We start from the raw sequence: 57,671 nt of genomic DNA, 5'->3' as shown, positions 1-57,671 counted from the left end.
TGTTTTGCCTAAGAAGCGTATGTCAAAACGTCCATTTCTTTGCTGTTCTGGCGTAGGACCTTCACCTGATTTTGGAAGAATGTATTGCTCCATGACTTTGCTTATTGGCTTACTGACTGCACTAAGCATGAATGCACCAAGTCCTGCAACCAATCCATACGCTTTCATGCGACCTTGTAAACCTTGTCCCATCAACGTGGCCTCGTTATAGCTAAATTGATCACCATAGAGATAATGATTCAGTGCATTTGAACGGTGTACGACACGTTCATTGATTGCCGACATCACAAAGGGAGCAATCCAAGCATTAAAATCTTGATCAAATTCTGCTGATTTTACGTAATGTTGACGCACCTGAGCATTATTGTTTTGAGGTACTAATAAATATGGATTGATCAACGCTTTGCGTAGTGCCGGATCTGCCGCTGCTTCTTGAATCACATTGATTAAACTTGCAACTGTACCGCCAGATGCACCACCTTTTAGGGTTTTAACACGCATTTTGACTTGAGTCGCAGGTACGCCATGTTGTTTTAAAGCATGTTGTTGTAAAAATAAAACGCCCATATCTGATGGAACAGAATCAAAACCACAACAATGAACGATTCGTGCACCTGATAGTTCTGCTTGATCTTGATATCGATCAATCATTTTCTTGATCCATTGTGTTTCACCTGTTAGATCACAATAATCAGTACCTGTTTCTACACAAGCTTTGATCATTGGTTCACCATATAGCGCATAAGGGCCAACGGTTGAAACAACAACACGAGTTTGTTCACAGATTGCTTTGATTGCATTGCTATCATTTACATCAGCAATTAAGGTTGCAAGCCCTTGTGCATTTTCACCAAGTGAATTTTTTAGTTGGTCTAGTTTGCTTTGTGAGCGACCTGCAATCGCCCAACGTATTTTTTCATTTGAATCAGCAAAATATTTTGTTAAATAAGAGGTGAGGATTTGCCCAACAAAACTTGTTGCACCAAATACAACAAGGTCAAATTTTGTATCAGTCATTTTTTTCTCCAAAATAAATTTTGCTCAAAATTGATAGGGCGTATTGGATAAAATAACTATAAGTTTAAAGTTTACTTTAATGTCAAGTGATGTTTTTAGTTTAATTTATAGGTTTAATCTTAAATGGTTTATTTTATGTATCTGATTTACAAAATGAGATATTCAATAAACAAATCATCGCAAAGAATACTCTCCTTACAAATTTTAAAAATAATGTGATCAATTCGATTGACCTTAAAGTACACTTTAAGCTTAGGATGATGTCTGAACAGAATTAAAAGTTTGTTCAATTCATCTAAATGATTATGAAGGAGTCATCTCATGGGCTACGTTACGACAAATGATGGAGTTGAAATTTTCTATAAAGACTGGGGACCACGTGATGCGGAAGTATTATTCTTCCATCATGGTTGGCCACTCAGTTCAGATGATTGGGATGCACAATTATTATATTTTCTAGGCAAAGGATATCGTGTTGTTGCACATGATCGTCGTGGTCATGGTCGCTCAACTCAAGTGTGGGATGGGCACGATATGGATCATTATGCGGATGATGTCGCTGCTGTAGTGAAACATTTAGGCATTGATAAAGCGGTACATATTGGTCACTCAACTGGGGGTGGTGAAGTGGCGCATTATATTGCTAAACATGGTGAAGCCCATGTGTCAAAAGCTGTATTGGTAAGCTCTGTGCCACCTTTGATGGTTAAAACAGAAAAAAATCCAAATGGCTTACCGAAAGCAGTCTTTGATGATTTCCAAAATCAATTGTTTAACAACCGTGCTGAATTTTATCGTGCAGTGCCTGAAGGTCCTTTCTATGGATTTAACCGTCCAAATGCAAAACCATCAGAACCTGTCATTCAAAACTGGTGGCGTCAGGGCATGATGGGTGGCGCAAAAGCGCATTACGATGGGATTGTGGCATTTTCGCAAACTGACTTTACTGAAGATTTGAAAAAGATTTCAGTACCAGTATTGGTTATGCATGGTGATGATGACCAAGTTGTACCTTTTGAGATTTCAGGAAAGTTATCTGCTGAATTGGTTCAAAATGGGACTTTAAAAGTATATTCAGGCTACTCACATGGCATGTTAACTGTCAATGCAGATGTCATTAATCCTGATTTGTTGGCATTTATTCAAAGTTAATGCGTGAATATTTCAATGAAAAGAGCAACTCAATGAGTTGCTCTTTTTTTTATTTAAAAATATTTTTGATGATGTATTGACCTTAAAGTTTACTTTAAGGATATCGTATGTTCATAAACCATGAGGTCTATCTTATGAACATCTTCGAAACATTGGCTCTACCAAACGGCATCAGTATTCCAAATCGCCTTGCGAAAGCAGCGATGGAAGAAAATATGGCAGATCAACATTATGCACCATCATCCGCATTATTTAAGCTTTATCAGTCATGGGCGGACGGTGGTGTCGGTCTAATCATTACAGGAAATGTCATGGTGGATTATCGTGCGATGACAGGACCGGGCGGCGTTGTTTTAGAAAATGATTCACATTTAGAAGCATTTAAAAAATGGGCGGAAATCGGACGTTCAAAAGGCGCACAATTTTGGATGCAGATAAATCACCCTGGTCGCCAAATGCAATCAAATTTGGGGCAAGCAACATGGGCTCCATCAGCTATTCCGTTAGATTTGGGTAAAATGTCAGATAAGTTTGATACACCAATCGAAATGACACAAGCGATGATTGAAGAAGTTATTTATCGATTTGCACATACTGCTGAACTTGCAGAACAAGCGGGATTTACAGGGGTGGAAATCCATGCTGCACATGGTTATTTATTGAGTCAATTTTTATCACCATTGAGTAATCAACGTAAAGACCAATGGGGCGGTTCTTTGGAAAATCGAGCACGTCTTTTGATTGAAATCGTGAAAGCTGTACGTTTAGTTGTATCTAAACAATTTGCGGTTGCAGTCAAATTAAACTCAGCGGATTTTCAACGAGGCGGTTTTAGTGCAGACGATGCGAAACAAGTCGTTCAGATGCTCAATGAACTACCTGTAGATTTGGTTGAATTATCTGGTGGGAGCTATGAAGCGCCTGCAATGCAAGGTCAAGCACGTGATGGAAGAACATTAGCACGTGAAGCATATTTCCTAGAATTTGCCACTGAAATCCGCAAAATTGCCAAAATGCCGATCATGGTTACTGGAGGCATTCGACGTAAAGAAGTGGCTGAAAATGTAGTTGCAAGCGGTGTGGAAATGGTCGGAATTGGTACAGCTCTCGCACTCGAACCAGATTTACCGAATGCTTGGAAATCGGGTAAAAACGATGCGCCAGAGTTGAAGCCAATTCAATGGAAAAACAAAGCACTTGCATCAGTTGCCAATATGTCTACAGTAAAATATCAATTGAAAAAATTGAGTCAAGGCAAAGCAACAAATGCACGAATTTCCCCACTGTGGGCTTTGATTTTACAGCAATGTGCAATGATGAAACGAACCAAGCAGTATCGTAAGGCTATGCAAAGTAGTACTTAAATGATATTTAAAAAATCAAAGAGTGTTTAATGGCACTCTTTGATTTTATACGAATATATTTTATTTTGAGTTAATAAATTGACTTATACAGAGAATAATAATATTTTAATTAGGCATCAATACTATGCTAGTCAGTCCACCACTCAATTTAAACTTAGTTGAGTTGGCAAATATCCCCCTGTGATAATGTATCTTTCTATAAAATGATTCGAATATCCTTATTGTACGCCATTAAGGGTGATGTGGGCTGCACACTAAAAATGGCAAACTATAAGGCATACGATATGCAAAATTTAGTTTTTCCATCTTGATTATCTGTTCAACGTGCAAAAAAAACGTGCGAAAGAACTAGTTAAAACCAAACAAGCTTGTAATCAAATAGATGCTCTTGATTCGATTTCTTTAAAGGAAATTAATAAGCCATGGGCATTAGCAATACCGTACCTTCAACAAAATATAGATTACTTAATAACCTTAGAAGATATTGAAAGAGTAATGTTACAAGAACCTCTTTTAAATTATAATGGTTTTGGTCATTTGGATTCATATTCTGAATATTTTTATAAAAAATTTACTTTTAAAAACACGAAAGATGAATATATCCAAAGCTTTATTAAGGATAGAGAATCATTAAAAAATGCTCTTGATGAATGTCAAAGATGTTGTTTGTATTTACAGCATCTCAAGAAAATTAATGTTAATCGTTACAGAATTGGCAGTTATGGAACAAAGCATAGTGTTGAAAAATACCAACGTGCTTTAAATAGATTTGATGATACATATGTATCAAATGGCGCATTTATTTGTGCAGCCATCCATATGGGATTTAAAGTAATTAGGAAAACAGATCATAGCCCAAACGCATGGATATTAGCGAGTGTACAATCGGATATCGTCATATGGGAGAGATTAACTGAAAAAGGTAATTGGATGACTTCTTTAGAATTAAAAAAACTACAGAGGGTCACTAGGGCAATTGGGTTATCTTAATCAAAACTGTTCACTAAACACTTTTTTGATTTTTACATGAAAATTAAAAGCGTGACTAGATATATCACGCTTTTAAAGCCGAAATTATTTATTCCATTCATCAATCGGCGTTGGCATATGTAAAGCCAATTGGGCGTCTTTAATTACATCCATCCGCAAGATTTTCTTTGCACCCAATTGATCTAATAATTGGCTCACTGGACCACCATTGCGTTTTAACTCCACATGTTTAGGGAAAAATTTTGCGCAAAAGTTTGATTGTTTGCTTGAACGTAAGAGCTATACCAAGTCCCATCTACTTGATTAAGCATGGTTTTCTTTTCTTGGCGAGATTCATTTTTTACAGTTTTTAGTTTTGGTGTTGGCGCAGTTAAACTGATATCAATATTGCCGTTGGTATCATAGAGATGGGCTTGAATTTGATCATCTATTTTGAGATTAATCGCAGTTAACCATTTAGGTAAACTATAACCATAAACGCCACGCACACGTGCAATTTCAGTATCTACAGGTAGGGCAAGCACATAACCATAATAGTCACGATTACGAATAGAACTCATCAACTCAGATATATTTGATCCTTTTGCATTTGGACGACGCACTACGACAGCAACGGATACTTCATCATAGGGATCATTATCACAAATATCATATGCAAAAAAGGTTAATGAAACCAAACCATAGCCATGAATTGGGCTAAGTGGTTCAATTTGAGCAGGCAATTTGGCTTTTAATTTGTCCAAAGGTGCAAGCATCAATAATTGAACATTACTGGTTTTATAATAGTAGTTGGGTGACCACACTTTCCCTGCACGTGTTTCCACTAATTGTTTCGGTATTTTTCTAAAGAAGTCTACATTTCCCACCAAAGGATCTTTAGCCACTTCATCTAAATTGGGTTGCATATGAAAGCGGTCATAAAAACCTTCTTTAGGCACCAGTGCTGTATGGGGCCCAAATTCAACTTCCACAAATTCTTTGGCATTCGGATATTGTGTCTTTGGTTCATCCGCAATGACTATATTTGTACTTGTTGTATTGGTTTTATTTTGCATAACCGTACCCTTTGGAGAATGTGAATTGCTTGCAAACTGAAATGTTGGTACTAAATCCGTTGCAAAAGCTGAATTTGATAAAGCTAAGCTCATGACGAGGATTTGAGAAGATTGTTTTATGTTGAATAAAGAGGACATCATTTTGTGCTCAGATTAAACGTTGAGCTTATGCTATGTTTAAAGTTAACTTTAAGGTCAATAGGGTGTTTTGAATTTATTTTATACATTTGAATAAAGTCGTATGCCAGATCGAGTTCTATGGATTTTGATTGAAATGTATTCAGAATAAGATTAAAGTAAACTTTAAAGTAGTGAGGTACGTTATATGAATATCAGTGAACTTTCAAAATTAAGTGGTCTAAATTCACCAACAATTCGTTATTATGAACAAATCAAGTTGTTGCCTAAACCATTGCGTCTAGCAAATGGCTATCGGAAATACAGCAAAAATGATTTACAGCAGTTACTTTTGATCAAACAAGCTCAACAGGTGGGTTTTACCTTAGAAGAAATCAAATTGATGATGCCTTCCAGCGTAGATCGTTGGGATCATGACAAATTGATCAACACCTTAAATGAAAAAGTTAAAGACATTATTCAGATGCAAAAGTTGCTTGCGACAAATAAGAAAAATTTATTAACCCTGATCGATTCGATTCAAAATAAACCAAATGATATGACGTGTACTGAAAATGCGCAGCGTTTAATGAATATTTATTTGATTGAACCTGAAAAAGATAATATCGATGGACAAGCATAGCAATTGTCAGGATAGAAATTTTTTATATGTAAAACAAGGATGTTTGAAATTAATTAAAAAGAATAAAAAATACACTTGACCTTGAACCTAACTTTAAGCTTATTCTTATAATGAAATCATTAACAGAGCAGTGTTATGTCAAAGGTATGGTTTATTCAACAGCGTTTTATTCAACAAATCTTGGTTATATTCGCAGTAATATTAACCATGCAATTGGCTTTTGCAGACAATAATGTGAGTACAGTTATGTCAAATATATCAGCTCAAAATAAAGGTAAGATTTTGGTGGTGATGACCAATCATTCCAAATATCCAACACGCAAAGATACAACTGGTTTATGGGTAACAGAACTCACACATTTTTATGACGTAGCACGTAAAGCGGGTTATGACATGGATTTTGTCAGTCCAAATGGCGGTGCTGTACCTTTAGATGAGCGTAGCCAAAAATGGATTTATATGGATAAAGAAGCTCGTGCGCATTTGGCTGATCCTGCTTTTATGAGCCGTTTAAATAGCACATTGAAGCCAACAGATGTAAAAGCTTCTAATTATAAAGCGATTTATTTTACAGGTGGTCATGGTGTAATGTGGGATTTTCCAAATAATCCTGAATTGACTGGGCTTGCTGAGCAAATTTATCGTCAAGGTGGCGTAGTGTCTGCGGTATGTCATGGTGTAGCGGGGGTACTTGCATTGAAAGATGAGCAAGGACAGCCTTTGATTGGAAATCGTAAAGTGACAGGTTTTTCAAATCGTGAAGAAGTGCTCTCTGGTATGAAAAAACAAGTTCCGTTTTCACTTGAAGATCAGTTGAAGTCTAAAGGGGCTAAATATTCTGAAGGATTCTTACCATTTACATCATTTGTGGTAGTTGATGATCGTATTATTACAGGACAAAATCCGCAGTCTCCACGTGAAGTTGGTGAGGAAGTCGTGAAGAAATTATCGACTATGAAATGATTTGTATCAGTTCAAATAAGATCTGACAGTTACTCATATTTTAAGTAACTGTCCATTTAAATTTTTAGATAAATATATTTTTACCATCACTCTTAAATTATATTAAAACGTATCATGAGATTTTTTATAACATTTTGCTGTGTTGTTAAATCATATAAGCCATCCTTATGCTCTTGCTCAACAGCTATGAGCTGACTAGCAATATCTGGATATTCATCCTTTAAGCCATTGATAAAGTCTACCTCAATATTTTTCTTCAATATATGCTCTTGAACTATATTCATTTTTTCATTTAATGCCTTTGCTATATTTTCTTGACTCTTTGAACTTCTATAATTAAGAATTTCTTCTGTTTCAGTGTAAAGAAATGTATTTTTTTTTCGTGGATTTACAGTTCTTTTTAGATAACCACATTGGATTAATACATTGATACCTTGATATACCTTTTGTTTATTTCGTGAAGTATGCGGATGCCTTTCTAAGATGTTAGTGATGAAATCTTTTGCTTCCCATTTATCAATAACATGCTTTTCAAAGGTATTAAAAAAGCTGGAATAAAAAGGTAGTGTACGATTTGACATAAGGAAATCCTAAATCCGCATAGTGAGGATTATAAGCCGTGGATTTATAAACATCAAAATCTGATAGTTCTACTTTTTGAGCTATTGATTATTTATGAGTGAATTAGCAGTATCAATTGGTCAATTAATACGCTCAGATCGCGAGTCAAAAAAAATAAGTCAAGAAAGTTTGGCTTTACAGTGCGGTATTGATCGGAGTTATTTAGGCCGAATTGAGAGAGGAGAAGTGAATATCACAATAAAAAAGCTTTATGAAATTGCTAAGGTACTCAACACTGATCCTAAAATTTTTTTACCTTGATATATTCTTAAGTGAATCTATTTCCACATTTTTTCTAGTCACTTAAAATTTGCAAAAAAGTTTCTATAATATAAAATTAAAAAAAGCTAAATTTTAACTTAATGTTATGAATAATTTTTTTAAAGAAAATATTTATAGAGTGTGGTTTTTTTTATATAGAATTTTGAAAATAAAAGAGTTTAAATATAGAGGACTAACAAAAGGTGAAGTCAATATTGCGAAAAGAGTTTTCCGTGATCTTATTGATTATGATGAAGTAAAAATTTTTAATGTTCCTTATTTGCCTTGGCAACCTAAAGACATATTAATGGCCCCAAATGGCAGTTTATTTGTGAGTAAAGATATTTTTGTTGAAGACTATTCTCTATGTTCAATTGCTATGCAAGGCGTATTTATTCATGAGCTTACCCATGTACTTCAATATCAAAAGCATACGAATGTAGTATTGAAAGGCTTTGTTTTACAGAGTGCTTATTATCTTAGTTTTAAGATGTATGATCCATATAAATACAAATTGATAGAAGGTAAACTTTTTGAGCAATATAATATTGAGCAACAAGGTGATATTGCCCGCGACATTTTTTTTGAAAAAATTCCTAATATTATTATTCGAAGCTAATTAATCATGATCGGATTGGCGGATTGGTATGATGTTGGCTCCATTTAAAGCGTGGAGTTGTTTTTTAAGTTGATAATTTTCATAAAGTAACGAGATTTCTCTTCCTAATGCTTTTTCTAAGTCTTCACGGACAATTTTTAATTCCTCTTGTATTTTTAAAAGCTTACGTTGATCAAGAGGCGTTAAATTTTGTTCTTTTGCCGCACTGGCAATGGCTATAATTAAATCTGCAAAAATTAGTCTAGATTTTTTGATAGCTCCTTTACTACGACCAGCTTCTAAAGCTACAGAATCATTAGAAATTTTAGTTCCAATCTCTATACGAATAGGCTTATTTACTTTCAATCTTTCAAGTGCTTCAAAATATTCAATAAGAGCTTCTGACATTCTATTCTGCACCCTTAAGTTCAATAATTTTATACTTTGTTTCTTTAAGTATTTGTAAATGTGATACTTCAGTTCGATATTCTAGCGAGGTTATATCTAAAAAGTTAATCATTTTTTCTTGTGCTGTAATGACTTTTTCTAGCTTAGGTAAGCTGACAATTAAGTGTCTACAATTATCTTTTAAGCAATTAATTTGAAGCCAATTAGTAGCTGTAAAATTACAAGCTCCAACTTTGGTACAGCCGCCCATGATTGTTTCTTTATAGGAAATGTCGCCTTTTTTGAAACGTTGTAATGTTTGCTTGCGGTCAAATATTATCATTCCTTCTTCATTTTTAAGCGTATTTTCCATCCAATGTATATGACCACCATATAAAGGGGTATTAGACATTAAAACGTTAAAAATATACCCCAATGAGTTAGATTCTACTTGGGTTTGTTGCCATTCATTTGCAAAATGGCTTTTATCGTCATTTATTAGATTTTTTGCAAATGTAGAACCTTTAGCATAATAACTGGTCATTTCATTGGTGATATGTTGTAACTGCCTTCGTAGAGAGGGTAAAGATACAAGACCTGATCTTTGAGCATAAAGTGCTAATGAACGACGTAATTGATGAGTTGTAAAATACCAATTTTGTCCAATTTGAAAGTTCGATTCTGATCGCCATGCCCTGTGAGGGTCAATTTGTTCAAGTTCTTCAACATCAGCCAGTTCAATTTTGGGTATCAGTTTATCAACTACTTGCTTACTGTATAGAGTCCCAATGCGATATTGCTTAATTGTTGACTCAATAGGTTTACTTGAAAATCCAAAGTAACTCGCTGAGATAAACAGGGGATACTGAAAAATATCTGAGCTTTTTTGAATTCTTTGTTCATCAAGAATTTGGTAAACATGATCAGCAATTTTTTGAGCAATTCTGACGGCTTTTAATCCTTCAATACTTGTTATCCATTGGGTGGTTTTTGCATTTCCCTGGTTTAACTTAGTTGTTCTACCAATTATCAAATAATGTTTTTGTGAGTTCGAGATCACCTCTTTAACACATTGATAAGGGATAGTTTGTGCCTCTTCGTCTCGCATACCAGAAAAGGCTTGAATTACAAGTTTACAAATACACTGTGTTGCTGTAACTAAGCTAGATATTTGCTTTATTGTGAATTGTTCAGTATGTTCATTAACGAATTTTTTTAATGGCTCAGATACATTATCTAAACTTGAGTGAAAATAAGCTCTTTTACCTGAACAACTTAGCTTATGTTCATAACATTTCAAAATTAATTGCATTAATTCATTTGATACTTTTTCCCAATTTTCTAAATAACACAACCAATTTTTTAAAATTTCAGAATAGATTCTAGTAGGGATAGGGGCATGCTGATTTAAAGATGCTCTGTACTGTTTGTTCTGCTTTTGCAGTTGTCTTATTACTTCAGGTTCAATTATTTTAATTGCAAGATTTTGATAACTACTAGCAATTAATAATAATAAAAGCGATGAAAGTGTTTCTATAAACCATCCTGAGTTCTGAGATCGAACGAATTCTAAAAACAATTTCTTATTGCCGATAACTTCTTTTAACGCGGTGTGTTTACGTTCTGCAAATTTTGCAACATCACGAGTAATAGTTAGATAATTTCTTAATGTCCCCAAACTTAACGGGCTTTTATCTCTTAACCAAATTAATATAAAGAAAATATGTTTAATTTCTTTAATTAATTCCTGTCTCTTAGGGGTTAACTCACCTTGATCCCAATAGGTGAATAATAAAGGACTTGGCTTACCATCGGGGTGGTAAATGGTGAAGTCCCAAACAATGTCTCCAAATAATGAAATTATAGCTCCTGTGGGTGATCTACTTACAACAAAATCATCGGATGGTAAACTATCATTCAATATATTGAATGAATCAGGTGGTGTATGATGTGGAGGAAATGTTAATTTTGCATCTAGATTTAAAATAGTCATATTATCCAATCTAACTCCATAAACATTTCAAGTTTTCTTGCCCAATAAATGTCAAGTTCCCCTTCTTCAATTTCAGACATAATTTTGTTTACAAGGGGTTCATCGTTCTTTTTAACATGGGCTATAACTAAATTAATTCTTTCAAAAATTGGTTTTGTTATTAAATCTTGTTCTTCCAAGCTTCCTATTAAATGAGCTGTTTTTTCAATACAATACCTACAACTTAATAATTTTCGAATATCAGTTTCATCTACGTGTATTCTATAATTCTCACAAAATAAGCAACCTTCGGGATTAACGCAGTTAGGTGTATTTATTGAATCATTTTTCTGCGGAATAACAGGGTTTCCAAATGAGGTGCACTTACCAATTGCACTTTGTAATAATTGCTTTTGATCGTGATGAGGAGAAAGAATAACTTTAGATATGTTATGCAGAAAGTCTGACATTTCTTCCCAATGTGCACTTTCAGAACCTGCAATATAAGAAGATAAAACTGTTTTTTCTGTATTTTGTAAAATTAGTGCTGTTGTTGAAATGTCAGTATTTCGCACAAGCCAATCACTTTTTGCTGCACGCCATTCTCTTGATTGAACTGTGGGTAATAGTGGATCAATTCGCTTAATTGCTGAATAAATACCATGCAAAGTAAATGATTTAACCTGTTTCGGGGTGCCTAAACCTCGTTCACCAGCAGTAAAAAACAAATATTCAAACTTTTGATTATTTAAAAGATAATTCCTTAATCTAATGAAATTTTTGAATCTAGGCATAAATCCTACAGGTATTTCAAAACTGCACTCTTTACCTGCAGCTCTCCATTTTATTGTTCTGAATAATTGATGAGTGCTAGATATATGAAATTCATTATCCCATTGCAAATTGAGTATTTGTGACCAATTCATTCCTGTTTGTGCAGTAAATAAGATAATAAAAGCATTCAGCGCAATAGTTCCAATGTGTATTCTTTGGCTATGCCTAAAATTTTGATTAGCCGCAATTAAATTATTTTCTGCATTTTTTAAAAGATGGTAAGTGTTTCTTTGATTTATAATGGGTTTTAGTCTTAATTTATCAATTTGTTCAATTGTGTTTAATATTCCTAATTGGTAGTTATAACCTAAACAAGTATTACGTTTGTCTAATGATTTAAGAGGATGAATAAACCATGATTCTGCAGGGAAAATCCAAAGCTTATTGTTTGGGAAATTTAAATATGTAGGCATGTTGAGTTCATGTGGATATTGTTTATGCTCAAGGATAAAAGAGACTATTCCATCAAAAATATTTTCACACAATGATAAGACTTTTGCTTGTGAATCTTCACTTGGAGGTTGTGTGCTTTTCTTGAGTTTTTGGTTTATTCGAATTATGTTCACGCCAATGGCAAATTCATCATCTTCAAAAAAATCACATAAGAATGTAATAACTGAACTTTGTTGTCTTGAAGCACTATTTATTGTGATCTCGCTTCTTGAGACTTTTTCTTTTAAATATTGGGTGTACTGAATTAATGCTAGTTTAGCTATTTCTTTTTTATTTAATAGATCATAAAATTTATTCTGATCAGCCCAAAATATAAAGGCTACTGAACGTGAGATCATATCTCTAATAGTTTCAATACGTTTTCCGCTATGGATAATATGTTCTGAAATAAAAGTTATAAGCCGGCGTACATCATCCTTGCGAGGTTCATACACAGAATCTATCTGTACAAGTCTTCCTTCATTTGAAATTCTTTTAACACCTAAGTGTGATTTGGCTGTAGGTTGTCGAATTAAATAGCACAATGCACCTATATCAATGGTCTTACCCTGAGGAAATTTCACCACCACTTGTTCAGGGCGAAGAATTGTAATATTAGAATGAATTGGTAAATCATAGACTTGTATAATTCTTCGCTCTAAATTCATAATTTTTGATCCAAGTCAAGTGAGGTAACAATCTTAAATAGGTGATCATTATATGAGTCTGACACTTGTCTAATATGTTTTAAATTTTGTCGGTATTGTAGATATAAGTCTGTCGTTGCTGAGGATTCATGGCACATTCTAACTCTGACAAATTCACGAGCTTGGTGAAGACTTATTTGTCCTCTAGCAACATATTCTAGCTGTTCATCTGTTAGATTCATGCCAAAAGTAGCTCTTAAATCATGAAAGCGATATTTAAATTTTGGATTGTTCAATTGATTCTGAATATATGGAATTACTTTATCATTTATAAATTGCCTCACAGTTTGTCCATTCTTAGCATGATGAAGTGCAAAATTTTCATGAAAGTGTTTAATCTCAGCTTTAGACTGATAATAGGGTGTACCGCGATTACTTAAAAATAAATATTGATCATCTGAATCACCCAACAGTGATTTTTTTCTTCGTACCTGAGCATTTTCACTTTGTGAATAGATATATAGTTTTTGGTAGAGCCAAAGAGGAATATGCAAAACTATTTTCTTATCATTTTTTGTATCAATGCCTGTGCTAGGTCCTGCTGGAATTCTGATTTCCTTTAATTCTGAACCCTCCATATTTGTAAATACATGATGCAATCTCATAGTGAGAATAGTCTGAATTCGTGCACCACTTGCCAACCCTAAGAGATGGATTAAAAGCATTTCAGTGTTCTTTAATGCAGATAGGGCTTCTAGTAAGTGAATTTGCTCATCTTTGGACAATGGTCGAAGTAGTCCACCATCATTAATGGTTTCAGCATATGGATTATTTGATTTAGTGACTTTGATAGAGACATCTGTTGACTTGATTTTTTTTGTAAAAGTTGAACCAAAATCATTTTTTAAATCTATAAAACGATCTGATTCTTTCCACATAGGAAATTCAGGCTTCAGTAAGCCTTCGTTTTTTAACCAACGATAAAATGCGATTACAGTACTCATTCTTCTACGGGCAGTGGAAAAGCTGATTTTTTCAGCTTCAATCATTGTTCGTAGATATGCTCTATAGCGATATGTAGGTCTATATAATTTGTTTTTATCGAAAGTAACCCAATTCACATTTGTATCATCTAAAAATTGCCTAAATGCGACTAAATCACTAGCTATATTTGAATAGGTTGCCATAACTACATTAAGACTATTTTTTATTCTATCTAAGATGTAAATATTAGCTTCAGCCCAAGGTACTCCATAACTATCAACAACTAGAGGATATAAATTAAATTGAACAGGTGACTTAGTTTCTCGTGTTCCATAAATTGGATCATATTCAAAAGAGTTTTGTGTTATATGCGCAATGTGGTATTTGGTTTGTGTTCGTAGGGTTATTTCTGTTGCTTCAAAATGTGAAGGTTGAACAACTTTTGTCTGAGCAAATTTAGATAAGGTTATTTTTCTAGCCTTGTTTGTCATATTGAAGCCAAAGTCTTTTTATAGAAGTTGCCTTAAACCTTACAAAAAAATCTTAGTTAAATAAATATCTTAAATTGAAACAGGGTTTGTCCATTTTTATTAAACTTATATTTGTTGTCTTTTTATTTAAAACTTATAGATACCATTTCATGAATAAAAATGGCTTGATTAAATAAACTTTCTTGTGAAAAATCATGACAAAAGTCAGCATCTTTCATATGAATACAGCCATTTGGTGCCATCAAAATTCCGACAGGTTGCCAAGGTAAATAGGGTTGATTCATAATTAAAACTTTTGAATAATCAATAAGATCACCAAATACGGTTCGACTCATACGAATTTCACCTTCTGTGAGATGACGATATTTAAACAATTCAATTTTTAACAGTCTAAATAGCCAACCATTGAGATCAAACACGATTGTAAACCTTGTGATTTAAAGTGTTTAAAATTATAGCGAGAGTTGATTTGAAACTCGATATTTTTATAAGAGTGTCATATTTACAACTTATGATAAGATGCTAAAAACCAAGCAAATTACTTGGTATTTTGAGTTTTAAATATTGAAATAAAAATAAAAAAAGAAATTTTATTTTTTAACAGAAAATATCCTAAAAGGACAAAATTTGTTAATAGGTGTTATTCAAAAAATAATTGTCCGACAAAATTGAATAAAGTCACAAAATGCAAATTGAATGACCTGAAATGCTAATAGTCTTTGACAAAGCTTAGCGTAATTTTTACCAATGAAAGAGTTTTTACTCAAAACATGAGCAGTAGATCACAGGATTGAATTGCTGTTTATACATTAATCAAATAAAGAGTATGTAGCCATGTTGTTAGCAAAGCCAGTTAAATCAATGTTGTCTAAAGTGTTAGCGGGTTCTCCTTTTAGTTTGGAAAAGCAAACACCAATTATTCCTATTCGTCACATGAAATTTGATTTTGAGCCTGAAAAGCTAGATCACAGATTTTATATGGATGCTGAATTGGCAAGTGCATATTTGCATCATTATCAATCTTTCTAACATTAGGGGAAGATTTGGTGATTGATACAGCACGTTATCATCGTGATTTTATTAAAGATCCCTTATTAAAACAGCGTGTAACTTCATTAATTGGTCAGGAAGCGATTCATTCTAAAATGCATGAAGAATTGAATGATGCTTATATGGAGCGAGATTTACCTGTAAAGTTATTCCGCTTTTTGGCAGGGTATGTATTTGATTATGGTTTTAATCGTTTACCGCAGCCAATGAAATTATCATTAATGGCAGGTATTGAGCATTTTACTGCGGTACTTGCGGAATATATGATGAATCATGAAGAGGTTTTCTTTAGATCAACAGATGAAAAACAACGTGCAATTTGGATGTGGCATATGTTGGAAGAGTCTGAGCATAAAGATATTGCTTTTGATGTGTTTCAAACGCTATCAAATAATTATGCTTTGCGTATTGCTGGTTTTTTCCCTGCTTTGATTACGATTTTGGTTTTGATTTCGGCAGCATCACTTTTAGTACCATTTTATCGCAAGCCAAGTAATTTGATCAGCTTACGTTACTGGAAAGATATTCCACACAGTTTTAAACTTATTTTTGGTTTGAAAGATGGTGTTTATGGAAGTTCATTAGGGCATATTTTTGACTATTTACGTCCAGATTTTCATCCAAATGATCACGATACAACAGATTTCTTGGAATATTACAAAGACACCTTGCTTAACCCTGAAACAGGCGTATTAACGCCATACTTAGTGAAAGAGTTTATTCCTGCATTGCGTGTTTAAAGCTAAATAAATAAAGAATAAATGGATGAATTAAATGGGAATTTTTTCAAAGAAGAAAAAACCAACGCATCATGCATATGCTGTGGTAACAGGTGCAGGAAGTGGGATCGGGCGTAGCTTTGCATTGGAACTTGCAAAGCGTGGTGGCACTATTGTATGTGCAGATATTAACTTAGCTGCAGCAGAGGAAACGGTCAGTTTGATTACATCTCAAACTTCTGGGAAAGCCTTTGCTGTGCAATGTGATGTGACCGATAAAGAGCAAGTTAAAAAGCTATCTGAGCAAGCTGAAAAGTTAATGAACCATTCTGTAACTTTGGTGATTAATAATGCAGGCGTAGGTTTGGGTGGTAAGTTTGATGAAGTCTCTCTCGAAGATTGGCAATGGTGTGTCAATATCAATCTTTGGGGTGTGATTTATGGTTGTCATTATTTTGTACCGAAGTTTAAGCAACAAGGTTATGGTGCGATTATCAATGTGGCATCGGCAGCGGGTTATACCGCAGCACCTGAAATGACTGCATATAATGTGACTAAGTCAAGTGTTTTAGCATTGTCTGAAACACTTTCAGCAGAGCTTCGTAAAGATAAAATTAGCGTGAATGTATTGTGTCCAACACTCGTGCCAACCAATATCATGAAAAATGGGCGCTTACCAAAACAGTATGCTGGTGTGGCAGATGATTTATTGATGAATCATGCATTTACCACCAGTGAAAAAGTTGCTCAAAAAACATTGGATAATCTTGATGCAGGTAAGCTTTATACCATTCCACAACCAGATGCAAAATTATTCTGGTTGATGAAGCGTGCATCACCAAGCCTATATACCAAAATGCTTGGCATTGGATATCCTGTTTTTAATCGATATTTTAAGTAATTTAAGTCATCAAGAGTTTGAGTAAAGAAAAATGACAACAGAAACATCAATAGATACTTTGCCTGAAGAAAACACCTCAGAGAAAAAGCCAAAACAGACCACAGTTGAAGATGTAAAGCAAGTTACACAGCCTGATGTGACAAAAGTTGAAAAAACCATTGCAAAAGAAACTGCTCAACCTGAAGTGAAGGAAGCAGCACAAGTAGATGAAAAAATTGAAGTAAAGGAAAAAGTAAAAGCTGAGGTTAAAGTAGCGCCAAAAGTTGAACCTAAAGCTGAAACGAAAGCAGTGGTGAAAGAACAAAGTGTTGAAAAGCAAACTGCAAAAACAGTAGAGCAAAAAGCTCCTGTTCAGAAGAAAGAAGAACCTGTACGTGTGTTTGATACGATTGTTGTCGGTGCAGGGATTTCAGGCATTGCAGCAGCATATAAAATGAATCAAGCAGGTTATCACGATTATATTGTGCTTGAGAAAGCGGCACGAGTGGGTGGTACATGGCGTGACAATAATTATCCGGGTTGTGGCTGTGATGTACCGTCAGCATTGTATTCATTCTCTTTTTCACCAAGTCACAAGTGGAGCCATCTATTTGCTAAACAACCTGAGATTTTAAGTTATTTAGAAGAAGTGGTGGAAAAGCATGATTTGGGTGGAAAAATTGAGTTTGGTAATGAGTTACTCAGTGCTAAATGGGATGAAGCGAATCATGTTTGGAACTTGGAAACTTCTAAAGGTAAATTCCAGTCTAAAACAGTAATTTTCACGACTGGTCCTATTACTGAACCATCAATGCCAAAAGTAAAAGGTATTGAAACATTTAAAGGTAAGATGTTCCATTCAGCACGTTGGGATCATGACTATGATCTTAAAGGTAAACGTATTGCTGTGATTGGTACAGGTGCATCAGCAATTCAGTTTATTCCACAAGTACAGCCTTTGGCGAAAGAGTTATTTGTATTTCAGCGTACAGCACCTTGGGTTTTGCCAAAAGCAGATCGTGAACTAGGGGATACGGCAAAAGGTCTAGTACAACGATTCCCTGTGATTCAGCAAACATGGCGTAACAGTATTGCACAGATTTTAAATGGTATTAATTTTGGTTTACGTCATCCAAAAATTTTGAAACCAGTAAATTTCTTAAGTAAACAATTGCTTAAATTGCAAATCCAAGATGAACAATTGCGTAAAGATGTGACCCCAAATTTTGATATTGGTTGTAAGCGTTTATTGTTTGCAAACAATTATTATCCTGCATTACAGCAAGACAATGTGAGTCTGATTCCACATGGTTTGGTTGAAATAGATGGCAATGCCGTGGTTGCTGCAAATGGCGAACGCCATGAAGTTGATGTGATTATTTGGGGGACAGGTTTTGAGGTTTCTCATCCGCCAATCGGTCAACGTGTTGCCAATTCTGAAGGCGTACTGCTGTCTGATTTATGGAAAGATAGTTCACCAGAGGCATATTTAGGGGCAAGTATTGAAAAAGTGCCAAATGCGTTCTTGGTATTAGGACCAAATATTTTGGTATATGATTCATTTATTGGGATTGCAGAAGCACAGATTGATTATATCGTTAGTGGCTTATTGAAAATGCGTGACCAAAAAATTAAGCGTATTGAGATTAAGCGCAATGTTGTACGTTATCACAATATTAAAGTGCAGCGTAACCTCAAAACGACAGTATTTAATGCAGGTGGTTGTAAGTCTTATTATTTAGATCAGAATGGTCGTAACTTTGCTGCTTGGCCATGGTCATTACAAGAGCTAAAAGATCAATTAAAAGATTTAGATTTGAAGCATTACGATACAGCATCATAAGTATATTTTATGCATTTAAGCCCTAACTCAGTTTAGGGCTTTTTATTTTTTGATGAAGTTTGAAAATAATGATTTCTGCGATGATCAGATTGATTGTCCAGCCAAGCCATGCTTCAAGTTGATAAATATGTAATGGTGTGAGCCACTCAAAATAAGGCTGTAACTGATATAAAACCATTTTCCATGTTCTTAAACTTAAGGCTGATAGTGCAAGTGCAAAACTACGGATCATCCAGTCTCGGTGTGCGAACCACTGTTTTTTGATGATTTGCAGAGGGCAATACCAGTCGTTATTGCCCAAAGTAGACTTAAAATAAGAAAACATAATTTGGTTTGCCAACCACCTGCGGCTGAAAAAGCCATAATAAAACCACTTGGTAAAGCAAAAATGAGAACACTACAAATATAAAGCCAACCGCTATAACGGTGAATTTTTGGAAATTTTTGTCTAATTTGACTTGAAAATTGGGTGAAAGCTGCGATTAAAACCAGTGAGCTGACGATGACATGAATTTGAAATGCGAAGCGCCAAGGTTGTGTAAAAACTACATCTTGTTTGAGTGCTAAAAAATTGTGGTCATCTTGCCATGGGAAATACTGTAGGCAAATTTTAACCATGAGAATGCATAGGTAAAGATAAAAAATGAATAGGATGCTGAGTAATATTTGATTATAGGAGAATTTTTTTATTTTATGCATGATAATAAATTCTTGATGATAGGGAAGATTAGGTACATTTAAATTGATCTTCGCTTGATTAGGATCAATCAAATGTGTTGATAAATCTTTACGTTTTATTCAAATTAAAAAATTAGATTTGTATTAAACTGATTAATAGATTGAGCCTTATAAATCTTAGGAATAACAATGAAAAAATCATTACTTGCTATTTTAGGTGTAAATGTACTACTGATTCAGTCCAGTTTTGCTTTAGATCTTCAACAACTCAAAACATCATGGTCTGGTGCTTATGATGGGCAAAAAATAGGCGTATTTATCAAATCCATTGATGCAAACCAAGTTAAAGGCTACAGCATTTTAGGGAAAAACAAACAAGAATTTTCAGGAAAAGTACAAACAACATCCACTGGTTATAAAATCACAGCTGTTGAAAGTGGTGCAAAGGCAAGCAGTGGTACATTTATTTTTCAAGTCAGTCATAACCAACCTAAAACATTACAATCGAGTTGGGAGTCTGCAACAGGTAAGGTTAAACCTAAATATTTTGATCTCAAACCTCAACAATGCCGTTATGCAAAAAATGAAGGCTCATTTCCTGAGGCATCAAATCGTTTGTTAAAAGATGATGATTTGCAATTGCCACCTGAAGAGCTTGATTATATGCGTAATAGTATTTATGCACGGCATGGTTATTCATTTGCCAATAAAGAAATTGCCAATGCTTTTGTAGAGGCGGATTGGTATATGCCATGTAGTACTAATGTTGAAAATCAACTGACGCAAATTGAAAAAACCAATATTCAACGCATTCAAAAAGTGCGCCCTTATATGGCACAAATGGAATGGGGACGCTAAGCCATTTTCCAAAGTAAATCTGTATAAAAGGATAATAGTCATGTTAAAACAATCTCTATCTGTATGTGCAGGACTGTTGATGTTCTCTTCAAGTTTTGCAGCCGTGCCTACAGCAAAAGAAATTATTAGTACGATTACCAATTTAGAAGATTCTAATGCAAACCCACCAAAAGCAATTTCTATTGAGCATACCAAAGCGATAAAACTAAAATCTGGTGAAGTGGCATATTTATCAGGTGTAAGCTATGAAAATGCAGGGCGAAATTTTTGGAGTGGTTATATTTTAACGCGTCCAAAGTTGAAACAATCACAAATATTAGAATACGGTGGGCAAAGCAATGAGTTTAAAATTTATAATGTTCAGCCTAAAACCAAGCCCATTCAACTGATTGAGTTAAGTTTGGCAAGTTCAGGGCAGGGTGCAACATCACGCCGTGATGAATTGGTTTATTTTGATGGTTGGGAAGCTTATGTGGTTGCTACGGCTGAATCTTCAAGTGATCTAGGGCGTTATAGTGAAGCCTTGGGTGAGGAAGATTGTAAAACAGGACATGAAATTGCAAGCACAATGAAAGTTGTGCCTCAAGAAAATTATATTTTAATCACAACTAAAACTGCCAATGCGTGTAATGGTGCAAAAGTAACGGTAAAGGAAGCTAAAGTTCCTTTTAATATTCGCTAAGTCAATCTCACGAAATCTCATCCACCTAACATGATGAATAAAAAACCACCCAAAAGGGTGGTTTCTTTGATCTGAACGTGTAACGAATTAACGTTTAATGTCACGTTGAGTTTCGCCAGTGTAAAGCTGACGAGGACGACCAATTTTGTAAGCTGTGCTGTGCATTTCTAACCAGTGGCTGATCCAACCAACAGTACGTGCAAGTGCAAAGATTACAGTAAACATTTCTGTTGGAATACCAATCGCTTTAAGAATGATACCTGAATAGAAGTCTACGTTAGGGTATAAGTTACGTTTGATAAAGTATTCGTCAGAAAGAGCGATACGTTCAAGTTCCATAGCAAGTGCTAATTGTGGATCGTTGATACCTAATGCACTAAGAACTTCGTCACAAGTTTCTTTCATTACTTTCGCACGTGGATCGAAGTTTTTATAAACTCGGTGACCGAAGCCCATAAGTTTAACTTCTTTAGTTTTTACTTTTTCCATGAAGTCAGCAACGTTTTCTACAGTGCCGATTTCATCAAGCATCTTAAGAACAGCTTCGTTCGCACCACCGTGAGCAGGGCCCCAAAGTGCAGAGATACCCGCAGCGATACATGCATAAGGATTAGCGCCAGTAGAACCCGCTAAACGTACTGTAGACGTAGATGCATTTTGCTCATGGTCAGCATGAAGCGTAAAGATACGATCCATTGCTTTTGCAAGAATAGGGTTAACTTTATAATCTTTGTCAGCAGGTGTAGCAAACATCATGTACAAGAAGTTTTCAGCGTAACTTAAATCGTTACGTGGATACATGAATGGTTGACCTACTGTATATTTGTAGCTCCAAGCAGCAAGTGTAGGAACTTTTGCAATTAAACGAATTGCAGTAATTTCACGGTGGTTTACATCTTCAACGTCAAAGCCGTTGTGATAGAACGCAGATAATGCACCAACAACACCAACCATTATAGCCATTGGATGTGCATCACGGCGGAAACCATTATAGAAACGGCTTACTTGGTCATGAACCATAGTATGGTTGCGAACTTTTGCTTCAAATTCAGCTTTTTGTTCAGCATTTGGCAGTTCACCACTTAATAATAAGTAGCAAGTTTCTAAATAAGAAGCTTGAGTTGCAAGTTGGTCAATCGGGTAACCACGGTGTAAAAGAACACCTTTACCACCATCGATGAATGTGATTTTTGATTCACATGCAGCAGTTGCCATAAAACCAGGATCAAAAGTAAAGTGACCTGCGGCCAATACATCTTTAACGTCGATTACATCTGGGCCCAATGTACCACTGTAAATTGGTAATTCAATTTCTTTGCCATCAAGTTGTAAAACGGCTTTCTTGCCAGTTGCTGCAGACATTCAATTGATCTCCTGTCCTGGTGAATGTTTTTTTCTAACTTGTTAATCTTTATCTATTACTCAACAAGTTAGACCGATCAAAAATTGCTATTAGCTTAGTGAGTACTGAAATTTTGTCAATTATACTTATGGATAAAAAGTGACATCAGCACAGTAGCTTAGTCATACAATCTCATTCAAAGATTTTCAAATAAACTTACAGTATCGGCTCAGTATAATAAGACAAATTCTCGATTTGGTGCATAAAAATAATTATTATTGCTCGACAAAAATGGCTTTTTATCGGTAAATTTGTTGAAATTTTAAATATTATGATAAAAGGCGGAAAAATTTAAAACCATCTAATAATCACAACTTACAAATAATAAAAAATGCAGATGAGTGAAAAATAAACGCAAAAACAACTGAAATATTTATTTTCATTTTAGATATTGATTGCCTAAAAAATAGTTAAAAAAAACTTTTAAGTGGTTAAAAAATAATCTTTAGCTTAAATAATGTGCTAAATATTGCTGTTAAAATAAGCAAATATATTCTATTGCATCTTTTTTCATAATTTATTCACAAACTAAGTGCTTATTTCTACTCATAAACTATGAAGTCAAATTACTTAATGATTATGAGTGGTATTTATTAAAAAAATAATCATCAAAGCTTTATATAATCATGTCATGATCTACTTTAAAATAGAGAGAGGAGATTAAGTTATGATTTTTCAATCAAAAAATAGTAAGTGCAATGTGTTGTGCTTTAGTCTTAATTTTTAAAAAGTTAAAAATAATAAAAAGTGTGAACTGTGAATTTAATTAATATTTTAAAAAATAATAACATAGCCTAAAAACTTTGATTTTCATCTGCTAAATAAGATGTAATTTTTTTGTAAATGATTCTTATTTAGAGGTATTTTTATAAAAAAGCTAAATGGCATCGTTTGTATTTTGACAGTGCACGATTTATAATTCAGTGTCGTTTAAAAAAATTAGGCAATTCGCTTGCCTAATAATGCCAGCTTTCCTTCGAATTAATTCCAACAAACTCCGGATGGAGTTTTTACTTACAGGATGCCCGCTGTGAAAAGCAACAGACCTGTCAATTTGTCCATGGGTCAAGTTTTAGATGTAAACTTAAAATCCCCTGTGGCTATTGCATCAATCTTACACCGTCTTTCAGGTGTCATCGTATTTTTACTCGTACCGGTACTTTTGTGGCTTTTAGACAAATCGTTGTCTACGCCTGAAGGCTTTGCGCAAGTGCAAGCTATCTTTGGCGGCTTTATTGTACGTTTTGTTGTATGGGTGTTTGTAGCAGGTTTATTATTCCATTTGATTATGGGTATTAAGCACTTACTTGCTGACCTCGGTTTTGCTGAAGAACTGCAAAGTGGTCGTGTTGCAGCTACAATTGCATTAATTTTGGCTGCGATTTCTGTTATCGCATCATTTGTATGGATTGTTCTCTAATGAAAAGTGCTACAGGTTTAACGGGTTCAGGTTCTCGTGATTGGTATATCCAACGTGTGAGTGCTGTTGTTCTAGCTGTTTATACTGTTGTTGTGCTTGGTTGGATTCTTTGCAATGGCGGATTTGACTATGAACAATGGAAAGGCTTCATGATGACACTTCCAATGAAGATTTTATCTTTATTGGCTGTTTTCTCTCTAGTTGTACACGCTTGGATTGGCATGTGGCAAGTATTCACTGACTATGTGACTACCCGTCAAATGGGTCCTTCAGCTTCAGGTTTACGCATCGTGTTAACGTCAGCAGTAATTATTGCTGTAATTGCATATGCAATCTGGGCAATCCAGATTTTTGGGCGAATTGATAGGAAGATGTCATGGGCGCTATAACCCCTAAAGAAGATTACACAAATATTCCACATCAAACATTCGATGCAGTGATTGTTGGTGGTGGTGGTTCAGGTATGCGTGCATCTTACCAACTTGCTCAAGCTGGTTTGAATGTGGCTGTACTGACTAAAGTATTCCCAACACGTTCTCATACTGTTGCGGCACAAGGTGGTATCGGTGCATCTCTTGGTAATATGCAAGAAGATAATTGGCACTATCACTTTTATGATACGGTTAAAGGTTCAGACTGGTTAGGTGACCAAGACGCAATCGAGTTTATGACGCGTGAAGCACCGCAAGTTGTTTATGAACTTGAACACCTTGGTATGCCATTTGACCGTAACGCTGACGGTACAATTTACCAACGTCCTTTCGGTGGTCATGCTGCGAACTATGGTGAAAAACCAGTTCCACGTGCTTGTGCTGCTGCTGACCGTACAGGTCACGCACTTCTTCACACGCTTTATCAAAGCAACGTGAAAATGGGTACTCAATTCTTTGTTGAATGGATTGCATTAGACTTAATCCGTAACGAAGCAGGTGATGTGCTTGGTGTAACTGCGATTGACCAAGAAACGGGCAAAATTGCAGTATTCCAAGGTAAGGCAACATTGTTTGCTACTGGTGGTGCGGGTCGTGTTTACCGTGCATCTACGAATGCATATATCAACACTGGTGACGGTCTTGGTATGGCGGCTCGTGCAGGTATTCCATTACAAGATATGGAATTCTGGCAGTTCCACCCTACAGGTGTAGCGGGCGCAGGCGTATTGTTGACTGAAGGTTGTCGTGGTGAAGGTGCAATCCTTCGTAATAAAGACGGCGAACCGTTCATGGAACGTTATGCACCAACTTTGAAAGATTTGGCTCCACGTGACTTCGTATCACGCTCTATGGACCAAGAGATCAAAGAAGGTCGTGGTTGTGGTCCTAAAGGTGATTATATCCTTCTTGATATGACTCACTTAGGTGCGGACACGATCATGAAGCGTTTACCATCTGTATTTGAGATCGGTAAAAAATTCGCGAACGTTGACATCACGAAAGAAGCGATTCCTGTAGTACCAACAATCCATTATCAAATGGGTGGTATTCCAACGAATATTCATGGTCAAGTTGTTCTTCCTGAAAGTGCTGAAACTCAAGAACTTGTTGCGAACTACAACAAAGAAACTGGTGTGTATTCACACAATGGTGGTGAACGTAACTTCACTAAACCTGTAAAAGGTTTCTATGCAATTGGTGAATGTTCTTGCGTATCTGTACATGGTGCAAACCGTTTAGGTACCAACTCACTTCTTGACTTGGTTGTATTTGGTAAAGCTGCAGGTGAACACATCATTGATTACGTGACTAAACATCACGGTGATGAGTACACACCATTACCTACAACTGTGCTTGCGAATACAGTAAATCGTATTAAACACCTTGATGATTCAACTTCAGGTGAAAATGCACAAGAAGTTGCTGATGCAATCCGTGACATCGTTCAAGATCACGCGGGTGTATTCCGTACTCAAGCATTACTTGACGAAGGTGTTAAACAGATTCTTGCAATCGAACCTCGTGTACGTAACATTCACTTGAAAGACAAATCTAAAGTATTCAACACAGCACGTATTGAAGCTTTGGAAGTTGAAAACTTATATGAAGTGGCGAAAGCAACCTTGATTTCTGCTGCTGCACGTAAAGAATGTCGTGGTGCGCATACAGTTGTAGATTACGAGTTACCACCTGATCATGCAGATTACCCATATGGTCGTCGTGATGATGAGTGGATGAAACACACATTGTGGTTCTCTACAGACAATCACTTGGAATATAAGCCAGTACGCTATAATCCATTGAAAGTTGATCCAATTCCACCTAAACCACGTACATTCTAATTGGGAGAAATAAGATGAGTAGAGGTACCCGTACATTCGAAATCTACCGCTATGATCCTGATAAGGATAAAGCACCGTACATGCAAACTTTTAAACTTGAATTGACTGATAAGCACCGTATGTTGCTTGATGCTCTTCTTGCGTTGAAAGTGGAAGATGAGTCATTAACATTCCGTCGCTCTTGCCGTGAAGGTATTTGTGGTTCGGATGGTGTGAATATCAACGGTAAAAATGGTTTGGCTTGTCTTTGGAACTTGAACGATTTACCAGAAAAAATCGTGATTCGTCCATTGCCGGGTTTGCCAGTGGTTAAAGATTTAGTTGTGGATATGAATCAGTTCTACGATCAGTATGACAAAATTCAACCATTCCTAATCAATAATCAACCTGCGCCACCGAAAGAGCGTTTACAGTCTCCTGAAGATCGTGAACATCTCGATGGTTTATATGAATGTATTCTTTGTGCATGTTGTTCAACTTCATGCCCATCATTCTGGTGGAACCCTGATAAATTCTTAGGTCCATCTGCATTGTTGAATGCATATCGTTTTATCATCGATTCTCGTGATACAGCGACTCAAGATCGTTTAAGTCGTCTTGATGACCCATTCTCATTGTTCCGTTGTAAAGGGATTATGAACTGTGTGTCTGTATGTCCTAAAGGTTTGAACCCAACAAAAGCGATCGGTCATATCCGTAGCATGTTGCTCGACCAAGCAGGCTAATACCCTAAAAATAAAAGAGCGCACCTTGATTTGAGGTGCGCTCTTTTTTTTATTTAAGATAAAATAGTATTTTTCTATAAATGGGTTGAATTTTTGTATAAGCAACTCCATATAATAATAGATTATACTTGTTATGTATTTCGCTATTTTATGAGTGGTATGTGTCAAAAAAATCAATTGAAGCTTAAGTTCATGTTAGGATTTAACAAGTCCTTGTAAGTGGAAAAAATAGAGCAATATCGTACATTTTTTAACATAAGTGACATGCTGTTGAGTTTATAAAGTAGAAATAGCTTATGAAATAAACCGCTTTAGAAAAAGTAAATCATCGCTTTATTTTTTCTAAGTCGATTTGCAAAAAATTGCTCAGCTGCGGTTGAGTATAGGTGAGTGGTGATGCCATTGAGGGCGTTATGATTCATTGTCTGCATTAGTAAAATTCTAATGCCGTATAACGCCCTTTGGTTTTTGAATAACCAAGGGGTGAGTGCCAATTTACCAGTTTGGCATGATCAATCTTGGGTATGCTTAAAAAGCATCCTCTAATGTTTTTGCAATAGGAAATGGGTCCACAAATGCAAGAAGTTGCTGACGCACTGCGTCTTGACACTGAACTTTCCGCTGATAGTGCAGCGTATATTGAAGAGCTTTACGAGCAGTACCTGTCTTCTCCAACCTCAGTCGGTGAGGATTGGCAACAATATTTCGATAAATTCCCGAAAGGCGATCAGCCCCACGGTAACATTCGTGAGCAATTCTTATTATTAGGTCGCAACTCTAATCGTGTTCAACCTGTTGTACAAAGTGAAGTCAGCACTGAACACGAGCGTCGCCAAATTGGTGTGTTGCAACTGATTGCTGCGTATCGTAACCGTGGACATCAAAAAGCAAAACTTGATCCACTAGGTTTGGCAAAACGTGAAGACGTGCCAGATTTGGAGCTTGCTGCGCATGGTTTAACCAAGTCGGATTTAGATACTGTATTTAATGCAGGTAATCTTGCGATTGGTAAAACTGAAGCAACTTTAGGTGAAATGGTTGAAGCAATGGAAGCAACATATTGTGCTTCTATTGGTGTTGAATACATGCACATTGTTGATACCAAAGAAAAACGTTGGATTCAACAACGCTTAGAAAATACTAAGGGTCAATTCAACTTTTCTGCAGAGCAAAAGAAACACGTTTTAGAGCGTTTAACTGCGGCAGAAGGTCTTGAAAAATTCCTTGGTAATAAATATGTAGGCGCAAAACGTTTTGGTGTGGAAGGTGGTGAATCTTTCATTCCAATGGTTAATGAGCTAATTCAACGTGCAGGTTCTGTAGGTTGTAAAGAAGTTGTCATCGGTATGCCACACCGTGGTCGTTTGAACTTGCTTGTGAACATTATGGGTAAAAACCCTGCTGATTTGTTCGGTGAGTTTGAAGGTAAGGCATTGAATAAGAAAGGTTCTGGTGATGTTAAATATCACCAAGGTTTTTCTTCAAACGTGATGACACCAGGTGGCGAAGTTCACTTGGCATTGGCATTTAACCCATCACACTTAGAAATCGTTGGACCTGTAGTTGAAGGTTCTGTACGTGCACGTCAAGTACGTCGTAAAGACATTGGTGGTGATGATGTATTGCCAGTCATTGTACATGGTGATGCAGCATTTGCAGGTCAAGGTGTTAACCAAGAAACTTTCCAAATGTCACAAACTCGTGGCTATACCGTAGGTGGTACAGTACACATTGTTGTGAATAACCAAGTAGGCTTCACAACTTCTGATCCACGTGATGCACGTTCTACAGAATACTGTACTGACATTGCAAAAATGATCCAAGCACCGATCTTCCATGTCAATGGTGATGATCCTGAGTCTGTATTATTTGTTGCACAGTTGGCACATGATTTCCGTCATACATTCCGTAAAGATGTTGTGATTGATATGTTCTGTTACCGTCGTCGTGGTCATAACGAAGCGGATGAACCTGCTGCAACCCAACCAATGATGTATCAAGTGATCAATAAAAAAGCGACAACTCGTACGCTTTATGCAGATCAGTTGGTGCAAGAGAAAGTATTGGATCGTGCTGCGGCAGATGCTTTGGTTGAAAAGTATCGTGAAGATCTTGAAGCAGGTCGTCATGTTGCAAATGCACTTGTACTTGAACCAAACAAAAAAATGTTTGTGGATTGGACACCATATTTGGGTCATGACTACACAGATGTTTGGGATACAACATTCCCAATCGAACGCTTAAAAGAACTTGGTACAAAAATGCGTGAGTTGCCTGAAGGCTTCGTAATGCAACGCCAAGTATCGAAAGTGATCGATGATCGTTTGAAAATGCAAACAGGTGAAATGCCATTAAACTGGGGTGCTGCTGAAACTCTAGCGTATGCATCTATTCTTGATGATGGTTATTTGGTGCGCTTGACTGGTGAAGACGTTGGTCGTGGTACATTCTCACACCGTCATGCAAAACTACATAACCAAGTTGATGGTTCTGTTTATATTCCACTTTGTCACATCAAAGAAAATCAACCTCGTACAGCGATTTATGACTCTTTATTGTCAGAAATGGCGGTACTTGCATTTGAATATGGTTATGCAACAACATTGCCACACAGTTTAATTATTTGGGAAGCACAATTTGGTGACTTCGCGAACTGTGCGCAAGTTGTGATTGACCAGTTTATTTCTTCTGGTGAAACTAAATGGGAACGTGTGTGTGGTTTAACATTACTTCTTCCACACGGTTTTGAAGGTCAAGGTCCTGAGCACTCATCTGCACGTTTAGAGCGTTTCTTACAGCTTTGTGCGGAAGACAATATGCAAGTGATCACACCAACAACACCTGCTCAAATCTTCCATGCGATGCGTCGTCAAGCAATTCGTCCTATTCGTAAACCAATGATCGTAACTTCACCGAAGTCATTGCTTCGTCACAAACTTGCAACATCTACTTTGGAAGAGCTTGCAACAGGTTCATTCCAAACTGTGATTGATGAAGTAGATCAAATCAACAAAGCAGACGTTACTCGTCTAGTGTTGTGTGGTGGTAAGGTTTACTACGATTTACTTGAAAAACGTCGTGAGCAAAACTTAAATATCGCAATTGTACGTGTTGAACAATTGTATCCATTCCCAGAACAACGCATTGCTGAAGTTCTTGCGACTTATCCAAACATTCAAGAACTTGTTTGGTGTCAAGAAGAACCGAAGAACCAAGGCGCATGGTTATTCATCGCACCTCGTTTATATGAAGGTGTAATGAACTCTGGTAAACAAATTCGCATTAGCTACGCAGGTCGTGATGCTTCAGCTGCACCTGCATGTGGCTCACCATACTTGCACGCAAAACAACAAGCTCAGCTCGTCAATGATGCACTTGCAATCGTAGCTGATCAATCAGGAGAATCTAAATAATGGCAACCGAAATTAAAGCACCGGTGTTCCCAGAATCAGTTGCTGATGGAACAATTGCAACTTGGCATAAACAACCAGGTGAAGCAGTATCACGTGATGAAGTTATTTGTGATATCGAAACGGATAAAGTTGTTTTAGAAGTTGTTGCTCCTGCCGATGGTACTATTGCGACTATCGTTAAAAATGAAGGCGATACGGTTCTTTCAGCAGAAGTGATTGCCACTTTTGAAGAAGGTGCTGTTTCTGGTGCTGCGCAAACTCAAGCTGTTCAATCAGAAGAGAAAGTAGAACAGGCTGCTGCACAAACTCAAGCAGGTAATGCACCTGTGGTTGAACGTGCACAAGTTGCTGATCAAGCACCAGCAGTTCGTAAAGCATTAACTGAAACGGGTATTTCTGCATCTGATGTAGATGGTACTGGTCGTGGTGGTCGTATCACTAAAGAAGATGTTGCGAATCATCAAGCTAAACCTGCTGCTTCTGTAACACCTTTAAGTGTTGCTGTAGGTGAACGTATCGAAAAACGTGTTCCTATGACACGTCTTCGTAAGCGTGTTGCTGAGCGTCTTCTTGCAGCGACTCAACAAACTGCAATGTTGACAACGTTCAACGAAGTGAACATGAAACCAATCATGGAAATGCGTGCACAATATAAAGATGCGTTCGAAAAACGTCATGGTGCTCGTTTAGGCTTTATGTCTTTCTTCGTTAAAGCGGCTACTGAAGCGCTTAAACGCTACCCAGCTGTAAACGCGTCAATTGACGGTGATGATATTGTTTATCACGGTTTCTATGATATCGGTGTTGCAGTATCGAGTGATCGTGGTCTAGTTGTACCTGTGCTTCGTGATACAGATCGTATGAACTATGCTGAAGTTGAAAATGGTATCCGTGGATTTGCTGGTAAAGCACGTGACGGTAAACTTTCAATTGAAGATATGACTGGTGGTACATTCACGATTACTAATGGTGGTACTTTCGGTTCATTGCTTTCAACTCCGATTTTAAACCAACCACAAACGGCTATTTTGGGTATGCATAAAATCCAAGATCGTCCAATGGCGGTAAATGGTCAAGTAGAAATTCTACCAATGATGTATTTGGCACTTTCTTATGACCACCGTTTAATTGATGGTAAAGAAGCTGTAGGTTTCCTTGTAGCAATTAAAGAATTGCTTGAAGAACCAGCACGTTTAATCCTTGATCTTTAATTCTTAGTTCATTATAAATCTTCCCTAACCCCTCTTTAAGAAAGAGGGGAAGTCTCCCTGAGTAAAAGGGGGATTTAGGGGGATTGTTTGGAGATAACATGTCTCAGTTTGATTTAGTTGTAATCGGCGGTGGACCAGGTGGTTATGAAGCAGCGATTCGTGCTGCTCAACTTGGTTTCAAAGTTGCGTGTATCGAAAAACGTGTACACAAAGGTAAACCATCTTTGGGTGGTACTTGCTTAAACGTAGGTTGTATCCCTTCTAAAGCACTTTTAGATTCTTCACATCACTATGAAGATACGCTTCATGGCTTAGATGTACACGGAATCTCTGTTGAAAATGTTCAACTAGACCTTCAAAAACTTCTGGCACGTAAAGATAAAGTTGTTGATAACCTTACTGGTGGTGTTGCTCAATTATTAAAAGGCAATGGCATTGAATGGTTACAAGGTACTGGTAAATTACTTGCTGGTAAAAAAGTTGAATTCACACCGTTAGAAGGTGGTGAAGTTCAAGTTTTAGAACCTAAATTCGTCATCCTTGCGACAGGTTCTGTACCTGTAAACATTCCAGTTGCAAAAGTTGATGAAGACTTAATCGTTGATTCAACGGGTGCATTAGAATTCCAAGAAGTTCCTAAACGTCTTGGCGTAATCGGTGCAGGCGTTATTGGTCTTGAGCTTGGTTCAGTGTGGCGTCGTTTAGGTTCTGAAGTTGTTGTGTTTGAAGCATTAGATGCATTCTTACCAATGGCAGACAAAGCTTTGGCTAAAGACTACCAAAAACTTTTGACTAAACAAGGTTTAGACATTCGTGTAGGCGCTAAAGTTGCGGGTACTGAGATTAACGGTCGTGAAGTGACTGTTCAATATACTCAAGGCGGCGAAGACAAAACTCAAACTTTCGATAAATTGATCGTTTGTGTAGGTCGTAAAGCGTATGCAGAAGGTTTATTGGCTGAAGACTCAGGCATTAAACTCACTGAACGTGGTCTTGTTGAAGTCAACGATTGGTGTGCAACTTCTGTTGAAGGCGTATATGCAATTGGTGACTTGGTTCGTGGTCCAATGCTTGCACATAAAGCAATGGAAGAAGGCGTAATGGCTGTTGAACGTATGCATGGTCATGCGGCTCAAATCAATTACGACACGATCATCAGTGTAATTTACACACACCCAGAAGCGGCGTGGGTAGGTTTGACTGAAGAACAAGCTAAAGAAAAAGGTCATGAAGTTAAAACAGGTCAATTCCCATTTGCGGTCAATGGTCGTGCTTTAGCTGCTAATGAATCTGCTGGTTTCGTGAAGTTTGTTGCTGATGCGAAAACGGATCGTTTACTGGGTATGCATATCATTGGTCCTGGTGCTTCTGACATCGTTCACCAAGGTATGATTGCACTTGAGTTTGTATCTTCTGTTGAAGACTTACAGTTGATGACTTTTGGTCACCCAACCTATTCAGAAGTGGTTCATGAAGCTGCGCTTGCAGTGGATGGACGTGCGATTCACGCGATTCAGCGTAAACGTAAATAACACAAAAAAGAGCGGTTTCGACCGCTCTTTTTAAGTTTTGATGGTTGTTTTTAATTGAATAATCATCTAATAATAAAAGAACTAATTTTAATAAATGCCAATAGTTATTGCGATGGAAGTTTAACTATTAGTGTGTCATAACAATGTGAAAAGTAGTAAAAGGTAAAAAATGAATCTACATGAGTATCAATCGAAAACGCTGTTAAAAAAATATGGTATGCCAGTTCAAGAAGGCATTTTAATTACAACCCCTGAAGAAGCATCGAAAGCATTTGAGCAGATTGATGGTAAATTTGCTGTCATGAAAGCACAAGTACATGCGGGTGGTCGTGGTAAAGCAGGTGGTGTAAAAGTTGTAAAATCTGCTGAAGAAGCAGCAGAATATGCTAAAAGTTTACTTGGTACAAATTTGGTGACTTATCAAACAGATGCCAATGGTCAACCAGTAAATAGTATTTTAGTCTGTGAAGATGTATACCCTGTAGAACGTGAATTATATTTAGGCGCAGTGGTGGATCGTTCAAGCCGCCGTGTGACTTTCATGGCATCGACTGAAGGTGGTGTGGAAATTGAAAAAGTTGCCGAAGAAACTCCTGAGAAAATTTTTAAAATTGAAGTAGATCCACTCGTTGGTTTATTACCATTCCAAGCACGTGAAGTTGCTTTCAAATTGGGTTTAAAAGATAAACAAGTTAGCCAATTTGTCACAATTATGACAGGTGCTTATCAAGCATTTATTGATAATGACTTTGCATTATTTGAAATTAATCCACTTTCAGTTCGTGAAAATGGTGAAATTTTGTGTGTGGATGCAAAAATTGGTATTGACTCAAATGCATTATATCGTCTTCCTGAAATCGCAGCGATGCGTGATAAATCACAGGAAAATGAGCGTGAGCTGAAAGCTTCTGAATTTGACCTAAACTATGTTGCACTTGAAGGTAATATTGGTTGTATGGTCAATGGTGCTGGTCTTGCAATGGCAACGATGGACATCATTAAACTCTATGGTGGTCAGCCTGCAAACTTCCTTGATGTGGGTGGTGGTGCAACCAAAGACCGTGTGATTGAAGCATTTAAAATTATTTTGTCTGATACATCAGTACAGGCGGTATTAATCAATATCTTCGGTGGTATTGTACGTTGTGACATGATTGCTGAAGCAATTATTGCAGCAGTTCAAGAGGTAAATGTAACTGTGCCTGTGGTTGTTCGTTTAGAAGGGAACAATGCAGAGTTAGGTGCAAAATTACTCGATGAATCTGGTTTGAAATTAATTTCTGCGACTGGCTTAGCCGATGCTGCAGAAAAAGTTGTTGCTGCAGTAAAAGCGTAAGGAGTATCAATCATGAGCGTATTAGTAAATAAAGACACCAAAGTATTGGTACAAGGTTTTACCGGTAAAAACGGTACATTTCACTCTGAGCAATCACTTGCTTATGGCACAAAGTTGTTGGTGGTGTAACACCAGGTAAAGGTGGAACAACCCATTTAAATTTACCTGTTTTTAACACAATGAATGAAGCTGTAAAAGAAACAGGTGCAACAGCAACTTCGATTTATGTACCTGCGCCGTTTGTTTTGGATTCAATTATTGAATCGATTGATGCGGGTTTAGAGTTGATCGTCGTCATTACTGAAGGTGTACCTACTTTAGACATGTTAAAAGCAAAACGTTATCTAGAAACTTATGGTAATGGTGCACGTTTAATTGGTCCAAACTGTCCAGGTATTATTACACCAGGTGAATGTAAGATCGGGATCATGCCAGGTCATATTCACCAACCTGGTAAAATTGGGATTATCTCACGTTCAGGTACATTGACTTATGAAGCGGTTGCTCAAACCACTAAACTTGGTTTAGGACAGTCAACATGTATTGGGATTGGTGGTGACCCGATTCCAGGTATGAACCAAATTGATTGCTTGAAATTATTCCAAGAAGATCCACAAACTGAAGCGATCATTATGATCGGTGAAATTGGGGGAACTGCGGAAGAAGAAGCAGCTGAATATATTCAATCGAATGTAACGAAGCCTGTTGTAGGCTATATTGCAGGTGTGACTGCGCCAAAAGGTAAGCGTATGGGTCATGCAGGTGCAATTATTTCAGGTGGTAAAGGTACAGCAGAAGAAAAGTTTGTAGCTTTTGAAAAAGCGGGTATGGCGTATACTCGTAGTCCTGCGGAGTTAGGTTCAACAATGTTGCAATTATTAAAAGATAAAGGTTTAGCTTAATCTTTTATTGAATGGTATAAATTACACAAGAAAGAGGGAGCTTAATGCTTCCTTTTTTTATTTTGTAAATATTGAAAAAATACATTCTAATTTTAAAGAGTGTTATAGTTTAAAAATAAGAAAAATGTGTTTCATATGTCATGGATCAGTCATGTACCCTAAAATATACTTGAGTATTTTATTAATATTTATCGTAAATAGTACATTTGCTGATATTGTGATGAGCCCAAAAAATACATCAATAACAGCGCATCCCATAGAGAAAAATAAAACTTCGGGATTTAAATATGATTTTTTTAAACACTTGAAGCCCAAAAGAGATCAAATTACTGATTCAGAAATGGCAGTAGATATTGCCAATGCTGATTTAAATCAAGAACAAAAGAAATTAGCAGAAGAGCATGAGCAAGAACTGAAAAACTATTCTGTTTTAAGTAATCAGTTTTATGAAGATGAACGTTTCAAAGTGTTTAATTATACAGCATTCACCACAGATGATTTTAAAAATCGAGTCAGTGCAGGACAGTCAGTGCAACAAGAAGTACAAGGTTTAAATATTTCAGTGGGGTACGGGATGGAGTTTAAAATAAATAAAACCAATCGTTTAGGATATGAGTATTTATCAAGTTTTCCTTATGATCGAGGGCAGATGGTGCGTTTATATTGGGTGAAAACATTATAACCCCGTATTTCGACATCTAAAAATTGCGATTTAAATGAGCTCTATAAAAATATTCCCGCTCAAAAATATTTGTTAAAAATGTGAAATATGAATAAATAATGGGTGTAATTTATACAAGAGAAAACACGATATACAATGGCTCTACATGGCTTCTCGCTATTTTGTAGTAAGACAAAATTCAGAAGTGAGTAAAAGCGTATGATTAAGCAGTTGGCTGTTGTTGGATTACTTGGTGTGTCTTTAACAGGATGTATTGTTGCGCCATATGATGATGGAAGCCATCATCATTCAGGTTATGACAGAGATCGCCCACATTGGAATCATGATCGGGATCGTTCAAAATGGGACAAAGACCGTCCAAATCGACCACATGGAAATCATGATCGACGAGATGGACGTAATCATCATTAAGGGGTAAAAATTCAAAAGCCGAGTTTTGAATACTTGGCTTTTTATCTCTCATTTTTTTGAAATAAACCCGCTTGAACCACACCTGCTTTAGTTTGTTTCAGCAGTTGCCAATGTGTGGGTAGATTTAATGTATTTAAGGTACGGTCTGCCTCGACATAAATCATTGCTTTAGGTGCAAGTAAAATATCAACTTTTTCAGCAAGTTCTGCCCATAAATCCAGACTATAAGGTGGATCTAAAAATATTAAATCAAATTTTTCATCTAAACTCGCGATCGCTTGTTGAGCGGTCTGGGCTTTTATTTGGCAGTTTTCTGCTTTTAAAAGTTGAATATTTTCTTTTAAAAATTTCACTTGTTGTAAATTTGGTTCAACCATTACAACATGTTTCGCACCACGAGAAAGGGCTTCAAAACTTAATGCACCTGAACCTGCACAGAGATCAAGTACTTTTGCATTTTGAATATCCCACATTAGCCAGTTAAATAAAGTTTCACGCACACGATCAGGTGTAGGACGTAAACCATCAATTTCAGCAAAAGGCAAAACTCGGCGTTTCCATTCACCACCAATAATTCGAAGTTGATTTTTTACTTTATTCACTGAGTTCAGTTCCATGTTGAGCTGGTGCGGGACGTGTTGTTGGTGCTTGGTGGCTATTTGTTGTTGCAGTTTGTCCAGAGCTTGCATTTGGTTTTGGTTTAGGTAAGGCATTTGGATCTGCACCGAGTGCGATATCACCACTTGGTAATTCACCAGGTTTAATTCCTGCGGTCATTAAGCCACCACTAATTTGATGATTTAGTGGGACGATTGGTTTTTTATTGCGTGTGAGTAACCAGTAGTCAAATACAGGACGTGCAATTTGCGCTGCTGAACCACCATGACGACCATTTTCCCAAATCACAGCAATGGCAATTTCTGGATTTTCCGCAGGAGCAAAGCCAACAAATAAACCATGGTCAAGCTGTCGGTCAGTCAGTAAAGCTTCATTATAGCGTTTGCCTTGCGCAATACTTTTAACCTGTGCAGTTCCAGTTTTACCTGCAATTTGATACATGGATGTACGAATACCACGTCCTGTACCTGTTTGGATAACATCAACCATGGCATCACGCATTTTAACCCAATCTGCATCTGTCCCACTAAAATTGATTTTACCTGTAGGCGCATTGAGAACTTTATGTACTTTTGCACCTTTAGACTCTCGCAATACATGTGGGATAACATGTGCACCATGGTTAGCGGTAATTGCAGTTGCCATTGCCAGTTGTAGTGGTGTTGCAGTAAATGCGCCTTGACCGATACTTACGGAAATGGTTTCACCTTTAAGCCATTTGCTTTTACGGGTACGCATTTTCCATTCAGGGCTTGGGTATAAACCTGTACTTTCACTTGGTAAATCTACACCAGTTTTTTCACCAAAGCCAAACTGCCGCATCCATTCATTCATTTTTTCAATACCCATCTGGTGGGCAAGAATATAAAAATAAGTATCACAAGAAACCACGATGGACTTGTGCATATTGACACTGCCATGCCCCGTTTTTTTCCAGTCTCGGAATTTGTGTGAATCCCCTGGTAAATGGAAGTACCCTGGATCAGAAATAGCAGTAGACCAATCTACAGTTTTATAATGAATACCGCCCAATGCTTCCATTGGTTTAATGGTTGAACCCGGTGGATAACTGCCTTGTACAGCACGGTTATAAAGAGGTTGGTCTAAATTATCACGTAAAGCACTATAGTCTGCATGCCCAATGCCTGTAACAAATAGATTTGGATTAAAGCTTGGGCTAGAAACCAATGCTAAGATTTCACCTGTGCGAGGATCAATGGCGACAATTGCACCACGGCGACCTGCTAATTGTTCTGCCGCAACTGTTTGTAGTCCATAATCTAAAGATAAAAATAAATCGTTACCACGTGTTGACTCTTTACGACCTAAATGACGTAAAACATTACCATGCGCATCAGCTTCAATAGATTCATATCCAGGATTACCATGTAGTAAATCTTCATAAGATTTCTCAACACCAATTTTGCCGATTAAGTTCGTTCCAGCATAAGAATCTTTATTAATTTCTTTCAGTTCTTTGTCGTTGATGCGTCCCACATAACCAATCACATGCGCAAATAATTCACCATGTGGATAATAACGTGTCATTTGCGTTTCAATATCGACACCGGGAAACTGGAATTTTACTTCACTAAAACGAGCAATATCTGTTTCAGTCAAGTTCAACTTGAGTGTGACACGTTCTGTTTTTTTCGAGGTTTTAATCCGGCTAAAAAAGCGTTCAATATCTTCTTCGTTCAAATTTAGAATAGGCGTAAGACGTTTTACTGTGTCATCAATATCTGCGACATCGGCTTTACTGAGGGTTGCTGTAAAGACAGGGTAATTATCAGCAAGTAAAATACCATTTCGGTCATAAATGTAGCCGCGTGCAGGTGCAATAGGTTGTAGACGAATACGGTTTTTATCAGAAGCCTCACTAAATTCTTCATGATGAAAAATTTGTAAATAAGCATAACGTGCAACAAGCAGCAGTAAAAAAAACGAGACAATCCCAATAGAAAAGAAAATACGGCTTCGGAAGATGCGCTTTTCTTTCTGAACATTCTTTAACGGAAACTGCTGTTTCATATAGGCATCGACTTACTTGGCAAAATTAGGTGCAGAGTGCGGGCAGCCATTTTACCTTAGAATTAAGTGAAGGATGGTAATATTCGTTTTGAAACTACATAAAAATCTGTAAAAATGCATCATCGTTGTAAATTGAAGTTTGATTTTTTGTCTAACAACTCTTGACCTTAGCGACACTAAATTTCTAGTGTTTTGTATATGAGTTGTTAAATAATTCTGTTAAAGTCAGAAAAATATGGAAGATCGTGTTTGACCCAAAATTAGGGACAATGGAGAAAATAATGAAAAAAATCTTTCCCTTAATATTACTATTAGGATTAGGAAATGCAGCACATGCTGGATTGCAAGATTATTTACCAGAAGCAAAACTAAAAGAGACAGATGCTGCAACGTTTAATGTTGGCGCAGGTCTCACACAAAAAATTGCACATTTTAATGGTGAGTGGGTCAACCCATATGGAATTGCTTATGCCAAAGTTGGTGCTTTTGTGAGTGGTGATCATGAATTTGCTGGACAGGTTGGTTTTCGTTATCCAGCGTTTTTAAATGGGACTGACAAAAATGGCTTTTATGTTGGCGTTTATGGCGGTTCACTCAAAAGCAAAAAAGTTGATAATAAAGATGAGATCCAATATGGCGCAGGTGTAGACTTAGCCTATGTTTTATTGAATAAAGAACGCATTAGTACATTGAGTGTAGGTATTGGAGCAGGTAGTGAAATTCATGACAGTCGTGGCAATATGATTGAAGAAACCAAACCACAACTGCAATTTGCTTATACTTTGAGTTTTGGACTTTAAGTTTTATATGTAGCCTTTTTAGACCACGAATAGAAATAAATATGAGAGTCATGCATGTTGGAATACGTTAGTGAGTTGTGGCACGCCTTTTTTAGTCGACCTGATCATCTTGCAATATTAAGTATTGTGCCAGTAACAGCTTTTGTTACTTGGATCCATGTGTGGATGGCGCTAAAAATGGTGTTTTACCCAATCAAATTTTGGGGTTTCCATATTGGACCGCTACCAGTAGGTTGGCAGGGCATTGTGCCACGTAAAGCAGGGCGTATTTCAGGCATTATCACTGATAATACACTGTCCAAACTCGGCTCGCTCAATGAATTTTTAAATGCCATGGAACCAGAGGACATGGCACGTATCATTGGCGAACAAGTTGGTTTTGAACTTGAACATCTCATTGATGAAGTGATGATGGATCGTAATGCTGTGCTTTGGGAAAATTTACCTTATTCAATTAAACGCCGAATTTATGCGCAAGCACACCAACAAATGCCTGAAATTTTAAAAGGTTTGGTGACTGAGTTGACCATGAACGTAGAGTCATTGGTTGACATGAAAGAAATGGTGGTACGCCAAATGGAAGGCGATCGCCGTTTAATGGTACGCATGTTCTTAAAAGTTGGTCAAAAAGAGATTAACTTTATTTGGCATATCAGTGCGCTGATTGGAACGTTCTTTGGTATTTTCCAAATGGCAGTTTATATCTTGATTCCTGACCATCGTACTGTACCTGTATTTGCTGCGATTTGGGGATTTTTAACCAACTGGATTGCGATTTGGATGGTCTTTAATCCAGTGTATCCACACTATGTACGTTATCCGCAGTTTTTTGAGTTAACCAAAGACCGAAAATTCCCTTGGATTAAACCTGTGATTCCACGTATCGGTACATATAATGTACAGGGTGCATTCATGAAACGTCAGGATGAGGTTTCAGATGTATTCGCAAGTGTTGTGACTGAAGATTTGATTACGTTAAAATCTATCATGACAGAAATGATGTATGGACCAAAAAAAGAGAAAACACGCCGTATTATTAAGCGCCATGTGAATAGCATCATGGAAACGCCATTAATACGAACTGCATTACAGCTTTCTATTGGTCCTTCGGAATATGCTAAACTTAAAACAGACTTGATTGATCGTTCCATTGAAATTACGATGGTACCTGTAAGCGACCCAGCCTTTAATGCGAGCCGTGCACAGAAAATCTTTCAAATGTTTAGAGAGCGTATCCGTGAACTTACACCAACAGAGTTTCAAAATCTATTACGTCCTGCTTTTAGGGAAGACGAATGGCTTTTGATCGTACTGGGTGGTGTCACTGGATTTTTAGCAGGTCTAATCCATTTGTTTGTTGCTTTCTTATAAATAGATGCCAGTGTTCCTCGATAGATGAGGACACCGAGGTATCATACATATTGTTTTAAAAGAGGATGTTTTTTATGCGCATTATCCTACTCGGACCACCTGGAGCAGGCAAAGGTACTCAAGCTCAGTTGATCTGTAAGCGCTACAATATCCCACAAATTTCAACCGGTGATATGCTCCGTGCTGCAATTCGTGAAGGTACTGAATTAGGTCTTAAAGCTAAAAATGTGATGGAGTCTGGCGGTTTAGTCTCAGATGAACTGATCATTGGTTTAGTAAAAGAACGCATTGCACAACCTGATTGTGTCAATGGTTGTATCTTTGATGGTTTTCCACGCACGATTCCTCAAGCTGAAGCTTTGGAAAAAGAAGGTATTGCGATTGATCATGTGATCGAAATTGATGTACCTGATGAAGAAATCGTGAAACGTCTTTCAGGTCGCCGTCAGCATGCTGCATCTGGTCGTGTTTATCACACCATTTACAATCCACCAAAAGTGGAAGGTAAAGATGATGAAACAGGTGAAGATCTGATTCAACGTCCAGATGACCAAGAAGAAACGATTCGTAAGCGTTTAGGTTCATATCACACTGAAACTGAGCAATTGGTTGGTTTCTATCAAGGTCGTGCAAATTCTGGTGAAAATGCACCGACTTATGACAAATTAAATGGTCTTCGTCCGATCGAAGAAGTTCAAACTGATTTGTTTGCTATTCTTGGTTAAAATATTGAAGATAACTAAGATTGTGTAAGCGATTTTAGAAATCTTTGACAAAGAAAGAGTCCTCATTCATATTAGGGCTCTTTTTTATGGGTGATAGACAATGAAAATTGCACTTATTGGTTTGGTTATTTTAAGCGTAATCATTTTACTTGGTTTATTATTCATGAGTTTTAAATTATTGCGTAAAGCACAAAAAGAAGAATTACAAGAACGTAGAGAAATGCGTAAATCGGGCAATTATGAAATGCATCCTCAAGTCGCTGAAGAGTGGAAAAGGTTAGAACAAATGAAAAGAGATTTGGAAAATAAAAATAAATAGTACAGTTAAAATGTGATGAAAATAAAAATTTTATACTTGTTATTTAGTATGTTTGTCACTGCTTGTACGCAAGAGATTAAAATTACGCCAAAAGCTTTGCCTGATGCTGTGGTGGGGCAATATTACAATGCAAAAATTGAGATTGAAAAGGTTACATTGATTGATGGTTTATACTTTGATACCTCTATTTCTAAAAGTTCTGGATTAAGTGTTGATCCTAATGCAGGTGTGGTGCCTTATAGTGATCATATAATTGAAATAAAAGGAACACCGACTCGATCAGGCACGTACCGAATTATTCTAGAGGGTGCAACTCGCAATGCGCATGGTGGAAATATTCATTTTCGCAAAGAATATGATTTAGTGGTTGTGAAATAAATTTTCAATGAATACGTTTGATTTTTGACAAGGTTCTATTCTAAATTTTTCACTTTAATTTCTCTAACAGCACCAAACTCATATTTATCTGTCCAATTGCAGACATCAGACACGATGCACTCGCCACACTTGGGCTTACGTGCGATACAACAATAACGCCCATGTAAAATCAACCAATGATGTGAATCCAAAATAAATTCTTTAGGAATGACTTTAATTAAGCGTTGTTCTACTTCAAGCACATCTTTGCCAACAGCCAAACCTGTACGGTTCCCCAAGCGGAAAATATGCGTATCTACTGCCATTGTTGGCTGTCCAAAGGCGGTGTTCAGTACCACATTGGCTGTTTTACGCCCAACGCCTGGCAGGGCTTCCAAATCCTTACGATTGTCAGGAACTTGGCTGTTATGTAGTTCAATCAGCATTTTGCAAGCTTTAATCACGTTTTCCGCTTTGGAATTATATAAACCAATCGTTTTTATATATTCCTTGAGTCCATCCACACCCAAGGCATAGATTTTTTCAGGGGTATTTGCGACTGGAAAAAGCTTGTCGGTGGCTTTATTGACACTGACATCAGTCGCTTGCGCAGATAAAGTCACTGCAACCAAAAGTTCAAAAGGTGAGGAATAGTTCAGCTCAGTTTCAGGGTGAGGGCGCTGCTCACGTAAACGCTCAAAAAAAGTCTGAATCTGTTTTTTGGTCATGTTTTTTACAGCCATGATTATGCGCCTTGTAAGTCAGATAATTGCTGTAAAAGTCCATCTAATTGTAGTTGTTTCTTTTCATCAGGACGTACTGAAAGTTGTTTTTCCAATTTCTTGATTTGTGTACGGATTTTTGCCAATTCAATGGTGGTCTTGGCATCCATCACCATTTTAGTCTGTTCTGGTTTTTCAAGCACTTCAATGGCAGGGAGTTGTTGATTTTGTTCAGTATATTGGGCGAATAATTCGGTATCAATTTCTGCACGAACTACAGGGCCTTTACGGTGAATACGGCGATTTTCCTCACGTTGAATATGCGCATAATAACGTTGTCTGAGATCTTCTTGTTCAGCAATGCGCTGAGGCTCAGTGGGAATATTTTCCAGATCTTCAACCAAGTCAATGCAATCTACAGGGCAAGGTGGAATACACAGTTCACAACCAGTACACAAGTCGGTCAAAACAGTATGCATGAGTTTACCTGAGCCAATAATCGCATCGACAGGGCAAGCACTGATACATTTGGTACAACCAATACATTCATCTTCACGAATGATGGCTTTCATGCGTTGTGGACGGCCATCACTTTGAATGTCCCATACACTTGGTTCAGCAGTTAATTTTGGACGTGCCAATAACTCCGCTAAAGCATCTGCAACAGGTTGTCCACCTGGTACACATTTATTTGCATCTTCTCCCTCAGCAATTGATTTGGCATAAGGTAAACAACCATCTCGATGCCCACATAAACCACATTGGGTTTGAGGTAAAAGTGCATCAATTTGCTGAATGAGAGAAATAGAAAGAGTCATGTGCTTAAAGAAAATAACAAGATGCCAGTGAGGTCGCTGAATTTTAGCACATTCTGCACATTTTTGTATTTGATCCAAAATGGTACAAAATGGTACAAAATGTGCGCTGAATATGGGCAAAAATGCCTAAATAATTTATTAAAAATAAGACTGAATTGGCATAAAAAATGTTATTAATTAGAAAATATCACATTGAATTTAATAATTATTTAAAAAACATTGGAAAAAGTGTTGTAGATTGTTAACAAAAGAGATTAAATACTTTGCGCCAAAATATATCATTCTTTTGAAAAATTTGACCAATTTTGATTCACCCCTTTTGCTGAGGATTGAGCGTTGAAATATACTAGCCTGAATGACTTCTTAAATTACGTTAAAGCACGTGATCCAAATCAACCAGAATTTCTGCAAGCTGTAGAAGAAGTAATGACCAGCTTATGGCCATTTATTGAAAAAAATCCACAATATGCAGATTATGGTTTGCTTGAGCGTCTTGTAGAGCCTGAACGTGCTATTCAATTCCGCGTTTCTTGGTTAGATGACCAAGGTCAAACTCAAGTCAACCGTGCTTTCCGTGTCCAATACAACTCTGCAATTGGGCCATTCAAAGGCGGTATGCGTTTCCACCCATCTGTAAACCTTTCGATTTTAAAATTCTTAGGTTTCGAACAAACATTTAAAAATGCCTTAACAACACTTCCTATGGGTGGTGGTAAAGGTGGTTCTGACTTTAACCCGAAAGGTAAGTCAGAAGGCGAAATTATGCGTTTCTGTCAAGCGTTGATGGTTGAGTTATATCGTCACCTTGGTTCTAACACAGATATTCCTGCGGGTGATATCGGTGTAGGTGGGCGTGAAGTCGGCTACATGGCAGGTATGATGAAGAAGCTCAGTAATGACACTTCATGCGTATTCACAGGTAAAGGACTGTCTTTCGGTGGTTCTTTGGCTCGTCCTGAAGCGACTGGTTTCGGTACTGTATATTTTGCTGAAGAAATGCTGAAAACTCGTGGTGACAGCTTTAACGGTAAAACTGTAACGATTTCAGGTTCTGGTAACGTTGCACAATATGCTGCTGAAAAAGCAATGTATTTGGGTGCGAAAGTAGTTTCACTTTCTGACTCTAACGGTACTGTTTACGTGAAAGACGGTTTCACGACTGAACTTCTTTGTGAAGTGATGGAACTTAAAAACGTAAAACGTGGTCGTATCTCTGAGTTCGCGTCTAAACACGGTTTTGAATACCTTGAAGGCAAACGCCCTTGGAGTATCAAGTGTGACATCGCGCTTCCATGTGCAACTCAAAATGAGTTAACAGAAGAAGATGCAGTTGCATTACTTGCAAACGGTGTGATCTGTGTGGCTGAAGGTGCAAACATGCCTTCTACACTTGAAGCTGTTGAGAAATTCGTTGAAGCGAAAATCCTTTATGCACCAGGTAAGGCGTCAAATGCAGGTGGTGTTGCAACTTCAGGTCTTGAAATGTCACAAAACTCAATCCGTTTGGGCTGGACATTTGAAGAAGTGGATGAGCGTTTACATGCGATCATGAAAGAAATTCACCGTAACTGTGTGAAATACGGTACTGAAGAAGACGGTACTGTGAACTATGTAAATGGTGCAAATATTGCTGGCTTCGTAAAAGTGGCTGATGCAATGTTAGCGCAAGGTGTATTCTAAGGTTTAGACCTTGAATAAATCTAAAACCGATGCTTTTGCATCGGTTTTTTTATGCCGAAAATTTAGTTTTGTATATTTTGTTAGGTATTTACCCATTTCAATGATTTTAAAAAATATCAGCCAATTCGATTCATGCAGAATGTGATTAAGGTAGAGTGACAACAAAAAGGAAAAAATAAAGTGTCCAGCTATCAATCTCACATTGCGATGTTGCTATTTAAGCAACAAAAAAGAATGTTGCTTTTGCATAAAAATAATACTCAATTTTTACGTAGTTTTTTTGAGAAAGGTACACAGCTTGCGCCATTGCCGGCATTTTTTAAGGCTAAAAAAGTGCAGTTTGGCAATGTTCCTACCATGCAAATCGAAAACTTACGCCCCAATAAAAATCTAAAACGAATCTTGGTCTATATTCATGGTGGTGGTTTTGTCGTGGGTAGCCCTAAAAGCCATAAGGGTTATGTGGCAAGCCTATGTCAATTGGCACAAGCGAGTTTTGCTTATTTACCTGATTATCGGTTAGCACCTGAGGCACGATTTCCTGCTGCAATTGATGATGTATTTACAGCATGGCAAGGCATTATTGAAAAATATCAAGGTTATGAAATCGTCTTAGGTGGTGATTCTGCGGGTGGAAATTTAGCACTTGCTTTGTGTGTTCGTGCACGTGATGCAGGTGTTGCTTTGCCACAGCGTGTTTATCTATTGTCGCCGTGGTTGGATTTAACGCTGACCTTGCCAAGTCATAAGAAACAAGATCATCGTGATCCATTTTTAGGGACATATTTCTTGGAAAGAGATTTTGCACGACATTATGTACAGGAACAAGATCGTAAAAATCCTCAAATTTCGCCTTTATTTGCCGATTTTACAGGTTTGCCACCTTTTTATGTGCAAGTGGGTTCAAAGGAAGTTTTGTTGGATGACAGTCGTGAGTTTGCCCGTAAAGCCAAGTTACAAGGTGTTGATGTGCAACTCGATATTTGGACAGGCATGTGGCATGCATGGACAGTCGTGCCTTTTGTTCCTGAAAGTAAAACTGCTTTGAAAAAAGCAGGTTATTGGTTGGGGCAAAGAGGTTAATAAAATTTTAGGCGTTACAATTGTCTATTTGGATTGAAATTAGGTCTAAGCCTCAGATTTATGTTTCAGGATAATAGTCCTCTTGCGTAAGTCAAAAAATGTTCAAATTTTAGATTAAAAACATATCCAAAAGAATATTGGAAGTTCCTTCTCTTGCGCCATATATGGCTCAGGGAGAAGGCTAGGATGAGGGGGCTTTTAAATAGAAAACCTCTCCCTCTTGCGAAACGACGTTTCTCATCCTGAAAGGAGAGGGAACATTCAATATTGATTTAGATCTCGCCGAAAATAACTTTCGCAAGAGGTCTAATGTAATGCTTTTTTTCTTGGAATCGCTTGAAAGATCATATTGGGTTGATACTTGGATTCTAAAATTAACTTGGGAAAAGTGGTGGAATAATCCAACTTAAAATGAAAGGGTTTGGCACTTAACTTTTCAAATTGTTTTTCTTGCAGGTTAATGGGGCACATCATCACAGTACCTCCATAGTGTCCCAAGTGAGAAATAGTATTATTTTCAATGGAATATTTGTAATAATTACGGTTGCAACCACTATAATATCGAACACGATCAGGATCGAAGTTTAAGAGTAATGCCTGTTTTTGAACTTGGTTTTGATCGTCTGTAATGTGTTGCCATGTGAATTTTGTTAAAACCTCAAGATCAGATTGTTCTAAATCTTCTTTTTTAGGCTTGGCTTTGAATATATAGTGTTGATGATTGCTATGTTCTAATTTTAAAACCATTTCACCTATAGAGTTTTGTTCTAAAGTAAATGAATGCGGTTGCAGAAATAAGCCATAGGTCAAACTTTCTTGTTTTTCTAATTCTCCACAAGCTTTCGTTGAACTCAAAAGATAATCAAAAAGCATGATTTGATGGTCTTGAGTTTTATATTTCCGACTCATTAAATTACAGCCACTATAAATTGCAATACTCTCATTATTAAAATTAATTTGAATGGGTATTTCGCTATTCGGTGGGGTATATGTCCATGTATGTTGTTGTAATATTTCATTGAACTGCTGAGATGATAAGACAGTGGGCGTAATCGGTTTATTTACAACCGTTGTATTTTGGCAGGCTGAAATAGACAAAACTGCACAGGAAAATAATAAAAAAGTTGTGATTTTCATGATCTATTCTCCATGTGCATTTTGATTTTTATGTGAACGTTTTGTGCCGATAAAGATATATTCTTGCTGATCTTTTTGAAAAATAAGTTTGGGATTTTGACTTGAACGTGAGCTAATCTTAAAGGGAACGGGCTGTAAAAAAAACATTCTAATAAAATGCTCTTGTTGCATGATATGCGGTGCACACGCTTGTGCATCACCAAAAATGATAGGGGCTAGCATTTTTTGTTCAATAATTTTATAAGCTCCTCCCATGCTGTTACAGGAAGTATATGCACCAAGTTGATCATCTTTAAAAGTGAGTTCTATTGGAGTATCACTGTTGGGTGCTGTATATACCCATGTATATTGACTCAGTAGGTTTTGAGTTTCTTGGTTTGTTAGTGGTTTTTCAGCACATGCAGTACAGAGCAGTGCGAGCATGATTATTTTTATTCTCATAGCAAAAATTCACTGATTAAAATAATAGAAATTGAGAATAAAAACCGATGTCTAAACATCGGTTTTTAAAATATTTTTGATTATTTATTTTCAATCAATCAGAGATTAAAGTGAGCCTTTAATCGCTTCACGTTCAATGATCATATCTTGTACATAGGCATATTTAGATTGATCTGCCGCAGGATTTTTAATTTCGTAGCGTTTGATGCGAACCACTTGACGCTCATTTGCTGTGTGTTTAAAGCCATCAATATTGTCATAGAACAAAGTCCAATCTTTATCGACTTGGGTTTTCACACCATTTTCAGCATATTTAATCTCACGAACTTGCAAACAAGTTTGTGGTGCAACACCTGTACATTGTTTGGTTTCAGGGCTGATTTCCAAAAAGATGGTTTCGCCTTGAGTGTTATATTTAGTTTCAGGTGTCATTTTACCTGTAAATACAACTTTACCTGCTGTTGGGCTAACTAAAGTCAGTGTTGGTGCTTCAGTATTGGCAGTATCTAAAACAAATGCTGTTTTACCACCTTGGAACAATGAACCTGCAAAAGCTTCTTGCTTCATGAGTTCAGGCGTACACATCATATTGGTCGATGCTAAATTACCTGTAGTAATCGTACTGTTTGCAATTGTTGCAGCACCAAACATATTATTACAACCTGTTGTAATACTGAGTTTACCCTGCATAAATTGTAAAACAATCGGGCGGTCAGAGCCTGTTGGTTGATATGACCATGTATAGGCATTCAAAGTCTGTTCTGCATTACCTTGTTGTTGTAAAACTTTCACAGCAGTATCTCCAACTTTTTGAATATCACTTGATTGGCACGCAGCCAAGGTGAGAGGAAACAGGGCAAGTGCAAGATAACGTAATTTCATAATATGGTCTGCAAGTATTTGATTTAACTGATAGCGGGAAGCATAACTGATTTGAGTTGCAAAAGAATGGATACATTCGGGGATTTTAGGTTTCAAAATGTATCTATGAATTTCTATTTGTTAATTCATGAAAAAACTTTATGTATTTGTATTAAACATTAATCAAAACGATAAATATCCATACCTAATGAACCCATTGAGAAACTGCTGTGTACAACACTAAATCGTGTCCCTGTTCCCATGGCAAAAAACAAAGGGGCAAAATGTTCAATGGTAGGATGGTTGCGTTGTACAAACGGGATATTTGACCAATCCAATACAGCATCATAGTCACTGTGGGTCAGTTTATTTACGACATAATTACGAAATGTTGAAGCCCACTCAGGCACATTGTTATTGTCACCATTCCATGATAATTCACGTAAATTATGGGTAATACTGCCTGAACCAATCAGTAAAATTTGCTTCTCACGTAAAGGTGCTAAAGCCTGTCCAATCTTATAAATTTCATCTGCATGCATATTCATTGGCAGCGAGATTTCAACCACAGGAATATCCGCTTCAGGATACATATGCAATAAAGGCATCCATACGCCATGATCACGTGGACGTGTACTGTTGGCATGTGCAGTTAAATGTGCTTCTGCAAGTAAATGTAGAATTTCTTCGGCGAATTGTGGATCACCTGATGCAGGGTAGCGCATTTCATATAATTCAGGAGGAAAACCACGAAAATCATGCCAAGTTTCAGGACGTACAGCAGTACTGACTTCAAGCGCCTGACTTTCCCAATGTGCTGACATCACCACAATCGCCTGTGGTTTCGGTAAATTAAGACTTAAACGATTCAGCGCAGGACCGACCTGTTCAGGATTAAGTGCCAACATCGGTGAACCATGTGAAATAAATAAACCGGGAAGTGTTTGTAAATTCATTTGAAATTCACCTGAGTTGAATATAAATAAAAAGCATGCCAAAAAAATGTGGCAGTGGATAGACGAGTTATTTCAACATCCTGTTCTAAATTTAGAACGATTAAGTTGAGTTTATCGCTGCTTATGTTGTCTAACTTAGCCCGCACGATGATAAGGATGATTATGATTAATGCTCATTGCTCGATACAACTGTTCAATCAGCATCACACGCACCATTGGATGTGGCAGCGTAAGTTTGGATAATGACCAATGCCATGCCGCAGCTTTACGTACTGCCTCAGAATGTCCATCAGGTCCACCGATGGCAAGCGCAACATCATTGCCTTCCAACATCCAAGCTTTCATGGTTTCTGCGAGTTTTTCGGTGCTGAATTCACGCCCACCCACTTCCAAAGCGATCAGCACTTCATTTTGCTTGAGCTGTGCCAAAATGCTGTCACCTTCAATATTACGATATTTTAAAATATCCGCTTCAGAGTCATTTTTGCCACGTTTCGCCATGGGCAATTCAATAATTTGGGTTTGTACAAAAGGCTGAATACGTTTGAAATAATCTTCAAAGCCTGTCAGAACCCACGCAGGCATTTTTTGACCGATGGTCAAAATACGGATTTTCATATAAAACCAATAGTGTCATGTGCAGAACTATATTATAACCCTATATCACAAGGTTCTTCGGCTGAGTGTGATATTTCTCAGTGTTGAATCCTGACAAATCTAAGAAATTTAACAATAAATTGATGGAAATTTAAAAGCTTATGTTAATGCAACGATTTTATTCCATATTGATTTTGCTGTTTTTAATGAGCTGTCATTCAGCGATTTATGCCAAGAGTACATTGGAGCCGCAGGCAGATCCGAAAAATTTAAGCAATTATCTTGCACAGATTATTCATCCTACTGCCTTTAGAAATTATAAGAATGTCGCAGAATTAGATCGTGTTGCAGCCTATCTCAAACAGCAGGTTGAACAATTTGGTATACCTTGTGAATATCAAATCTATCAGGTGCAACAACAAAACTATCGTAATGTTATTTGTCGCTTAAATATGGGGCATGCCAAAAAGGTTATTGTTGGGGCACACTATGATGTTTATGGCGATTTTAAAGGTGCGGATGACAATGCTTCTGGTGTTGCGGGGTTGATGGAAACAGCGCGATTGCTGGCAGCTCATAAAAATCAGTTAAAACATAATGTGGAGTTGGTGTTTTATACTTTGGAAGAACCGCCGTATTTCCGTTCAGCATATATGGGCAGTGCTGTACATGCACAATCGATTCTGGCACAGAAAGCACAGATTGAAGCAGTGTATATTTTGGAAATGATTGGCTTTTTTAATGCCCAAGCTGTGCAAGATTATCCGACTGGATTGGGGTTATTCTATCCTGAACATGGTGATTATATTGCCGCAGTGAGTAATTTTAGCTCAAGGATATTTAGCGAAAAATATTGTAAAGCAATGAATAATATTAAAAAATTGGATTGTCAGCGTTTGATTGCACCATCCTTTATCCAAGGTGTAGATTTTTCAGATCATCTTAATTATTGGAATGCAGGAATTCCTGCGATTATGATTACAGATACTGCATTTTTTAGAAATAAACATTATCACACTGCACAAGATACGGTAGAAAAGCTGAATCTAGATAAAATGGCACAGGTGATCAATGGTTTGGCGATAATATTATTGGAAAATATAAATCGTGATCACAATAAAAAAGCGCAGTCCTAAAGCCGTTAGGACTGCGTTTAAACATCAATCGACCTGGAGATTCGACTGATGTTAGTGAAACGATCTAAGACCGTATCTGTACTTCTATTATGCGGGTAATTTTTATCATTTCAAGCAAATATAGTCGAAAAATTAAACTTAATTTAAATTTTTTTGAACCAATATTTAAGCTGGCATTGAATTAAAGAAATTTTTATTTTCAAACACTTTGAATCCATAAAAAAGAGCGCCGTAGCGCTCTTTTTTATCAAGAATAGTCCGATTAATGACGGGCAGCTTTGCCTTCATCGACAGGTTTTACAATCGGTGCTTTGACCAATGGTTTTGGCATTTCCACCAAAGCCAATGGTAAAATTTCATCAATCGATTTGACGGCTTTAATTTCCAAACCATCTTTGACGTTTTGTGGAATTTCACTCAAGTCACGCACATTTTCTTGTGGAATGAACACAAGTTTCACGCCACCACGATGGGCTGCCAAAAGTTTCTCTTTTAAGCCACCAATGCGCATTGCACGACCGCCAAGACTTGTTTCACCTGTCATCGCAATATCAGGGCGAATCGCAATGCCTGTGAAAGCAGAAACAAGGGCAGTGGTCAGTGCCAAACCTGCAGATGGACCATCTTTTGGAGTAGCACCTTCAGGTAAATGCACGTGTACATCAGTTTCTTCAAAACGTGATGCTTCGATCCCCAACTCATCTGCACGGGTACGAACCACGGTTAAAGCTGCAGTAATGGATTCTTTCATCACATCACCAAGTGAACCTGTGGTAATGAATTTACCTTTACCTTTCACCGCTGCAACTTCGATGGTCAGTAATTCACCACCCACTGAAGTCCATGCCAAGCCATTGACACGACCGACTTGTGCTTCTTCTTCAGCCATACCATAGTCAAACTTATGTGCACCTAAATAATCAGGTAAGTTTTCAGCAGTCACATCAATCTGTAAGTTTTTGGCTTTCTTACTGACCGACTCTTTCACCACTTTACGTGCAATTTTAGACACTTCACGCTCTAAACTACGCACACCTGCTTCACGGGTATAACGACGTACGATGTCACGAATTGCTTCTTCATGAACGGTCAACTCTTTAGCACGTAAGCCATTGTTCTTGATTGCTTTCGGAACAAGGTAACGGTCTGCGATATTGACTTTTTCTTCTTCGGTATAACCAGGTAGACGAATCACTTCCATACGGTCAAGTAAGGCTTCAGGAATGTTCATGCTGTTTGCGGTACAGATAAACATCACTTCAGACAAATCAAGATCAAGATCTAAATAATGATCATTGAACTTGTTGTTCTGTGATGGATCAAGTACTTCAAGCAACGCAGAAGCTGGATCGCCACGATAGTCCTGTGCCATTTTGTCAATTTCATCGAGCAAGAACAGTGGGTTCTTCACACCGACTTTTGTCAAAGACTGCACGATTTTACCTGGCATCGCACCGATATAGGTACGACGGTGACCACGAATTTCCGCTTCATCACGTACACCACCAAGTGCCATACGAACAAATTCACGACCTGTTGCTTTGGCAATGGATTCACCGAGTGAAGTTTTACCTACACCTGGAGGACCAACCAAGCACAGGATTGGACCACGAAGTTTTTTCACGCGTGATTGAACAGCCAAGTATTCAACAATACGTTCTTTGACTTCATCCAAACCATAATGGTCTGCGTCTAAAATTTCTTGTGCTTTTGCCAAATTAATGCTGACTTTGCTCGCTTTATTCCAAGGCGTATCTAAAATCGCCTCGATATAGTTACGAACTACAGCCGCCTCACTTGACGCAGGTTGCATTGCTTTGAGTTTGCGGAATTCATTTTCAGCTTTTTTACGCACATGCTCAGGTAAGTCGGCTTCTGCTAAACGCTTTTCGATTTCTGCAACATCATCTTCCGCACCGCCATTCATGTCGGAAAGTTCACGCTGAATCACCTTCATCTTTTCATTGAGGAAGTATTCACGTTGATTCTTTTCCATTTGACGTTTTACAGAATCATGCAAAGTTTGCTCAATCTGTTGTTCTTCAGATTGTTGCAGCAAATAAGTCATGAGTTCTTGTAAATGTTCTTCAAATTCATCGTGTTCGAGGAATTTTTGTTTTACATCTATATTTAAAGGTACACGGGTTGCAACAAAGAATAATAATTGCAATAAATCATCAATTTTATTGGCAGCAGCAATTAACTCACGAGCATTACGTAATTTTGCTTCTGCATATTGGGCAAATAAAGCACGTAATTCTTCAACACGAGTTTTTTGCGTATCTTCATCAACCGATACAGTCATCGGGCTTAAGCTATGCTCAGCCGATAAATACTCATCATTTTCAATGATCTGTACTAATTTAGAACGATGCAAACCTTCAATTAATACTTTTATACAGTTTTCATCATTTTCGTGATTCACAACTTGTACAATCTTAGCGACAGTACCATATTGATATAAATTGTCGTGATCAATTTCTTCTGTAAGCGAATCTTTTTGCGCAACTACAAATACTAAATTGTCACTGTTACGAGCCACATCAACTGCATTGATCGATTTTTCACGACCCACAAATAACGCAATTTGCATGTGTGGATAAACCACCACATCACGCAGCGCTAAAAGCGGTAATACACTTGGAACCTGTGGCTCTAAGTTTTCTTGATTCATAATAATCTCAGACATGGGCACTCCTAATGAGTGACAACGGTGTTGCCATGTTTTTTATAGTGATGGGTATTTCAAAAATTACAAGGGCTGTAATAAATAATTTGCATAAAAAATGTCAAGTATTTGATAATAAATAAATCATAATAAGTGCTATTGGCAGATTTGACATTGAAAGCGAATAGATCTTGTTGGGGTAATCAGTGCATGTAGTGGCTGATCCCAAGGATTTCGTCGTAACTTTTGCTGTAAAAACTGAAAATCGTGCGCAAGACCTAAACGGTAGGGTTTAAAGGGTGCAGATGCTAAAGTACGATCATAAAAGCCACCGCCCATGCCCATTCGAGTTCCAGTCACATCACATGCTAACAATGGCATAAGTAATATATCTAAATTCGATACATGTACACCACGTGTTGCCACAGGTTCTAACATACCAAGTCTATGCATAACAAAACGTTGATTATTAAATTGATGCTGAGAAATTTTCACCCAAACAAGAATATTATTCATGTTACAGATGGTTGGTAAGTACACCTCTTTACGCATCTTAAAACAATATTTGATCATTTTTTTAGTGGATAATTCACCAAAATTATCTAAATAAATACCAATTTTTTGAGCGATTTTAAATTTTGGATGTTGTATGAGTTGTTGTAAGGCGTGAATTTCGCTATGTCGTTGTTGTAAAGCGGAAAGTTTTCGCCGTTGTGTTCTTAAATCCTTACGAAGTGTCAGGGTTTGATTAGACATAATGTTTAAATAAATGTTAATTACATCACTAAATAATAGCAAATTAAAATGCATAAAATAAAGTCTATATACTGTAAATAAATATGCTTATTCTGTTATGTTTTATTTTAAAGTAATTGCTCTAATTATAATGTTAACTATTTAGAAAAATTAATTATACTAAAATAGTTGGTTTTAAATTAAACCCAATTTATCTTGAAACTGGGTTTAATTTTTAAAATTATGATTTTTTATTAATGATGAATGGGCGATCGTCATTATCTAATGATAATACAATGTTTACATTTTGAAACTGTTCATCAATAATAAGTTTTGTGTGATATGTTTTACATTCTTCTTTGCAATTTTTAACAGATAGTACATATTCATTAGGCTTTAAATAATAGGTTGTTGCATTATTGATATAGAAATCACCTGCTTTAAAATCATCAATATAGAACTTAATAGGGCAGTCTTTATTGTTGTCTTTTTCTTCATCACACAGCTTTTCATCACGTTGAACATTGATTGGTTTTGTATTTAACTCTTTATTTACAAACAATAAATTTTTTGGTTGGTTTTTCTCGTTTGCAGTTTGCAATTGAGTACAAGCAGACAGAGAAGCAATCACTGCAATGGAAATGAAGGCATTCTTTAGCATAATGGTGTCCTGTTAGAAAAAATTAAATATCGATGATTAATATTTTACCAAATAGCAAAGCAATAATCATATTGATATGTATTGCTGATTGTACAAAAAATATCGCTCTGATAATATACTTTACCAATTGTTACTATAAATTGGGCATTTAAAATGCAAAAAATCACGTTAATAGATAAATCCTCCCTTGAAAAAATTAATGTTGAGTCGAGCATAATAAAATTAGATAAAGCGACGATTATTCAGCCAAATGTAAAAAAAGAAGATATTTTGGAAATCATACAGGAAGGTGATCACCTCATAATAAAATTAAAAAATGGTGAAACCATCACAATTGAAAATTATTTTGTGAAAGCTGCGGATGGTAGTACTTCAGATTTAGTATTTGATGGTACAGTTTGTGCATTTGAGCAGTTAGTTTGGCAGGATGGCGTTGCTTCTTTTAAAGAGCTTACGGGTCTTGAAGAATTACTCCCAATCATTACTGGGACAAGTACAGGTGGTGTAGGTTCATTGCCATGGATTGTGGGTGGACTTGTAACAGGTGGCATCATTGCGGCAACTGATGATGACTCTAAGTCTGAAAATGAGCCTGCGGTCGTATTGGATGCACCTAAAGTTGAAATTTTAGATGATCAAAACGATGATGGTTTCTTATCTAGCAAAGAAATAGGTGATAAAACGCAAGTTGGTATTGTTGTTTCTATTCCAACAGGTGCAAAAGCTGGTGATACCATTACCGTAACAGATCAATCTGGTAAAAAATATACACATGTTTTAGTTGCTGATGATCTTAGTTCTGGCAAAGTGATTATCAATGTTGATCGCCCTACAGAAGGTACTGAACTCAAAGTTACTGCAACTATTAGCAATAAAGATGGTGAGTCAGAATCTTCTCCTGAAGACAGTGCGATTATTAAAAACTACGCCACCAACATTGACAATAGACGTTCCTGAAAATGGTCGTGATTCAACACCAACAATTACAGGTAAAACCGATGCGCCTGTTGGTAGTAAAATTGAAATTACAATTACTGATAAAAATGGTAATACGCAAACGATAACAACCGAAGTTAAAGAAGGTGGTACTTATACAGTAGACGTGCCAAATGCTTTACCTGAAGGTGAGTTCACTGTTATGGGTAAAGTAACAGACTCAGTAGGAAATAGTACGACAGCGACTGATAAAGGTACAATTGATACGATTGCTCCAGGTGTGAAAGTAGAAATCACTCCAGAAGGCGATATCAAAGTTACCTTTGATCCAGATGTAGACCCAAGCACCATCACGCCAGATGATATTAAAATCACAGACAAAGATGGCAATCCAGTTGAGATTACCTTAACTCCAAGTGAAGATGGTTTAACGTGGACAGGTAAAGTACCTGAAAATGTTGAAGGAAAAGTT

At 37.0% G+C, this 57,671-nt stretch carries 51 protein-coding genes and 4 pseudogenes (1 of these 55 running past the window's edge); 33 read left to right on the top strand and 22 right to left on the bottom strand.

The genetic code is table 11. From position 1 onward, the window contains the following. Positions 1–1,017, bottom strand: partial view of a saccharopine dehydrogenase family protein gene (locus tag AVJ19_RS08790; RefSeq protein ID WP_111859364.1) — the 5' portion only. It extends 228 nt beyond the left edge of the window; only the first 1,017 of its 1,245 coding nucleotides appear in the window; the start codon lies at positions 1,015–1,017; its stop codon lies off the left edge, out of view. A 321-nt stretch (positions 1,018–1,338) separates the two neighbouring features. Here AVJ19_RS08790 and AVJ19_RS08785 point away from each other — a divergent pair, with 321 nt between their 5' ends. From AVJ19_RS08785 to AVJ19_RS08775, 3 genes are all read left to right on the top strand, one after another. Then, on the top strand, positions 1,339–2,169 hold the full coding sequence (locus AVJ19_RS08785; RefSeq protein WP_111859363.1) for an alpha/beta fold hydrolase: 831 nt from the start codon (positions 1,339–1,341) through the stop codon (positions 2,167–2,169). Between the two features lie 134 nt (positions 2,170–2,303). Beyond that, positions 2,304–3,533: an NADH:flavin oxidoreductase/NADH oxidase family protein gene (locus tag AVJ19_RS08780; RefSeq protein ID WP_111859362.1), complete on the top strand. Its 1,230-nt coding sequence runs from the start codon at positions 2,304–2,306 to the stop codon at positions 3,531–3,533. Between the two features lie 324 nt (positions 3,534–3,857). Then, positions 3,858–4,523, top strand: coding sequence for a hypothetical protein (locus tag AVJ19_RS08775; protein WP_228203332.1), 666 nt, complete (start codon positions 3,858–3,860; stop codon positions 4,521–4,523). Between the two features lie 84 nt (positions 4,524–4,607). On the opposite strand, the pseudogene AVJ19_RS08770 reads toward AVJ19_RS08775, so the two are convergent. After that, positions 4,608–5,716, bottom strand: a pseudogene (locus AVJ19_RS08770) (acetoacetate decarboxylase). Between the two features lie 187 nt (positions 5,717–5,903). On the opposite strand from AVJ19_RS08770, the gene AVJ19_RS08765 reads away from it, so the two are divergent. Both AVJ19_RS08765 and AVJ19_RS08760 read left to right on the top strand, forming a co-directional pair. Beyond that, positions 5,904–6,338 carry a MerR family transcriptional regulator gene (locus AVJ19_RS08765; protein ID WP_111859361.1) on the top strand — a complete coding sequence of 145 codons (435 nt, stop codon included), beginning with the start codon at positions 5,904–5,906 and terminating at the stop codon, positions 6,336–6,338. Between the two features lie 135 nt (positions 6,339–6,473). Continuing rightward, positions 6,474–7,301 carry a type 1 glutamine amidotransferase domain-containing protein gene (locus AVJ19_RS08760; protein WP_111859360.1) on the top strand — a complete coding sequence of 276 codons (828 nt, stop codon included), beginning with the start codon at positions 6,474–6,476 and terminating at the stop codon, positions 7,299–7,301. Positions 7,302–7,393: 92 nt separating this feature from the next. Here the strand turns inward: AVJ19_RS08760 and AVJ19_RS08755 are convergent, their stop codons facing one another. Beyond that, positions 7,394–7,882, bottom strand: coding sequence for a hypothetical protein (locus AVJ19_RS08755; protein WP_111859359.1), 489 nt, complete (start codon positions 7,880–7,882; stop codon positions 7,394–7,396). Between the two features lie 94 nt (positions 7,883–7,976). On the opposite strand from AVJ19_RS08755, the gene AVJ19_RS08750 reads away from it, so the two are divergent. After that, on the top strand, positions 7,977–8,183 hold the full coding sequence (locus AVJ19_RS08750) for a helix-turn-helix domain-containing protein (protein WP_111859358.1): 207 nt from the start codon (positions 7,977–7,979) through the stop codon (positions 8,181–8,183). 106 nt (positions 8,184–8,289) lie between these two features. Next, positions 8,290–8,802 carry a hypothetical protein gene (locus AVJ19_RS08745; protein WP_111859357.1) on the top strand — a complete coding sequence of 171 codons (513 nt, stop codon included), beginning with the start codon at positions 8,290–8,292 and terminating at the stop codon, positions 8,800–8,802. Here the strand turns inward: AVJ19_RS08745 and AVJ19_RS08740 are convergent, their stop codons facing one another. From AVJ19_RS08740 to AVJ19_RS08720, 5 genes are all read right to left on the bottom strand, one after another. Beyond that, on the bottom strand, positions 8,803–9,189 hold the full coding sequence (locus AVJ19_RS08740) for a hypothetical protein (protein ID WP_111859356.1): 387 nt from the start codon (positions 9,187–9,189) through the stop codon (positions 8,803–8,805). Between the two features lies 1 nt (position 9,190). After that, complete coding sequence (locus AVJ19_RS08735) at positions 9,191–11,161, bottom strand: integrase (RefSeq protein WP_228203334.1); 1,971 nt, start codon at positions 11,159–11,161, stop codon at positions 9,191–9,193. Then, positions 11,158–13,074 (bottom strand): hypothetical protein, encoded by a 1,917-nt coding sequence (locus tag AVJ19_RS08730; RefSeq protein ID WP_111859355.1) that lies wholly within the window; start codon positions 13,072–13,074, stop codon positions 11,158–11,160. Before AVJ19_RS08730 ends, AVJ19_RS08735 begins: the two co-directional genes overlap by 4 nt. Beyond that, positions 13,071–14,528: a site-specific integrase gene (locus AVJ19_RS08725; RefSeq protein WP_111859354.1), complete on the bottom strand. Its 1,458-nt coding sequence runs from the start codon at positions 14,526–14,528 to the stop codon at positions 13,071–13,073. The genes AVJ19_RS08730 and AVJ19_RS08725 overlap by 4 nt, the downstream gene beginning before the upstream one ends. A gap of 122 nt (positions 14,529–14,650) precedes the next feature. Next, the gene (locus AVJ19_RS08720) at positions 14,651–14,947 is read right to left on the bottom strand and encodes a hypothetical protein (protein ID WP_228203331.1); all 297 of its coding nucleotides are present in this window, start codon (positions 14,945–14,947) and stop codon (positions 14,651–14,653) included. A 415-nt stretch (positions 14,948–15,362) separates the two neighbouring features. Here AVJ19_RS08720 and AVJ19_RS08715 point away from each other — a divergent pair. The 3 genes and pseudogenes from AVJ19_RS08715 to AVJ19_RS08705 all read left to right on the top strand — a co-directional run bounded on the left by AVJ19_RS08715 (position 15,363) and on the right by AVJ19_RS08705 (position 19,020). Then, positions 15,363–16,318: pseudogene (locus AVJ19_RS08715) on the top strand (metal-dependent hydrolase). Between the two features lie 34 nt (positions 16,319–16,352). Beyond that, positions 16,353–17,198, top strand: a complete 846-nt coding sequence (locus AVJ19_RS08710; protein WP_111859353.1) for an SDR family NAD(P)-dependent oxidoreductase — start codon at positions 16,353–16,355, stop codon at positions 17,196–17,198. A 31-nt stretch (positions 17,199–17,229) separates the two neighbouring features. After that, entirely contained in the window at positions 17,230–19,020 is a 1,791-nt protein-coding gene (locus AVJ19_RS08705; protein WP_228203330.1) for an NAD(P)-binding domain-containing protein, read from the top strand. A gap of 22 nt (positions 19,021–19,042) precedes the next feature. Here AVJ19_RS08705 and AVJ19_RS08700 read toward each other — a convergent pair. Beyond that, positions 19,043–19,719, bottom strand: a pseudogene (locus tag AVJ19_RS08700) (DUF2306 domain-containing protein). A 168-nt stretch (positions 19,720–19,887) separates the two neighbouring features. Here AVJ19_RS08700 and AVJ19_RS08695 point away from each other — a divergent pair. Together AVJ19_RS08695 and AVJ19_RS08690 are read left to right on the top strand one after the other, a co-directional pair. Next, positions 19,888–20,556, top strand: a complete 669-nt coding sequence (locus AVJ19_RS08695; RefSeq protein WP_111859352.1) for a YARHG domain-containing protein — start codon at positions 19,888–19,890, stop codon at positions 20,554–20,556. A 40-nt stretch (positions 20,557–20,596) separates the two neighbouring features. Next, on the top strand, positions 20,597–21,238 hold the full coding sequence (locus tag AVJ19_RS08690; protein ID WP_111859351.1) for a hypothetical protein: 642 nt from the start codon (positions 20,597–20,599) through the stop codon (positions 21,236–21,238). Between the two features lie 87 nt (positions 21,239–21,325). On the opposite strand, the gene gltA is transcribed toward AVJ19_RS08690, so the two are convergent. Beyond that, complete coding sequence (gene gltA / locus AVJ19_RS08685) at positions 21,326–22,600, bottom strand: citrate synthase (protein WP_111859350.1); 1,275 nt, start codon at positions 22,598–22,600, stop codon at positions 21,326–21,328. A 1,061-nt stretch (positions 22,601–23,661) separates the two neighbouring features. On the opposite strand from gltA, the gene sdhC reads away from it, so the two are divergent. From sdhC to AVJ19_RS08630, 11 genes and pseudogenes are all read left to right on the top strand, one after another. Then, positions 23,662–24,060, top strand: coding sequence for a succinate dehydrogenase, cytochrome b556 subunit (gene sdhC / locus AVJ19_RS08680; protein ID WP_162626571.1), 399 nt, complete (start codon positions 23,662–23,664; stop codon positions 24,058–24,060). After that, positions 24,060–24,449: a succinate dehydrogenase, hydrophobic membrane anchor protein gene (gene sdhD, locus AVJ19_RS08675; RefSeq protein WP_111859348.1), complete on the top strand. Its 390-nt coding sequence runs from the start codon at positions 24,060–24,062 to the stop codon at positions 24,447–24,449. Before sdhC ends, sdhD begins: the two co-directional genes overlap by 1 nt. Beyond that, entirely contained in the window at positions 24,437–26,335 is a 1,899-nt protein-coding gene (locus AVJ19_RS08670) for an FAD-binding protein (protein WP_111859347.1), read from the top strand. The genes sdhD and AVJ19_RS08670 overlap by 13 nt, the downstream gene beginning before the upstream one ends. Positions 26,336–26,349: 14 nt before the next feature. Next, the gene (locus tag AVJ19_RS08665; RefSeq protein ID WP_068973516.1) at positions 26,350–27,060 is read left to right on the top strand and encodes a succinate dehydrogenase iron-sulfur subunit; all 711 of its coding nucleotides are present in this window, start codon (positions 26,350–26,352) and stop codon (positions 27,058–27,060) included. Positions 27,061–27,635: 575 nt separating this feature from the next. After that, positions 27,636–30,473 carry a 2-oxoglutarate dehydrogenase E1 component gene (locus AVJ19_RS08660; RefSeq protein ID WP_111859381.1) on the top strand — a complete coding sequence of 946 codons (2,838 nt, stop codon included), beginning with the start codon at positions 27,636–27,638 and terminating at the stop codon, positions 30,471–30,473. Continuing rightward, positions 30,473–31,684, top strand: coding sequence for a 2-oxoglutarate dehydrogenase complex dihydrolipoyllysine-residue succinyltransferase (odhB, locus tag AVJ19_RS08655; protein ID WP_111859346.1), 1,212 nt, complete (start codon positions 30,473–30,475; stop codon positions 31,682–31,684). Before AVJ19_RS08660 ends, odhB begins: the two co-directional genes overlap by 1 nt. Before the next feature lie 98 nt (positions 31,685–31,782). Continuing rightward, positions 31,783–33,216 (top strand): dihydrolipoyl dehydrogenase, encoded by a 1,434-nt coding sequence (gene lpdA, locus AVJ19_RS08650; RefSeq protein ID WP_111859345.1) that lies wholly within the window; start codon positions 31,783–31,785, stop codon positions 33,214–33,216. Between the two features lie 169 nt (positions 33,217–33,385). Beyond that, the gene (sucC, locus tag AVJ19_RS08645) at positions 33,386–34,552 is read left to right on the top strand and encodes an ADP-forming succinate--CoA ligase subunit beta (protein WP_111859344.1); all 1,167 of its coding nucleotides are present in this window, start codon (positions 33,386–33,388) and stop codon (positions 34,550–34,552) included. Positions 34,553–34,564: 12 nt separating this feature from the next. Next, a pseudogene (gene sucD / locus AVJ19_RS08640) lies at positions 34,565–35,454 on the top strand (succinate--CoA ligase subunit alpha). 220 nt (positions 35,455–35,674) lie between these two features. Then, on the top strand, positions 35,675–36,136 hold the full coding sequence (locus tag AVJ19_RS08635) for a hypothetical protein (protein ID WP_162626569.1): 462 nt from the start codon (positions 35,675–35,677) through the stop codon (positions 36,134–36,136). A gap of 198 nt (positions 36,137–36,334) precedes the next feature. Beyond that, positions 36,335–36,547 (top strand): hypothetical protein, encoded by a 213-nt coding sequence (locus AVJ19_RS08630; protein ID WP_111859342.1) that lies wholly within the window; start codon positions 36,335–36,337, stop codon positions 36,545–36,547. 41 nt (positions 36,548–36,588) lie between these two features. On the opposite strand, the gene rsmD is transcribed toward AVJ19_RS08630, so the two are convergent. Further along, the gene (gene rsmD, locus AVJ19_RS08625; protein WP_228203329.1) at positions 36,589–37,149 is read right to left on the bottom strand and encodes a 16S rRNA (guanine(966)-N(2))-methyltransferase RsmD; all 561 of its coding nucleotides are present in this window, start codon (positions 37,147–37,149) and stop codon (positions 36,589–36,591) included. After that, the gene (gene mrdA, locus AVJ19_RS08620) at positions 37,142–39,196 is read right to left on the bottom strand and encodes a penicillin-binding protein 2 (protein WP_111859340.1); all 2,055 of its coding nucleotides are present in this window, start codon (positions 39,194–39,196) and stop codon (positions 37,142–37,144) included. Before mrdA ends, rsmD begins: the two co-directional genes overlap by 8 nt. A gap of 281 nt (positions 39,197–39,477) precedes the next feature. Here mrdA and AVJ19_RS08615 point away from each other — a divergent pair, with 281 nt between their 5' ends. From AVJ19_RS08615 to AVJ19_RS08595, 5 genes are all read left to right on the top strand, one after another. Continuing rightward, positions 39,478–39,996, top strand: a complete 519-nt coding sequence (locus AVJ19_RS08615; RefSeq protein ID WP_111859339.1) for a hypothetical protein — start codon at positions 39,478–39,480, stop codon at positions 39,994–39,996. A gap of 54 nt (positions 39,997–40,050) precedes the next feature. After that, positions 40,051–41,367, top strand: a complete 1,317-nt coding sequence (locus AVJ19_RS08610; protein WP_111859338.1) for a hypothetical protein — start codon at positions 40,051–40,053, stop codon at positions 41,365–41,367. Positions 41,368–41,441: 74 nt separating this feature from the next. After that, positions 41,442–42,092, top strand: coding sequence for an adenylate kinase (adk, locus tag AVJ19_RS08605; RefSeq protein ID WP_111859337.1), 651 nt, complete (start codon positions 41,442–41,444; stop codon positions 42,090–42,092). 100 nt (positions 42,093–42,192) lie between these two features. Further along, the gene (locus tag AVJ19_RS08600; protein ID WP_111859336.1) at positions 42,193–42,411 is read left to right on the top strand and encodes a hypothetical protein; all 219 of its coding nucleotides are present in this window, start codon (positions 42,193–42,195) and stop codon (positions 42,409–42,411) included. A 48-nt stretch (positions 42,412–42,459) separates the two neighbouring features. Beyond that, positions 42,460–42,789: a hypothetical protein gene (locus AVJ19_RS08595; protein ID WP_228203328.1), complete on the top strand. Its 330-nt coding sequence runs from the start codon at positions 42,460–42,462 to the stop codon at positions 42,787–42,789. Between the two features lie 35 nt (positions 42,790–42,824). Here the strand turns inward: AVJ19_RS08595 and nth are convergent, their stop codons facing one another. Next, a complete protein-coding gene (nth, locus tag AVJ19_RS08590; RefSeq protein ID WP_111859335.1) occupies positions 42,825–43,511 on the bottom strand; it encodes an endonuclease III in 687 nt (228 codons plus the stop codon). Positions 43,512–43,513: 2 nt separating this feature from the next. After that, complete coding sequence (locus tag AVJ19_RS08585) at positions 43,514–44,308, bottom strand: RnfABCDGE type electron transport complex subunit B (protein WP_111859334.1); 795 nt, start codon at positions 44,306–44,308, stop codon at positions 43,514–43,516. Positions 44,309–44,644: 336 nt separating this feature from the next. Between AVJ19_RS08585 and gdhA the strand changes: the two genes are divergently transcribed. Both gdhA and AVJ19_RS08575 read left to right on the top strand, forming a co-directional pair. Further along, positions 44,645–45,988 (top strand): NADP-specific glutamate dehydrogenase, encoded by a 1,344-nt coding sequence (gdhA, locus tag AVJ19_RS08580; RefSeq protein WP_111859333.1) that lies wholly within the window; start codon positions 44,645–44,647, stop codon positions 45,986–45,988. Between the two features lie 180 nt (positions 45,989–46,168). Further along, the gene (locus tag AVJ19_RS08575) at positions 46,169–47,071 is read left to right on the top strand and encodes an alpha/beta hydrolase (protein WP_111859332.1); all 903 of its coding nucleotides are present in this window, start codon (positions 46,169–46,171) and stop codon (positions 47,069–47,071) included. Between the two features lie 306 nt (positions 47,072–47,377). On the opposite strand, the gene AVJ19_RS08570 is transcribed toward AVJ19_RS08575, so the two are convergent. The 5 genes from AVJ19_RS08570 to rlmH form a co-directional block, all read right to left on the bottom strand. Then, positions 47,378–48,208 carry an META domain-containing protein gene (locus AVJ19_RS08570; RefSeq protein WP_111859331.1) on the bottom strand — a complete coding sequence of 277 codons (831 nt, stop codon included), beginning with the start codon at positions 48,206–48,208 and terminating at the stop codon, positions 47,378–47,380. 3 nt (positions 48,209–48,211) lie between these two features. Beyond that, complete coding sequence (locus AVJ19_RS08565; protein ID WP_162626568.1) at positions 48,212–48,631, bottom strand: META domain-containing protein; 420 nt, start codon at positions 48,629–48,631, stop codon at positions 48,212–48,214. Positions 48,632–48,754: 123 nt separating this feature from the next. Next, positions 48,755–49,531: a DUF4377 domain-containing protein gene (locus AVJ19_RS08560; protein ID WP_111859329.1), complete on the bottom strand. Its 777-nt coding sequence runs from the start codon at positions 49,529–49,531 to the stop codon at positions 48,755–48,757. A 158-nt stretch (positions 49,532–49,689) separates the two neighbouring features. Further along, positions 49,690–50,466 carry a DODA-type extradiol aromatic ring-opening family dioxygenase gene (locus AVJ19_RS08555; RefSeq protein ID WP_111859328.1) on the bottom strand — a complete coding sequence of 259 codons (777 nt, stop codon included), beginning with the start codon at positions 50,464–50,466 and terminating at the stop codon, positions 49,690–49,692. Positions 50,467–50,601: 135 nt separating this feature from the next. Then, the gene (gene rlmH, locus AVJ19_RS08550; protein WP_111859327.1) at positions 50,602–51,084 is read right to left on the bottom strand and encodes a 23S rRNA (pseudouridine(1915)-N(3))-methyltransferase RlmH; all 483 of its coding nucleotides are present in this window, start codon (positions 51,082–51,084) and stop codon (positions 50,602–50,604) included. A 185-nt stretch (positions 51,085–51,269) separates the two neighbouring features. Here rlmH and AVJ19_RS08545 point away from each other — a divergent pair, with 185 nt between their 5' ends. Further along, positions 51,270–52,199 carry a M20/M25/M40 family metallo-hydrolase gene (locus tag AVJ19_RS08545; protein ID WP_228203327.1) on the top strand — a complete coding sequence of 310 codons (930 nt, stop codon included), beginning with the start codon at positions 51,270–51,272 and terminating at the stop codon, positions 52,197–52,199. A gap of 262 nt (positions 52,200–52,461) precedes the next feature. On the opposite strand, the gene lon is transcribed toward AVJ19_RS08545, so the two are convergent. From lon to AVJ19_RS08530, 3 genes are all read right to left on the bottom strand, one after another. Next, positions 52,462–54,888 (bottom strand): endopeptidase La, encoded by a 2,427-nt coding sequence (gene lon / locus AVJ19_RS08540; protein WP_111859325.1) that lies wholly within the window; start codon positions 54,886–54,888, stop codon positions 52,462–52,464. A 135-nt stretch (positions 54,889–55,023) separates the two neighbouring features. Next, positions 55,024–55,623, bottom strand: a complete 600-nt coding sequence (locus AVJ19_RS08535) for a 5-formyltetrahydrofolate cyclo-ligase (RefSeq protein ID WP_111859379.1) — start codon at positions 55,621–55,623, stop codon at positions 55,024–55,026. 220 nt (positions 55,624–55,843) lie between these two features. After that, positions 55,844–56,263, bottom strand: a complete 420-nt coding sequence (locus AVJ19_RS08530) for a hypothetical protein (RefSeq protein WP_111859324.1) — start codon at positions 56,261–56,263, stop codon at positions 55,844–55,846. A gap of 153 nt (positions 56,264–56,416) precedes the next feature. Here AVJ19_RS08530 and AVJ19_RS08525 point away from each other — a divergent pair, with 153 nt between their 5' ends. Together AVJ19_RS08525 and AVJ19_RS08520 are read left to right on the top strand one after the other, a co-directional pair. After that, positions 56,417–57,220 carry a BapA/Bap/LapF family prefix-like domain-containing protein gene (locus tag AVJ19_RS08525; RefSeq protein WP_111859323.1) on the top strand — a complete coding sequence of 268 codons (804 nt, stop codon included), beginning with the start codon at positions 56,417–56,419 and terminating at the stop codon, positions 57,218–57,220. After that, the coding region (locus AVJ19_RS08520) for an Ig-like domain-containing protein (RefSeq protein ID WP_228203326.1) at positions 57,171–57,671 on the top strand (501 nt) is incomplete at its 3' end. The genes AVJ19_RS08525 and AVJ19_RS08520, both read left to right, overlap by 50 nt.

Origin of the sequence: Acinetobacter sp. CFCC 10889 (assembly GCF_003268395.1) — a bacterium.
In the GTDB taxonomy this organism is placed as follows: domain Bacteria; phylum Pseudomonadota; class Gammaproteobacteria; order Pseudomonadales; family Moraxellaceae; genus Acinetobacter.
This window is presented reverse-complemented; position numbering and strand designations above follow the sequence as displayed.

What these genes read in the sequence shown, in the direction of transcription:
- AVJ19_RS08785 (WP_111859363.1), top strand. Translation starts at nt 1,339, where the DNA reads ATGGGCTACGTTACGACAAATGATGGAGTTGAAATTTTCTATAAAGAC.
- AVJ19_RS08780 (WP_111859362.1), top strand. Translation starts at nt 2,304, where the DNA reads ATGAACATCTTCGAAACATTGGCTCTACCAAACGGCATCAGTATTCCA.
- AVJ19_RS08765 (WP_111859361.1), top strand. Translation starts at nt 5,904, where the DNA reads ATGAATATCAGTGAACTTTCAAAATTAAGTGGTCTAAATTCACCAACA.
- AVJ19_RS08760 (WP_111859360.1), top strand. Translation starts at nt 6,474, where the DNA reads ATGTCAAAGGTATGGTTTATTCAACAGCGTTTTATTCAACAAATCTTG.
- AVJ19_RS08755 (WP_111859359.1), bottom strand. Translation starts at nt 7,882, where the DNA reads ATGTCAAATCGTACACTACCTTTTTATTCCAGCTTTTTTAATACCTTT.
- AVJ19_RS08750 (WP_111859358.1), top strand. Translation starts at nt 7,977, where the DNA reads ATGAGTGAATTAGCAGTATCAATTGGTCAATTAATACGCTCAGATCGC.
- AVJ19_RS08745 (WP_111859357.1), top strand. Translation starts at nt 8,290, where the DNA reads ATGAATAATTTTTTTAAAGAAAATATTTATAGAGTGTGGTTTTTTTTA.
- AVJ19_RS08740 (WP_111859356.1), bottom strand. Translation starts at nt 9,189, where the DNA reads ATGTCAGAAGCTCTTATTGAATATTTTGAAGCACTTGAAAGATTGAAA.
- AVJ19_RS08735 (WP_228203334.1), bottom strand. Translation starts at nt 11,161, where the DNA reads ATGACTATTTTAAATCTAGATGCAAAATTAACATTTCCTCCACATCAT.
- AVJ19_RS08730 (WP_111859355.1), bottom strand. Translation starts at nt 13,074, where the DNA reads ATGAATTTAGAGCGAAGAATTATACAAGTCTATGATTTACCAATTCAT.
- AVJ19_RS08725 (WP_111859354.1), bottom strand. Translation starts at nt 14,528, where the DNA reads ATGACAAACAAGGCTAGAAAAATAACCTTATCTAAATTTGCTCAGACA.
- AVJ19_RS08710 (WP_111859353.1), top strand. Translation starts at nt 16,353, where the DNA reads ATGGGAATTTTTTCAAAGAAGAAAAAACCAACGCATCATGCATATGCT.
- AVJ19_RS08705 (WP_228203330.1), top strand. Translation starts at nt 17,230, where the DNA reads ATGACAACAGAAACATCAATAGATACTTTGCCTGAAGAAAACACCTCA.
- AVJ19_RS08695 (WP_111859352.1), top strand. Translation starts at nt 19,888, where the DNA reads ATGAAAAAATCATTACTTGCTATTTTAGGTGTAAATGTACTACTGATT.
- AVJ19_RS08690 (WP_111859351.1), top strand. Translation starts at nt 20,597, where the DNA reads ATGTTAAAACAATCTCTATCTGTATGTGCAGGACTGTTGATGTTCTCT.
- gltA (WP_111859350.1), bottom strand. Translation starts at nt 22,600, where the DNA reads ATGTCTGCAGCAACTGGCAAGAAAGCCGTTTTACAACTTGATGGCAAA.
- sdhC (WP_162626571.1), top strand. Translation starts at nt 23,662, where the DNA reads ATGCCCGCTGTGAAAAGCAACAGACCTGTCAATTTGTCCATGGGTCAA.
- sdhD (WP_111859348.1), top strand. Translation starts at nt 24,060, where the DNA reads ATGAAAAGTGCTACAGGTTTAACGGGTTCAGGTTCTCGTGATTGGTAT.
- AVJ19_RS08670 (WP_111859347.1), top strand. Translation starts at nt 24,437, where the DNA reads ATGGGCGCTATAACCCCTAAAGAAGATTACACAAATATTCCACATCAA.
- AVJ19_RS08665 (WP_068973516.1), top strand. Translation starts at nt 26,350, where the DNA reads ATGAGTAGAGGTACCCGTACATTCGAAATCTACCGCTATGATCCTGAT.
- AVJ19_RS08660 (WP_111859381.1), top strand. Translation starts at nt 27,636, where the DNA reads ATGCAAGAAGTTGCTGACGCACTGCGTCTTGACACTGAACTTTCCGCT.
- odhB (WP_111859346.1), top strand. Translation starts at nt 30,473, where the DNA reads ATGGCAACCGAAATTAAAGCACCGGTGTTCCCAGAATCAGTTGCTGAT.
- lpdA (WP_111859345.1), top strand. Translation starts at nt 31,783, where the DNA reads ATGTCTCAGTTTGATTTAGTTGTAATCGGCGGTGGACCAGGTGGTTAT.
- sucC (WP_111859344.1), top strand. Translation starts at nt 33,386, where the DNA reads ATGAATCTACATGAGTATCAATCGAAAACGCTGTTAAAAAAATATGGT.
- AVJ19_RS08635 (WP_162626569.1), top strand. Translation starts at nt 35,675, where the DNA reads ATGAGCCCAAAAAATACATCAATAACAGCGCATCCCATAGAGAAAAAT.
- AVJ19_RS08630 (WP_111859342.1), top strand. Translation starts at nt 36,335, where the DNA reads ATGATTAAGCAGTTGGCTGTTGTTGGATTACTTGGTGTGTCTTTAACA.
- mrdA (WP_111859340.1), bottom strand. Translation starts at nt 39,196, where the DNA reads ATGAAACAGCAGTTTCCGTTAAAGAATGTTCAGAAAGAAAAGCGCATC.
- AVJ19_RS08615 (WP_111859339.1), top strand. Translation starts at nt 39,478, where the DNA reads ATGAAAAAAATCTTTCCCTTAATATTACTATTAGGATTAGGAAATGCA.
- AVJ19_RS08610 (WP_111859338.1), top strand. Translation starts at nt 40,051, where the DNA reads ATGTTGGAATACGTTAGTGAGTTGTGGCACGCCTTTTTTAGTCGACCT.
- adk (WP_111859337.1), top strand. Translation starts at nt 41,442, where the DNA reads ATGCGCATTATCCTACTCGGACCACCTGGAGCAGGCAAAGGTACTCAA.
- AVJ19_RS08600 (WP_111859336.1), top strand. Translation starts at nt 42,193, where the DNA reads ATGAAAATTGCACTTATTGGTTTGGTTATTTTAAGCGTAATCATTTTA.
- AVJ19_RS08595 (WP_228203328.1), top strand. Translation starts at nt 42,460, where the DNA reads ATGTTTGTCACTGCTTGTACGCAAGAGATTAAAATTACGCCAAAAGCT.
- nth (WP_111859335.1), bottom strand. Translation starts at nt 43,511, where the DNA reads ATGGCTGTAAAAAACATGACCAAAAAACAGATTCAGACTTTTTTTGAG.
- AVJ19_RS08585 (WP_111859334.1), bottom strand. Translation starts at nt 44,308, where the DNA reads ATGACTCTTTCTATTTCTCTCATTCAGCAAATTGATGCACTTTTACCT.
- AVJ19_RS08570 (WP_111859331.1), bottom strand. Translation starts at nt 48,208, where the DNA reads ATGAAAATCACAACTTTTTTATTATTTTCCTGTGCAGTTTTGTCTATT.
- AVJ19_RS08565 (WP_162626568.1), bottom strand. Translation starts at nt 48,631, where the DNA reads ATGCTCGCACTGCTCTGTACTGCATGTGCTGAAAAACCACTAACAAAC.
- AVJ19_RS08560 (WP_111859329.1), bottom strand. Translation starts at nt 49,531, where the DNA reads ATGAAATTACGTTATCTTGCACTTGCCCTGTTTCCTCTCACCTTGGCT.
- AVJ19_RS08555 (WP_111859328.1), bottom strand. Translation starts at nt 50,466, where the DNA reads ATGAATTTACAAACACTTCCCGGTTTATTTATTTCACATGGTTCACCG.
- rlmH (WP_111859327.1), bottom strand. Translation starts at nt 51,084, where the DNA reads ATGAAAATCCGTATTTTGACCATCGGTCAAAAAATGCCTGCGTGGGTT.
- AVJ19_RS08545 (WP_228203327.1), top strand. Translation starts at nt 51,270, where the DNA reads ATGAGCTGTCATTCAGCGATTTATGCCAAGAGTACATTGGAGCCGCAG.
- lon (WP_111859325.1), bottom strand. Translation starts at nt 54,888, where the DNA reads ATGTCTGAGATTATTATGAATCAAGAAAACTTAGAGCCACAGGTTCCA.
- AVJ19_RS08535 (WP_111859379.1), bottom strand. Translation starts at nt 55,623, where the DNA reads ATGTCTAATCAAACCCTGACACTTCGTAAGGATTTAAGAACACAACGG.
- AVJ19_RS08530 (WP_111859324.1), bottom strand. Translation starts at nt 56,263, where the DNA reads ATGCTAAAGAATGCCTTCATTTCCATTGCAGTGATTGCTTCTCTGTCT.
- AVJ19_RS08525 (WP_111859323.1), top strand. Translation starts at nt 56,417, where the DNA reads ATGCAAAAAATCACGTTAATAGATAAATCCTCCCTTGAAAAAATTAAT.